The following is a 57,671-nucleotide window of genomic DNA, read 5'->3' as shown; positions in this document are numbered from 1 at the left end:
TATTACTATGACAATAGATGATTTTAGTTGGATTATGCGCCATTTTGTTACCTCCATACATTCTGCCATTCTCTTTTACCTGAGAAATAAAAACCCAAATCACTTCTGGAAATTGATTCCTTTACTCATTTAATTGATCTGCTGTAATCTTTAAATCGGTAACTGAATCGGCAACAATAACATCGTTAATTTGACTAATCGCCTTTAGCTCTTGCATTGGTTTTTCAACATAACCTTTAACTAAAATATTTCTTTTTCCCTGGGGAGTTGTATTTCGGTTTAAAGAATCGATAGTGTCCTTACATTCCATTCCTCCTTGTTCATAGTCAATATAAACCACTTTCTTGTTCAGTTCTCCAAAGCCATTTGCTATTTGCATAGCTAATTAACTTTTACTGGAGTGTTTATTTCCTTTGATAAGAATTAGCTCTTTGTAGGGTAAATATTCTGTAGAAATTTTCTAATTTCTCCTAGTAATCTAGAAATTCCGGATGCTTGTTTTGGAGCCGAAGTAGCTTTTATATAACCAAGTTTTTGCATCTTCTTTTCGTATTCACTTAACTCTTCATTCTTTGTTATGTCTATAACCGGAGTAGATGAAATATTGTCAACAGTAGTTGCTAATTTGTTGTTTTGTACCTGAGTTTCTTCTTCCTTGATAACAACAGGAGCAACAACAGTTGTTGCTATTGTTGGTTGGTTATTGGTTTCTAGATCCAAAAGAACATCACCCGCTCCTTTTAATCCTAATTCCAATTGTCTTGATTTTCTTTGTTGCTTCGGAATGGAAAAGTTTACCGCAATTTTTAAGTGTCGTTTTTCAATTTCTGTTTTCATCTTTTTAATTAAAGAAGTTTTTCCTGCTTCTGTTAATAATGATGATTTTTTATAATGAGGATAATTTCTACTATTGATAAGAATATGTTTTGCTAGTAAACTATAAGCATAGGCTTTTGATAATAAAGCATCACTAATCTTTTCTAGATTATAGCCTTTGTTTACATGTGAGAAAATTGTTTTCTCAGAGATCAACTTTTTTAAATAAAGAGTCAAACTCTTTTTTTAGAGAGTTTTTATAAATTTGGTACTAAAGCTTCTTCAACTTAAAAAGACTTTATAAAAAAGGATTCATTAAAAATGCCTTTTATCTCTTAGTTATTTGTAGTTTCTTTGATTTTAAATTTCATCAAAAATGGCTTTAAAAAGAGTATATTTAATTTTCATTATATCTATAATAGTTGGTTGTAAAAAACAAGAAAAGAAGTTTACTCCAATTTCACTACAGAAAAGCCTGATTACTAAAAATAAAGATCTCACTAAAAAAGAAAAAGAAACCTGGTTTCTGAAAGATATTTTATTAGATACAATTCCAGGGTTAAGTATAGAAAGGTTAAGAGATAGTTTTCAGTTTAAAAATCCTGATAAGAGAATAATAGTAGCCGTATTAGACACAGAAGTTGACATTAACCATAGTGTTATAAAGAATAATGTATGGCTCAATCCAGACGAAATTCCTAATAATGGAATTGATGATGATAAAAATGGATACATAGATGATATCAACGGTTGGAATTTCTTAGGAGCTAAAAATGGGGAGAACAATACATTTACTTCATATTCATATACAAGAGTTGTTAAAAAATTAGCTCCGAAATATAAGAATTTAAAAGACACTGATAGTATAGATTCAGAGGAGTACAATTATTATTTGGCTGCTAAGAAAAGGTTCGAAAAAATGAAAAAGTATGCAAAAGAAGATATTGATTATTCAAATATGCTTATTAATTCATTAAATAATGTAGAGAGCCATTTGGCCAAATATTTCCCAAAAAAGCAGTTCAAAATTGTATCCTTGGATAGTTTAAAAAAGTTGTACCCGAATGATAAGGAATTACAGCGTTCTATTTTGATAAAGAGCAATTTTATCAATTATGGTTTTTCTAGACAGTACATGAATAACTATAAGTTAAAGGCAGAAGCAAGAGAAGTGAAAATGCTGAATCTCGATTATGATGAACGTGCTTTAACAGAAGACGATCCTGAAGATATAAATGATATCATCTACGGAAATAAATTGGTTAATAATAATACTGATTTCTTTTACCATGGAACAGAAATCAGTGGTTCAATTTTAAGTGTAAATGATAAGGTTGATATTATGCCCGTTTGTATAACCCCAGTTGGTAATGAAAGCGATAAAGATATTGCAGTTGGAATTAAATATGCAGTGAATAATGGTGCAAATATTATTAATATGAGTTTCGGTAAAAGATTCTCAGTAAATACACAATGGGTTTTAGACGCAATGAAGTATGCTGAAGAGCATAATGTTTTGATTGTTTCATCAGCAGGAAATTGGAATTACGATTTAAATGAAGTCAATAACTACTTTCCAAATGATAATATTAATAATGGGAAAGAATATGTAAACAACTTTATTTTAGTTGGTGGAATTACGAGTAAGTTAAATAAAGAGTTTAGATTAGTATATAGTAATTATGGGAATATTGATGTTGATGCTTTTGCTCCAGCTGAAGATATTTATACCACTTTTCCTAATAATATTTCTAGATTAGACACTGGAACTTCATTAGCTGCTTCTTTAACCTCTGGGATAGCAAGTTTAATCTATCAACAATATCCGAATCTTAAAGCTGCTCAAATAAAACAAATTTTAATGGATTCTGGATTAGAGTTTAAATTAGAAGTAAGTAATCCAGATATAGAAAAGATAGAGAAAACAATTCCTATAAATAAACTTTCTAAATCGGGTAAAGTGATTAATGCTTATAATGCGTTAATTATGGCCGATAGTATTTCTAATTTGAAAAAATTGTAATTTCGTTCTATGCCAACATCTTTAGAACTTCAAGTAAAAACATTGCCACATTCTCCTGGGGTTTATCAATATTTCGATAAAGATGATTTTGTTATTTATGTGGGTAAAGCAAAAAATTTAAAGAAAAGAGTTTCGTCATACTTTACTAAGAATCATGAGTATGGTAAAACAAGAGTACTCGTAAAAAAGATTGTTCGTATTGAGCACATAGTTGTTAATACAGAAACTGATGCACTTTTATTAGAAAATAATCTTATAAAAAAATATAAACCTAGGTATAATGTATTATTAAAAGATGATAAATCATATCCATGGATTTGCATTAAAAAAGAACGTTTCCCACGTGTGTTTTTGACCAGAAGAGTTATTAAGGATGGTTCAGAATATTACGGTCCGTATACAAGTGTAAAAACAGTTCATAATTTGTTGGATTTAATAAAGCAACTGTACCCTTTAAGAACTTGTAATTATGACTTAAGCAAACCTAAAGTAGATTCTGGAAAGTACAAAGTATGTTTAGAGTATCATTTAAAGAATTGTAAAGGTCCTTGTGAAGCTTATCAAGATGAAGAAGCTTACATGGATAACATCAAGAAAATACGTAGTATTATAAAAGGAAACTTCAAGGAAAGTCTTGAAAGTTTGCATAATATAATGATGGAATATGCAGCAGCAATGAATTTTGAGGAGGCGCAGTTAATTAAGGAAAAGCTTGTTTCACTTCAAAATTATCAAGCAAAATCAACAATTGTAAATCCAACTATTAATAATGTGGATGTATTTTCAATTATCTCAGATGAAACACATGGTTATGCTAACTTCTTTAAAATCATGAATGGTTCTATCATTCAGTCTTATACCACAGAAATTAAAAAGAAGTTAGATGAAACAGATAAGGAATTATTAGAGCTTTTTATTGTAGAAACTCGCCAGAGATTTAGTTCATTATCTCGCGAAGTTTATGTGCCTTTTGAAGTTGAACTGGGAGATAAAATCAAAGTTACAGTTCCTAAATTAGGAGATAAAAAGAGAATTGTTGAACTTTCTTTGCGAAATGCTAAGTATTACAGACAAGAGCAATTCAAACAAATAAAAATTGTTGATCCTGATCGTCATGTGAAAAGAATCATGGCGCAAATGAAAAAAGACTTACGTTTAAAAGAAGAGCCTGTTCATATTGAGTGTTTTGATAACTCAAATATTCAAGGAACAAATCCTGTTGCAGCCTGTGTTGTATTTAAAGAAGGAAAGCCGAGTAAAAAAGATTACAGACATTTTAATATTAAAACCGTCGAAGGTCCAGATGATTTTGCTTCTATGGAAGAAGTAGTTTTTCGTAGGTATAAAAGATTACTTCAAGAAGACAAGCCGTTACCACAGTTAATTGTTATTGATGGAGGAAAAGGACAGCTATCTTCGGCATTAAAAAGTTTAGATTTATTAGGTCTAAGAGGAAAAATTGCGATTATTGGTATAGCAAAAAGATTAGAAGAAATATATTATCCTGGAGATAGTGTTCCTTTGTATTTAGACAAAAAGTCTGAGACTTTGAAAATTATTCAGTATCTAAGAAATGAAGCCCACCGATTTGGTATTACATTTCATAGAAATAAGCGAAGTAAAAGTGCTATTCAATCAGAATTAGAAATGATTCCAGATGTTGGAAAGCAAACCATTACAAATCTATTACGAAAATTTAAATCAGCAAAAAGAGTAAAAAATGCTACCTTACAAGAGTTAATTGAAGTTGTTGGAAATGCTAGAGCTCAAAAAATTCATCAGTATTTCCACGCTAAAAAGTAGCTGTATGAAAAAAACACTAACCTTAGTTTTTAGTATTTGGTTGTTTGTTGGATTTTCCCAAGATCGACTAAAAGTTGGTTTGGTTTTAAGTGGAGGTGGAGCAAAGGGATTTGCTCATATTGGTGTGTTGAAAGAGTTAGAAAACGCGAATGTAAAGATTGATTACATTGGTGGTACAAGCATGGGAGCTATAATTGGAGGAATGTACTGTGCCGGATATTCGGCTGATCAAATTGAGACTTTGATTCGTGAGATTGATTTCTTCTCTGTAATTCAAGATAATGTTCCGAGAGAAGAAAAAACTTATTTTGAGAAGGCTTTTATGGAAAAAACAGCCGTAACACTTCCAGTGAATAGAGGAAATATTGGTTTACCCTTGGGGTTATCTAAGGGTCAGAATGTATTAAACTTACTGACAGAAATATTATCGCCAGTAGACGAAATTTCAAGTTTTTCTAAACTTCCAATTCCCTTTTATTGTATCGGTACAGATATTGAAACTGGTGAAGAAGTTGTTTTAGAAAATGGTTCTTTACCATTAGCGCTGAGAGCAACAGCTTCTTTTCCAACGTTATTGAATCCTGTTGAAGTAAATAATAGATTAATTGTTGACGGTGGTGTAGCAAATAATTTCCCTGTAGATATAATGAAGGAGAAAGGAGTTGACATTATCATTGGTGTCAATGTTCAAGGAACCTTATTACAAAGAGATCAACTGACGTCTGTAGCTTCTTTATTGAGTCAAATTGTAAATTTTCAAATGTATCGAAAGACCGATGAGCAGATTAAAAAGTTAGATGTTCATATTCATCCTGATATAAAAGGATATAGTGTGGTTTCTTTTGATGATAAAGATGCGATTCTTAAAGAAGGTGAACGAAAAGCAAAAGAGTTCAGAGATATTTTTTTGGAAATAGCTAAAAAACAAGAAAACAATAAACAAGAAAAAAATAAGATTGTAAACAGTTTGATCGAAAAAAGGTCAAGAAATAAACGTTTTCTAATTGATAGAATTGTTTTCAAAGGAAATAGAAATTATACACAGAGTTATCTTTTAGGAAAACTTCGTTTGAAAGAAGGAGATTCAGTTTCATACAAAGAAATCTCCCAAAAAATTAATGCGCTAACTGCCACTAAGAATTTTCAACGAGTTGATTATAGTTTAGAAAGCTCTTTTCATGGAAAAAAATTAAATATTATCGTCAAGGAAAATGAAATCAAATCGTTTCTTAGTTTTGGTTTGCATTATGACAATCTCTATAAGACTGGGGTTTTATTAAACTACAACAATAAGAAGTTAGCTTTTAAAAATGATGAACTTTCTTTCGATGTTGTAGTAGGAGATAAAATTAGATACGATTTAGAATATCTGATTGATAATGGTGATCTATTAAGTTTTGGATTTGCTTCTAGGTACAACTCGTTTAATTCAGAAGTTTTATTCAACGAAAATAACTTGAATAAAATTAATGTAACCTATCGTGATTTTACGAATAAGGTCTATTTGCAAACTACTTTTAATAGAAAAACAGCATTTGGAGCCGGCGTTGAGTTAAAGGCTCTTAAAGTTTCCTCAGATACATTTTTAACGAATGATCAGGAAACAATATTTGACGAAAGTATTTACTTTAGTCCTTTCGCTTTTTTACATGTTGATACCCATGATAAAATTGCTCTTCCGACAAAAGGCTTTTCAATCAATGCAAAGTTTCGTTGGTTTTTATTGTCTAATAGAAACGATGCTTTAAATGATTTTGCGCCCGGAAGCATCGGTTTTAACCAATATTCTCAAATTGATGGTAGATTAAGTTTTGCTCAAACTTTTTGGGAACGGCTTACCTTTGAGTTTATTTCTGAAGCTGGTTTTACTTTAGGTGAAGAAGACTCTGAAATTTTTGATTATCGTTTAGGAGGTAATAATCAAAATTACATCAATAACTTCGTTCCGTTTTATGGTTATGATATATCCTCATTGAGTGATCAATCATTTCTGAAGTCCGAATTTCATTTTCGTTATAAACTTTTTAAAAAACAGTATTTTGGTGTTTTGGCAAACTACGGAAGAATAGGAAAAAATGTTTTAAATCGAGGTGAATTATTAAACGAGGTTAAATCAGGTTATGCTGTTGGTTATAGTGTAGAAACTTTGTTAGGGCCAATTGAGTTGAAATATGCGTGGTCTCCTGATCATAATGATCGCTTTTGGTTGTTTAATTTAGGCTTTTGGTTTTAAAACAAAAAATCCTACTTGTAATGAAACAAGCAGGATTTAATTTCTTAATAAGAAAATGCCTTATTACTTATTCTTCTTTCTATAAGAAAAATGATATTGTAAGTACTTATAAGCATCTCTAGGTATAATTTTAATCCATCTTTTATGACGAAGTAACCACTGAAAGCGAATAGACTTTAAGTTTTTAGTTAAGTATGCAGCAATAAATGGATGAACATTTAACGTAATATCTTCATACCGAACATCACTATTCACAATACGGTCTAATTCAGCTTCAATTTTATCGATTAATACAATTGGAGCTTCAACTTCACCATCTTTATTAGGATTAGGTTCACGAGTTTTTATTTCGAGTTCAGGTCTAACTCTTTGACGTGTAATTTGTACTAGTCCAAATTTACTTGGAGGAAGTATTTTATGCTTAGTTCTGTCTAAAGACATGGCTTCTTTAAGGTGTTGATATAGTTTTTGCCTGTTTTCAGCAGTTTTCATATCTATGAAATCAACCACTATAATACCACCCATGTCTCTTAATTGTAATTGCCTAGCAATTTCTGTAGCTGCAATTAAATTAACTTCTAACGCTGTTTCTTCTTGATTTTTGGCCTTGTTAGATCGGTTACCACTGTTTACATCAATAACGTGTAAAGCTTCTGTATGCTCAATAACCAAATAAGCACCCTTACTCATAGAAACGGTTCTACCAAAAGATGTTTTGATTTGTCTTTCGATACCGTATTTCTCAAAAATAGGAACGTTAGATCTGTGGAGTTTAACTATGTTTTCTTTTTCAGGATATATCTTTTGTAAGTATTCCTTTATTTCTATTTTTAAACTCTCATCATTAGTTATAATATTAGTAAAAGAATCGTTCATTACATCTCTTAAAATCGAAGATGCTCTATCTAACTCACTTAATACTTTTGTTGGAGTATTGGTGTTTGCAATGCGTTTGCATAGTGTTTTCCAACGGTCTAATGAGTTTTGTAAATCCTTATCTAATTCAGCTACTCGTTTTCCTTCAGCAACCGTGCGTAAGATAAGTCCGAAACCTTTCGGTTTAATACTTTTTGCTAATTTCTTTAAACGTTCTTTTTCTTTATTATCGGTAATTTTTTGTGAAACCGATACTCTGTTTGAAAAAGGAACTAAAACTAAAAATCTACCAGCAATAGAAAGCTCTGAGCTAATTCTAGGGCCTTTAGTAGAAATTGGTTCTTTTACGATTTGAACTAATAAATTTTGACCTGATTTTAGTACGTCGTTAATACCTCCGTTTTTGTCGATGTCATCTTCGGAACGGAAGTTTTTTAAAGTGAACTCTTTAAATTTACCTGTGCTTACTTTCTTTATAAATTTACTTAATGATAAAACTTGTGGTCCTAAATCATGATAATGTAAAAATCCATCTTTAGGATACCCAACATTAACAAAAGCGGCATTCAATCCAGTCATTACTTTCCCAATTTTGGCTAGGAATATATCTCCAACTGAAAATTTATTGTCGCTTGTTTCTTTATTTAATTCAACAAGTCTACCATCTCGTAACAAGGCAAAATCAATATCAGAAGAATTTGAACGAATTATTAATTCTGTTTTCATCTGAATAAATTTTATGTTTACATATTTGAATGTAAACTGATTAAGATTTTGGAAGCAGGTATTTTAAAATACCAATGAGGTTGAATAACCTCAATTTCAAAGAACGTGGTGTATTTCTTAAGCAAGAGAAAAGTAAGTAGATATCTACTTACTTTTTCTTGTGACGATTAGCTCTTGCTCTTTTTTTTCTTTTGTGCGTAGAGATCTTAGCTCTCTTTCTTTTTTTACCACTTGGCATAGTTATAATGTTTTATAGACTCTTTAATAAGAGTGAGTTAATATTGTTTACTTAACTGCAACCTTAGCTTTTACTCCTTCCGTAAATGTCTTAGCTGGTTTAAAAGCTGGAATGTTGTGAGCAGGAATTTTGATAGTTGTATTTTTTGAAATGTTTCTACCAGTTTTTTCAGCTCTCGTTTTGATGATGAAGCTTCCAAAGCCTCTTAAATATACATTATCTCCACTTTCTAATGAATCTTTAACTTCAGTCATAAATGCCTCTACAGTTGCTAAAACATCAGCTTTCTCTATTCCTGTTTTGTCTGAAATCTTCGATACGATATCTGCTTTTGTCATTATATATATATTTTATTTGTGATATTTTGTTTTTACGAGCGTGCAAATATATGATAATTAATCAATTCGTAAAATAATTGTTCTTAAAAAAAGTATAAATTAATTGCTGTATTTTCGAATTCCTAAATTTAAGAAATGTTTTTTTATAAAACTTTGATAAACTGGTATTTAAAAAATAATAGAGAGCTTCCTTGGAGAAAAGTGAGAAATCCATACGAAATTTGGTTAAGCGAAATTATATTACAACAAACACGAGTTGCTCAAGGTCTACCTTATTTTTTGAAGTTTACTGAGGCTTTCCCTACTGTTTTCGACTTGGCAGCAGCTGAAGAGAGTGAGGTGCTAAAACTATGGCAAGGACTTGGATATTACTCACGAGCGCGTAATTTACATTTTACTGCAAAGTATGTAGCGAATGAATTAAAAGGAGTTTTTCCAGAAACATATGAAGGGCTGCTAAAATTAAAAGGAGTAGGCGATTATACAGCTTCGGCTATTGCATCCATTTGTTTTGATGAACCAGCTGCCGTTGTAGACGGAAACGTTTATCGAGTATTATCAAGGTTTTTTGGAATTGATAAACCTATAAATACCACGAAAGGAATAAAAGAGTTTAAAGTACTTGCGCAGTCTATTATTCAGGAGGAAGAACCAGGAAGATATAATCAAGCTATTATGGATTTTGGTGCTTTACATTGTAAACCTCAAATTCCACTTTGTAATGAATGTCCACTTGCTAGTAATTGTGTTGCTTTCGAAAAGAACATTGTTGGAGATCTTCCAGTGAAGCTAAAAAAAATAAAAGTAAAAAAGAGGTTCTTTAATTATTTGGTCATCGTTACAGATAAAGATGAAACTATTTTTTCTGAACGAACAGGAAAAGGAATTTGGCAAGGCTTGTATCAGTTTCCTTTGATAGAAAGTAAAAATAGTGTTAGTATTGACGAATTAGTCTCGAATGAAGATTTTATTTCTCTTATTCCTAACAATGCGGAGGTTTCATTATTCAACCAAAAGGAAGTAATACATAAATTATCACATCAGCATTTATATACAAAATTTTGGATTGTGAATATAAATAAGATGCAGGGAGATTTTATTCCTTGGAAAAAAATTGATGAATATCCTACCTCAGTTTTGATCAGCAATTTTTTAAAGGATTATACAAAAACGAAATAACTTAATTTGTATATTTGAAATTACACAATAGTAAAAATATGTCAGGAACAATCAATAAGGTAATTTTAATCGGTCATTTAGGAGACGAAATTAAAATGCATTATTTTGAAGGAGGAAATGCAATTGGAAGATTTCCATTAGCGACGAATGAGACATATACCAATCGTCAAACAGGTGAAAGAGTAACCAATACGGATTGGCACAATATTGTAGTACGAAATAAACTAGCTGAAATCTGCGAAAAATATTTAACCAAAGGAGATAAAGTATATTTAGAAGGAAGAATCAAAAACCGACAATATGAAGTAGATGGTCAAAAAAGATATTCTACAGAGATTCAGGTTCAAGAAATGACTTTCCTTTCGACGAAAAAAGAACTTAATTCCCCTTCTAACATGAATCAGGCACAACCGATTCAAAATACGAATCCTTCTGCTGTAAAAGAGGAAGAGGACGATTTACCATTTTAGTTTAATTAAAATTTAGAATTTGGACCCAGAACCCTATTTTTTATTCATAACTAACGCTACATTTATAACAACATCGAGTTTAATTGCATTGTTTGTTCTTCTTATATGCTCTGCATTAGTTTCAGGAACAGAAGTTGCATTCTTTTCACTTTCCCAAACAGATTTAGATGAGTTAAATGAAGAAACCAAAGGAAAAAGTCTTGTTGTAAAACTTCTTGAAAAACCCAAAAAGTTATTAGGTACAATTCTGGTAACGAATAACTTTATCAATATTTTAATTGTCTTGATTTTTGCTTCGTTGGAAGATTTTATGTTCGGAGGGATTAATTTTTCAATTGATGTAGGGTTTACAATTATACCGGCCTCAGTCATTAAAGTTTTCATTCAAGTTGGATTAGTCACCTTTTTAATTCTATTGTTTGGTGAGGTTTTACCTAAAGTTTATGCGAGTAGAAAATCTTTACTGTTTGCTAACTTAATGTCGGGACCAATTTATTTCTTAAATGCCTTGTTAACTCCGTTAAGTAAACCTCTAATTGGACTGACCAATAGTATTGAAAGAAGATTAGGGAATAAAAACAACAATCTTTCTGTAGAAAAATTGTCACAAGCTTTAGAATTAACATCTGAAGATTCAACAACGAAAGATGAACAAAAAATTCTTGAAGGAATAGTAACTTTTGGTAATACGGAAACCGTACAAATAATGAAACCAAGAACAGATGTTTGCGCAATATCTGATGATACACCTTATGAAGAGGTTCTGAAAATTATTTTAGAAAATGGCTATTCTAGAAACCCAGTTTATCACGAGAATATTGATAATATTGTAGGGGTATTGTATGCCAAAGATTTATTAGCTTACTTGAATAAAAAAACTTTTGATTGGAAGAGTTTATTAAGAGAACCGTTTTTTGTTCCGGAGAATAAGAAACTTGATGATTTGTTAAAGGAGTTTCAAGATAAAAAGAACCATTTAGCTATAGTAGTTGATGAGTACGGAGGTACAAGTGGGATTGTAACTCTTGAAGATGTTATAGAGGAAATTGTAGGAGATATTAATGATGAGTTTGATAATGATGATTTAACGTATTCTAAAATTGATGAAAACAATTTTGTTTTCGAGGGAAAAATTACAATTCGTGATTTATGTAGGGTTTTAGATGAAGACGAAACACTTTTTGAAGAGGAAAAGGGTGAAAGTGAAACATTAGCTGGATTTATTTTAGAGGTTTCGGGAAAATTTCCTCGAAGAGGTGAGAAAATAAACTTCAAAAAATACGTTTTTACCATAGAAGCACTTGATAGAAAAAGAATTAAACAAGTAAAAGTTACAAGAAATGTATAGGTATGTTTTAATGTTTTTGGTGTTGGCTTTTGTTAGCTGCGGTAGTGAAACTATTCCAAAACCTAAGGCTTATTTAAGTTTGAATTATCCAGAAAATAAGTACAAGGTATTTGAATCGGAAAGACCTTATTTATTTGAAATTTCCTCAGAAAGTAATGTACAAGAACTACCTGAGAATTGGTTAAAAATTAAATACCCAAAACTAAAAGCCTCTGTTGATATTACCTACAGGCCAGTAAGTGATAATTTGAAAGAATTATTAATGGAAGCAGAAAAATTGGTTTTTGAACATACCATTAAAGCTGATAATATTTCTAATACCGAAAACTTCATTGATGAACAAAAAAGAGTGTTTGGGAAAATGTTTTTTATCCACGGAAATGCCGCTTCCCAAGTTCAATTTCATGTAACCGATAGTGTAAAACACTTTCTAAAAGCATCATTGTTTTTCTATACAAAACCAAACTATGATAGTGTACTTCCAGCAGTGGATTATATCAAAAAAGATATGATTCATATGATGGAAACATTACAGTGGAAAGAGTAATCTACCCTTCCAAGACAGAAAATTCTTATGTGTCATTGAAAAGTAAGGAAATCCCTTACTTTAAGTATGGGAAATTCATCAAAATTGCGTGTTTAAAATTATAATTTTGTTCAATATAAATGTTGCAATCAAAAACTAATACAAAAGTGAAAAGGATATTTTTAGCGTTAGTCTTTATGTCGAGTTTTATTTACGCTCAATCTGAAATGGAGTTTTCAGAAAAAGTTGAGATTATAAAGTACGAGCAAAATGAAAACTATACAAAACCAAAGGTTATATTATTTGAATTTTCAGGTGATACACATTCAATTAATTATTATCTGGATTTATCTAAACAATTGAAAAAGAGATTTAGGAAAATAGGTGTTAAAAGTAAGTTTAACTATAATTTACATAATCCATCACCGTTGAAGGCTGATCTAGAATCAATTCCTGAAAGAAAGTTCAATAAAAACGATTTCCAATTTGTTTGTTATCTAAAAATGAAAGACTTTAATAGTTGGGATAATCATTTATTAGACAAAAGAAAACAAAACTATAAATTAGAGGTTAAACTTGACAAAATGAAAAAGGAATCTGTTTTTATTATACTAGATATTAATACATATTATACCATAGCAAATCAAAATAAAGTTATTGCTTCTACAATTGCACAAAAACTTAAATAGTTTAAAGTAAGGCTTATAATGTAATTCGCACTAGGATGATTTTTAAACTAGTTAAACACCTGTTAGTCATCATATTTCTAACAGTTTTCACTCAAATTGGAGGTGTTGTTTATTTGCTTGTTATTTTCGGTTTGAAGAATTTTGATAATAAGATTAAGCTTGTCGTATTTTTGTTGATGTATGTTATAATTTCCTTTGTTGTTGTTCCTTGTATTTCTCCATATTTTGGAAGAGTTAGAATTGTAAATTCAGACTATCTTCAGCCACGATCTTTCCTCTACACCTTAACAAATAGAAACTATGTTGTTCCAGAAATGAATGAGGTTTTACAATCTGTTGCAGAAAATTATGAAAAGAGTAAATCAGGAGCGAAACTCATTTATTTAGATGCAAATTTTCCTTTTTTTAATGGATTTCCTTTATTACCACATTTGAGTCATAACGATGGTAAAAAGATTGATGTAACACTTATGTACAAAGATGGAAAAGGAAAATTAACTAATAGAAAACCATCAATTAGTGGTTATGGAGTTTATGAGGAGCCAATAGAAAAGGAATACAATCAAATTGATGTTTGTAAGCAAAAAGGTTTTTGGCAGTACGATTTTCCTAAATACCTCACCTTTGGAAGGATAAACCTCGACTTAGAATTTGCTAACGAGGCCAATAAAGAATTGATTAATTTGTTCTTAAAACATCAAAAAGTGAGTAAAATATTTATAGAACCTCACTTAAAAAGTAGATTGAAATTGAATAATTCGAAAATTAGATTTCATGGTTGTCAAGCGGTCAGACACGATGATCATATTCATGTCCAGTTACGCTAAACGCTTTACCTTTCTGCTTTGTAACCATAGGTAAAACTGAAGTCCAAATAATATAGCTCCTGCAAGTAAATGAACGGCTTGTGTACCTAGTGGGAATTCAGCATAGTACATTAAAATTCCAGTAATCGTTTCTAAGAAAATTAAAAAAACAATCCAATTTACAAGCTTGTAACCTAAGTTTCTTACTTGATTCAAATAAAACATTCCAACATTTACAAGAATTATTGCAATTGTAAAAGATCGGTGGAAGTAAAATTTAAAACTAGGATTCATCAGACTGTATTGTTTATTGTCAAATCCGAATTGCTTTACTTGCTCATCAATAAATTGTCTTACCTGAGTTCCCATTGCAATTTGAATCAAAGAGAATATCACAGAGAATATTAACAACCTATTGAATAAAGTATCAAATTTATAGGTGTTGTTTTTTTCTGTTACAATAAATCGTAGGTATAAAAGCAGTGCAACAATAACTAACCCAATTACCATATGAATAGTAATAATTGTTGGTTTTAAATTTGTATCAACAACCGTTTTTCCCAGCCAAGCTTCAAAAAGCATAAGAAAGAAAGCGACAAATGAAATAATTGTGATGGTTTTGTTTTCTTTTCGAAATTGAAACGCGCCATACAATAAAAAAAGAAATACAAATCCTGCAACAACAGATATTAAACGATTTATATATTCAGTCCAGGTGTGATATTTGTTAAACTTGGCGTAATCGTGTTTGGTATATTTTGACCAATTCTTTGGATTAAAGCTGGTTCCGGTTGTTAAATCACTTTCCGCAACGAATAAAACTTCGTCTTTAACAATTATCATTCCCTGTTTAAATTCCTTATTTGCTTGCCAAGTAATTTGTTCTTCCGAGGTAGGAGGTATGTAATATCCAAAGCATTTTGGCCAATCTGGACATCCCATTCCAGATCCAGTCATACGAACTATCGCTCCAGCTAAGAAAATTAAATAAACAGTAATTAAGGTAATTTTTACAATTCGAGGAAAGTGTTTTTTCATCAAAAAATGTTTTTACAAAGATACGGTAAAAGCATAAAAAAAGCGCTCTACAAATAAGAGCGCTTTTCTTTAAAATGAATTTAAATTATGCTTTCTTAGTAGCACAATTATCTTTCTTGCAATCTTCCGCACATGCTTGCTTATTAGTTTCATCTTTACAGCACTCTTTTTTACTATCAGAGCAACTTTTAACATCTTTACTATTTGATTCTGAAGCTTTGTATGTGTTACCATCACCAACTCCCTCAACAAAAGCAATTAAGCTAGCTTTATCTATTTTCTCTGCGTCATATTTTATAGTTGCCAAACTATCAGCAAAAACAACTTTAGCCTCTAAAACTCCTTCTTTCTTATCAAGTTTAGATTCTATTGTTTTAGCACATCCTATCTCGCAAGACATTCCTGATACATTTAAAGATAGCATTTCAGCTTTCGCAACTTTAGTTTCTTTAGTTTCTCCTTTTTCAGCTTCAGATTTACAACTTGTAATAATAGAGGCTGTTAAGAATAAGACAAATACTACTTTTAATAATTTCATTATTTACGTCTATTTAATTATTTCACAAATTTATTAAAAAAAGATTTTTAAGTCTTTAAAATAGACGAATTTTACATTTTAAACGACGAGATGAACAAGATTCAATATAAATGGGTGTATTTAGTGTTGCTTTCTTTAATTTGGGGAAGCTCTTTTATTTTAATGAAAAAAGCACTTTTAGGATTAACTCCAATACAAGTAGGAGCATTAAGAATATTAATAACCGCTTTTTTTCTTTTGTTAATTGGTATTAAGAGTTTAAAAAAGATTAAAAAAAAACAATGGAAGTATGTTTTTTACAGTGCTCTTTTAGGAACTCTTTTCCCTTCCTTTTTATTTGCGTTTGCGGTTGAGAAAATCGATAGTTCTATTGCTTCTATATTGAATTCCTTAACACCTTTTAATACTTTATTGGTCGGTACTTTGGTTTTTGGTTTCTTATTTCAAAAGAAACAAATTATTGGAATATTGGTAGGTTTATTGGGAACATTAGTTTTAATTTTGAAAGGAGCAGATTTAAACCCTAATCAAAATTATTGGTTTACTTTATTTCCGATTATTTCTTCTATTGGATATGCATTTAATGTGAATATTATTAAGAAGTATTTACAAGACTTAGAACCATTAGCAATTACAACAGGAAATTTTGTTCTAATTATAATTCCTGCATTAATTGTATTAGCAACAACCGGTTTTTTTACTTCTTTTGAATTGAATGAAACAACAGAACCAGCTTTATTTTACATATGTATTTTAGCTGTAATTGGAACTGGGTTTGCGAAAATCATGTTTAATAAGTTAATCCAAATTTCTTCTCCGATATTTTCTTCTTCAGTAACTTATTTGATTCCTATCGTGGCTGTAATTTGGGGAATTTTAGATGGTGAGAAGTTAAGTGTAATTCAGTTAATAGCTGGGGTTATTATATTATTTGGAGTTTATTTGGTGAATAAAAAGAAATAAAAAAAGAGTCGAAACTTTCGTTCCGACTCTTAGTATTTGTATTACTTCTGATTATTGAAAATCTGCATCAGTAACACCTTCGTTAACTTTAATTTCTTTAATGACAAAGTTTAAATCCATTGGTCCTTGTTTTACATTTGTTTTGTGAGGGAATTTTACTCCGTTCACCTCTTTATAATCTCCAAATGTAGTTGGTACTTTAACTTCGCCTTGAGGTCCTTTAACTGTTCTTAAGGACTGAATTTTTAATCCAGATTTCATATCATAGTAAATCTCTGTATCATTATACTTAATTACATAAGCATTGTTTCCGTCAACAGGTTCAATTCTATCTAATTTTCCAGCTTTGTAAGCTTCATCTTCAAAAGGAGATTTTCTAGCTTGAGCTTCCTCTAAATCTTTACCTTCTAAATCTTTTCTTCTTCCTTGCGCTTCTGCATAACCCTTGGTTCCATCAAAAACTTGCTTACTAAATGTTTGTCCCATTCCTGAAACAACAACAGAAGATTTGTTAGGAGCAGCTGATTTACTTGTTAAAGTAAGTTCAAATCCTTGAACTTTAGCGTTAGATACACTCATTACAGTTTTTATTACTTCCACTTTATCTTTACCTCCAATAGCTTCGAAGTATTTGTCTACAACACTTGTTGCTGTTACTCCTGCTGGAATTGGTAAACTCATTTTAGGCTTAGTTGTAGCATTACCTTTTTTATCGAAATACTTGATTGCGTAATCAGTAGTTTTCTCTAAGTTATCTAAAACTTCAATTCCTTTACCTGTAATAAAGATTCTTGCTTTATCACCTTTGAAATACTTAATTGCTGCATTTTGAACATCATCTAAAGTTACAGAATTGATGTTTTCTAAGTAGTTTTCATAAAAGTCGTTAGATAAGTTATAACGAGCAATGTTTAATGCGAAATTAGCTACAGTTCTTGGTTTTTGAACGTCCATTACGAAGTTTCCTACGTACTGAGCTTTTGCATTCTTTAATTCTTCTTCCGAAACTTTTTGGTAACGAATTTTGTTGATTTCTTTTTGTAATTCAACAACAGCACTATCAGTTACCATATTACGTACACTCGCTGTAGCTCTAAATGTTCCTGCATATCTACTTTGACTTAATCTAGAGTAAGATCCATAAGTATAACCTTTATCTTCTCTTAAGTTCATGAATAAACGAGCAGTTCCACCACCACCTAAAATGTTGTTTGCTAATAATGCAGCATAGTATTCTTTATCACCTAAAGTTAAATCAACATTATTTACAACAGCAATTTCTGATTGTACAGCGTTTGGCATATCAATAAAATTGATTTCTGTTGTAGATGGATTGGAAGTTTGAGGCATTGTGTAAGCAGGAATGTTTCCTTTTTTCCAGTCTCCGAATAATTTCTTAACTAACTTTTTTGTTTTCTTTGGGTTGATGTCACCAACGATAACTAAGTAAGCATTGTTTGGCTTGTAGTATGTGTTATAATTGTTTTTCACATCAGCAAGAGAAATATTTTTAATACTCTCAGGAGTTGTAAACTCACCGAATGGGTGGTTGCTTCCATAGGTTAAGTAATCTTCAACTCTACGAGCAATTGAAGTCACGTTTTTTTCATTGTTTTTTAACCCATCTAAAGTTCTTTCAACTTCTTTATCAAATTCTTCTTGAGAGAATACCGAATTTTTTACTCCGTCTGCCATTAAAGCTAAAATTTCAGGGAAATATTTTTTTAATGAAGAAGCAAATGCTCCACTTTCGAAGAAATTAACGTTAGCACCTAAATAGTCAATTTTTTCATTGAAGTCATCTTTAGACATAGCTGTAGTTCCATTTCCTAATAAACTTCCCATCATACTTGATAACCCTGCCTTGTCTCCTTCAAAAATAGGCTTATTATCGATGGTTAAGTTTGCTGATGCTCTTGGTAATTTATGGTTTTCTACCATAATTACTTGTAAACCATTTGAAAGTGTAAACTTTTCTGGTTTTCCTAATTTAATTTTAGGAGCAGGTCCGGGTTTCGGTTGTTTGTTTAAATCTCTTTGTGCACTTGCAGCAAAAGTCATTACTATAATTGCTACGAATGATAATATTTTTGTTTTCATGATTGTTGTTTCGTTCTTTTAGATATTGAAATTATTTCTTCTGTTCTGGTAAATATTCCATCACTAATCTTTGATTAGGATTTAAATATTTCTTTGCTACATTTCTAATATCTTCTCTAGTAATAGATCTGTAAATGTCAATTTCAGTATTGATAAGATTAGTATCTCCATATAGAACGTTATAACGTGCTAAAGAGTTGGCAATTCCTTCAACACTTGAGTTAGAGTTTACGAATCGGTTCTCAAATTGGTTTTGTAATTTTTGGAAGTCTCTTTCAGAAATTAATTCATTTTGGAGTTTTACGATTTCAGCATCCATTTCTTTGCTTAAGTCTTCTAACGATGTTTTACCTAACGGTAAAGCAAATAAAATATATGTTCCGTAATCTTCTTGGCTTAAATTAATAGCTCCGGCCTGTAAAGCCATTTTTTTAGTATCAACAAGCTTCTTGTATAATACAGAACTTTTACCAGTACTTAAATGTGTAGAAATCATATCTAAAATCCTAGAATCCTTAGTTTTCATTGAAGGAGTTCTATAAGCTTGCATAATTGCAGGGATCTGAATGTTTGGATCGTAAGCTTTGGCATTCATTTGAGAAGTAATTGGATCTTCCTTAGGGAATTTTCTTTCGATATCTTCTCCTCTTGGAATTCTTCCGAAGTACTCTTTGATTAATTTTTTAGCTTTTTTTACATTGATGTCTCCGGCAACAACTAAAGTTGCATTATTAGGAGTATAGAACTTCTTGTTGAATGCTAAAAACTCTTCTAAAGTTGCAGCATCTAAGTGTTCCATTTTTCCAATAGTAGTTCCTTTATATGGGTGCTTTTTGAAAATATTTTTCTTTACGTTTTCTAAAAAGCGAGAATAAGGTTGATTATCTACACGTAATCGTTTTTCTTCCTTCACTACTTCATTTTGCGTGTCTACACCATCTTGTTTAATAATTGGGTGTAATAAACGCTCAGATTCCATCCATAAACCTAATTCTAAGTTGTTTGATGGAAAAATTTCGTAGTAATATGTTCTGTCATCAGTAGTATTGGCATTGTTTCTACCCCCATTTGAAGAAACAATTTTAAACCAATCTCCTTTTTTGATGTTCTTTGTACCTTCAAAAAGTAAATGCTCGAAAAAGTGAGCCATTCCTGTTCTGTCCGGTTGTTCATCTTTAGCACCTACATGATACATTACCGAAGTAACTACTACCGGAGCAGAGTTGTCTTCATGTAAAATAACATGCATTCCATTATTTAAGTCATACTCTTCAAAAGCTACCTGTTGTGCACTTGCGGAAAAAAGAGCAGCAACTGCAGTAAGCGTTAAAATGGTTTTTTTCATCAGTTTTGATTTGAAAATTTCTAATAATTTTAAAATTTGTCGCTAATACCTTTGATTTGTTACAGAAATTGTAGATAAAAAAAGTCATAAAGTTTTGTATAAAGTAAGAATACAAGTAGCGCACAAATTATTTTGACTATAAGGCTTTGTTTTTCAGTAAAAAACAGTATATTTGCACCCGCATTTTAGTTAAAATGCTGTATATAATTAAAGTATAAACGCAAAACAAATAGTATGTACGCAATCGTAGAGATAGCAGGGCAGCAATTTAAAGTAGCAAAAGACCAAAAAGTTTACGTTCACCGTTTACCAGAGGCAGAAGGATCTAAAGTGACTTTTGATAAGGTAATGTTAATTGAAGATAAAGGTAATGTAACTGTTGGCGCCCCAGCTATAGAAGGTGCAGGAGTAACTGCAAAGATCTTAGGTCATTTAAAAGGAGACAAAGTAATCGTTTTCAAGAAGAAAAGGAGAAAAGGTTACAAAAAGAAAAATGGTCACCGTCAGTACTTAAGTGAAATCCAGATCGAAAGCATCGCTGCTTCAGGTACAAAAGCTGCTAAGAAAGCAGAGCCGAAAAAAGCAGAAACAAAGAAAGAAGCTCCGGCTGTAGAAGCAAAAGCTGAATCTAAAGATTTAAGTTCAATGACAGTTGCTGAATTAAAGGCTTTAGCTAAAGAAAGAGGTATTACAGGATACACTTCTTTAAAGAAAGCTGAATTAATAGAAGCTTTAAGTTAATTATTAACCTTTAAAAAACTATAAAAGATGGCTCATAAAAAAGGTGTCGGTAGTTCGAAAAACGGTCGTGAATCGGAATCGAAACGATTAGGAGTTAAAATTTTTGGAGGACAAGCTGCAATCGCAGGTAATATTATTGTTCGTCAAAGAGGAACACAACATTATCCTGGTGAGAATGTATACATGGGTAAAGATCATACTTTACACGCTAAAGTTGACGGTGTTGTACAGTTCCGAAAAAAGAGAGATAACAAATCATACGTTTCAATAGTTCCATTCGAGGCATAAGAAACTAGCTGATAGAAAATAAAAAAACGCTCAATTTAATTATTGAGCGTTTTTTTGTTTAAGGGATTATTAAAAATAGGGGTATATTTTTATTAAAATTTTGATGATTTATTTTATTACTACAAATAAAGTAACATTTTAGAGACATTCACTTAACATAGGTTAAGTGTTGTGTTAAAATGTTTAATTTTTTGCATTCCATTCGTTTAAAAACTGATTTAAGAATAACTCCATGAACTTATGTCTTTCAATTGCAAGCCTTCTCCCAGTATCTGTATTCATTTTATCTTTTAATAGAAGTAACTTTTCATAGAAGTGATTGATTGTTGGTGCATCAGACTTTTTATATTCCTCTTTAGTCATATTTAAATTCGGTTCTATTTCAGGGTCGTATAAAGCTCTATTTTTAAACCCACCATAATTGAAACATCGAGCAATTCCAATGGCACCAATAGCATCTAATCTGTCAGCATCTTGTACAATATCCAGTTCAATTGATTTAAATTCTTGCTTGAAATTCCCTCCTTTAAAAGAAATATTTTCAATTATATTTTTCACATGTTCAATAGTTTTAGAGTCAACATTTTGCGACATTAAAAATTTACTAGCAACTTTAGGGCCTACAGTTTCATCGCCGTTATGAAATTTGCTATCAGCAATATCATGAAGTAACGCTCCTAAAGAAACAATTAGTAAGTCAGCTCTTTTCTCGTTTTCAGCAATAGTCAAAGAATTTTTGTATACTCTTTCTATATGAAAATAGTCATGACCTCCTTCTGCATTTCTCAATGTTTGTTTTACGAAGTCAATTGTGTTTTGGATAATTTGAGATGTGTTCATACGCAAAAATAAAAAATCCCACTTCATAGCGGGATTTTCAATTTATAAACAATATACCTTACCTTGATAAGGTAGGACTTTTAATTAAATTCTTTGATACTAAATGTTCCGCAATTTGAATTGCATTGGTCGCAGCTCCTTTTCTAAGGTTATCTGATACAATCCATAAATTTAATGAATTCGGTTGAGATAAATCCCTACGAATACGACCGACAAAAACTTCATCTTTACCATGAGCATTTAGTGGCATTGGGTATTCGTTGTTTTCAATATTGTCCTGGACCACAACACCTGGGGTTTCGGATAATAATGTTCTTACTTCTGATAATTCGAAATCATCTTCAAACTCAATATTTACAGATTCAGAATGCCCTCCAACTACAGGAATTCTTACAGCAGTTGCAGTAATACCAATACTCGCGTCATTAAGTATTTTGTGGGTTTCACGAGTTAATTTTAGCTCTTCTTTAGTGTATCCTGCTTCCTCAAAAACATCGCAATGGGGTAAAGCATTTTTATGAATAGGATGAGGGTATGCCTTTTCTCCATCAACTCCATTTACTTCATTCTCTAATTGTTTTACAGCTTTAACCCCTGTCCCTGTAATTGATTGATAAGTTGAGATAACCAATCTCTTTATATTATATTTTGAATGTAAAGGCGCTAGTGCTAAAACCATTTGAATAGTGGAACAGTTTGGGTTCGCAATAATTTTATCATTTTCAGTTAATTTATCAGCATTAATTTCTGGTACAATTAACTTATTGTCAGGGTTCATTCTCCAAGCAGATGAATTATCAATTACAGTAGTTCCAACTGCAGCAAATTTCGGTGCCCACTCTAAAGAAGTACTTCCTCCAGCTGAAAATAAAGCGATATCTGGTTTTATATTAACTGCATCTTGTAAACCAATTACTGAATATGTATTTCCGCCAAAATCAATTTTTTTACCCACCGAACGTTCAGAAGCTACTAAGTACAGTTCGCTATATTTAAAGTTACGCTCTTTTAATACTTGTAACATTACCTTACCTACCATTCCAGTCGCTCCTACTACAGCTATTCTCATTACAAAATATTCTTGTTTACTTGTTAATATTAAATTTTGAATTACAAATTTCAAGAAAAAAAGTTTTGCAACCATCTCTAAAATAGAAAATTTCACAAAATGTTTAATTTTTAACAAATTGTTGTTTTGCAATTAAAAAACTAAAAATTTAACTTTGCACCTTACATTATATTATTAACTTTAAAAGGTATAGCATGCAACTGTACAACAAGTTAAGCGCAGAAGAGCGCGCTACATTAATTGATGAGGCGGGAAAAGATCGTCTCACTATTTCATTCTATCAATACTACAAGATAGAAAATCCACAAATCTTTAGAGATAAATTATTTATTGAATGGAACACGCTTGATGTTCTTGGAAGGACCTATGTTTCTTATGAAGGAATCAATGCTCAAATTTCTGTTCCAGCTGATAATTTTTTAGCGTTAAAAGAGCAACTAGATAGTATTTCTTTCCTTAAAGATATACGTTTGAATGTCGCTGTAGAGCAAAATAATAAGTCTTTTCTTAAGCTTAAAATTAAAGTGAGAAATAAAATCGTTGCGGATGGTTTAAATGATGATACATTTGATGTAACAAACAAAGGAGTTCACTTATCAGCTAAAGAGTTCAATGAAATGCTAGCAAATCCAAATACGGTTTGTGTTGATATGCGTAATCATTATGAAAGCGAAATAGGTCATTTTAAAGGAGCTGTAACACCTGATGTTGATACATTTAGAGATTCTTTAGATATTATCGAAGAGGATTTAAAAGAACATAAGGAAGATAAGAATCTTTTAATGTACTGTACTGGAGGGATCCGTTGTGAAAAAGCGTCAGCTTACTACAAGCATAAAGGATTTAAAAATGTATTCCAACTTGAAGGAGGAATTATTGAATATACACGTCAGGTTAAGGAGGAAGGAATTGAAAATAAATTTATTGGAAAGAATTTTGTATTTGATCATAGAAGAGCTGAAAGAATCTCTGATGATGTAGTTTCTAATTGTCATCAGTGCGGGAAACCTTGTGATACGCATACAAATTGTGCAAATGAAGGTTGTCATTTATTATTTATTCAATGTGATGAATGTGCTGAAAAAATGGAGAATACTTGTTCAGCAGAATGTCAAGAAATAATTCATTTACCTTATGAAGAGCAGAAAGCTTTGCGAAAAGGTAAACATGCAAGTAATAAAATCTTCAAGAAAGGACGATCTGAAAAGTTAAAGTTTCAAAAAGGGAACACATGTAATGCATAAATAAGAGCGCTCATTCGAGCGCTTTTTATAATTTTATAGAATGGATTTACAACCTCCTTTTCGTAAAATTATTCATATTGATATGGATGCTTTTTATGCGTCTGTTGAACAATTGGATAATCCTGATTTGAGAGGAAAACCTGTTGCTGTTGGTGGAAGTGAAATTCGGGGAGTAGTATCAGCAGCAAGTTATGAAGCAAGAAAATTTGGGGTTCGTTCTGCAATGAGCGGCGTTTTGGCTAAAAGGAAATGTCCTCATATCATTTTTGTAAAACCAAGATTTGATCGGTACAAAGAGATTTCAACTAAGATTCGTGAGATATTTCATGATTACACTGATTTGGTTGAACCGTTATCTCTTGATGAGGCTTATTTAGATGTTACCGAAAATAAGTTCGGAAATCCATCTGCTAGTTTAATTGCACAAGAAATTAGAGATAGAATTTGGCAGGAGCTTCAGTTAAGAGCTTCAGCTGGTATTTCAATTAATAAGTTTATCGCGAAAGTAGCTTCGGATATTAATAAACCTAACGGTCAGAAAACTATTAAACCGAATGAAGTTCTCTCTTTTTTAGAAGAGCTATCTGTTGGGAAGTTTTATGGTGTAGGAAAAGTGACTGCTTCTAAAATGCACAATCATGGTATTTTCACTGGTGCTGATTTAAAGAAACGATCTTTGGAAGATTTGGTTTCCTTATTCGGAAAGTCGGGGAAACATTATTATCATATTGTTCGAGGAATACATAATAGTGAGGTAAAGCCAAATAGAGTTCGAAAATCAATTGCAGCAGAAAGAACATTCAATGAAAATTTATCTTCTGAGATTTTTATGTTGAAGAAATTGGAGTTTATTGCAGAAGAGTTAGAACGAAGAATGACGCGTACTCAAACTAAAGGTAAAACAGTTACTTTAAAGATTAAATATAGCGATTTTACGCAACAAACTCGAAGTAAAACAGTAGATAGTTATTTGCAGAAAAAAGAAGAGTTTTATCCGTTAATTAAAGATTTACTAATGCAAGAACGATTAAAAAATTCTGTGAGACTACTAGGTATTTCTTTGAGTAATTTAGATACGGAGAAAAAAGAGCCAGTTTGGATACAGTTAAGCTTCGATTTTTAAGCAATAGGAAACTTTAAAGAAACTTTGGTTCCCGCCGGAGAACCATTTTCATTCGTTAAATCGTGATATGTTAGTGAAAACTCATCGTCATAATCTTCGGAAAAAGTTTTTAATCTTTCTTTAGTTAAATCAATACCAACGGACTTACGTTTTAATGATTTTCCTTCCTTGATTTTTGCAGCTGCATTTCTACCAATTCCGTTATCGATTATATTTACTTCAACAACAGTATCGGAAACTTTATTAGCAGTTAATTTTATTTGTTTGTCGCTTTTTTTAGAGGAAAGTCCGTGCCATAAAGCATTTTCTATGAATGGTTGAAGGATAAGAGGTGGAACTTTAATAGTATCTGTATTCATATCAGGGTTAATATCAACTTGATAGTTGATCTCATTTGAGAAACGAATATTTTCGATACTCATATACAAATCCATTGTAGCTAATTCTTCTTTTAAACTGACCTCCTTAATTTTTGAAACATCAAGAATATTACGTATAAGTTTAGAGAATTTATTCAGGTAATAAACAGCCTGCTTCTGTTCGTTGTTGATTATGTAAAGTTTGATAGAGTTTAAGGCATTAAAAATAAAATGAGGGTTCATTTGTGTCTGTAATGCTTGTTGCTCAAGAAGTAATATTTTACGGTCATTGTTTAATAAGCGCTGGCGATAAATAGAATAAAGAGCTATACTTAATAAGGCGATGGTAATTAATGTGATAATTAAAATATTTCTGTTTCGATAAAATTGTAAAGATTCAATTTCAGATTGTGTTTCTAAATATGCAATCTCATTAATCTTTGATTGTAAGTCGTGTTTAGAAATTAAGTTATTAACGTAAGAAATGTTTTTCTTACCGATAGCGTTTTTTTCTACTTTAACTGATTTTTTATAGTATTCAAGGGCTAAATCATATTTATCTTGTTGTTCGTATAAGTCGGCTAAAAACCCTGTGCTAATAATTTCACTTTTTTTAATGTTATATTTTTTTGCAACTTTTAATGCTTCTTTTAGTTTGAGTTCCGCTTCATCAAGATTATTATTCTTTAATAAGGCGCCACCGTAATTACTTAGAGTTCTCGCTAAATAGTAGTTGCTATTGTATTCTGCCGCAATTGGATAGATGTCTTCTATGAATTGTAACGCCTTACTGAAACTGCCTTTTTTTCTATAAACACTACTTAAGTTATTGTAGCAAATTATTTTTCCTCTAATAGAATTTAGTTCTTCATTTACTTTAAGTGATTCTTCATAATTCTTGATAGCGTCATCAAACAATAGAAGATTTTCTTGTGCAAAACCTATATTTTCGTAGTTAATAGCTATTCCTATTTTATTGTCCAGTTCTTTTGAAATATCTAATGACTTTTCAAATTCATTTAAAGCTAAATTATATTGCTGAAGTGATAAGTAAATATTTCCTATGCTATTAATGGAAATACTAATATTCTTTTTATTGTTTAAAGTATTATCCTTTATTCTTTTGGAAATGGTAAGCGCAGTTTGATGACAGTTTAATGCATTGCGTACATCATCATCTCTACGATAACAAGACCCTAATAAGTTAAGTGTGAAAGCTTCAACTTCTGGGTGACCTATTTTTTGGGCTAATTCTAAAGCTTTTTTATGATACTTAATAGATTGATCATAGTTTGCTTCACGTCGTAATATTCTCCCAATGTTATTACGTATTGCAATTTGACCAATTAAATAACCGTTTTTTAAACTTAACTCTAAGAATCTTAAGTTACGGTTTTTGTCACTAAACTCTTTATTATTGTAAGTTGAAAGAATGGAATCGACCTCGAAGTAATTTTTATTTTTCTCTTTAAAAATCTTTTCCATTAAGTCAGATGATGAAAAAGCATTCCTGTTATCTTGGCAAAAGATGATTAAGGGGGAAAGGAAAAGAAAAAGTAAAATACTACGTTTAGTCATTTTAAAATTTATCGAGGAACTCTGTTTTTTTCTGTCTAGAAACAGGAATCTTATGGTTCATTTCTAGGATAACATATCCATCTGTTTTATAATACTCTTTAACTTTATTTAAGTTGATTATATAGGAATTGTGAATTCTAAAAAACATATCCTCAGGTAACAATCCATTAACCTCTTTGAGTTTTTTAGTTACAACAATTTTTTTTGAGTCTGTGGTGTGTATTGAACTATAATTCCCATCAGATTCTACACAGACAATTTCTTCTGGTTTTAGGAAGATTAATTTTCCATCTGCGTTTATGATTATTTTTTTCTCTGAAAGTCTTTGATTAAAATTGAAAAGAATTTTTTCAAATTTTTCATCTGTATCGACTTGTGAAATTCTATGATTGAATTTTGTGACCTTTTTTAAACATTTTTCTAAGTCGTCGGTATCAACAGGCTTTAATAAATAGTCAATTGCTTCTTTTTTTAAGGCCTCAATGGCATATTCATTATAAGCCGTTGTAATGATAATGGCAAAATCTTTTCTAGGTAGTTTCTCTATAAATTGAAAACCATCCATAGTTGGCATTTCAATATCAAGAAACAAACAATCTATAGTTGATTCATCTATGAAGTTTAATGCCTTTTCTGGATTTGAAAAGGTATTCACAATTTCTACTTCATCATTAAAGTTAGAAAGCTCCCAAGACAAGCTTTTAATAGCTTTATCTTCATCGTCAACTATTATCGCCTTAAGCATAATTACAAGAAATCTATATTTTTTGCAATTTATACAAAAAAAACGACCATTTGTACATTCTTGATGTTTTTTTATGAAATTTTAAGTGGGAAAGACAATAATTAAGGAGAATAAATAAGGAAATAACAAAAAAGACTCACAACTGTGAGTCTTTTTTTATTTATTAGGAAAATTTGCTTTTCTCTTTTCCAAGAAAGCAGTTGTACCTTCTTTAAAATCCTCTGTTCCGAAACAAGCACCGAATTGTTCAATTTCAGATTCAAAACCGTTTGTTCCGTCTTTAAAACCATCATTTACAGCTTTTATAGCTTTACCAATAGCGACGGATGAATTTTTGATTATTTTCCTCGCTAATTGTTGACCTAATTCACCTAATTCATTTTGTGGAACTACATAGTTTACTAATCTGTAGTTTTTAGCTTCCTCGGCAGAAATCATTCCAGCAGTCATGATTAATTCCATGGCTTTTCCCTTACCGATTAATTGAGGTAATCTTTGAGTTCCTCCGTAACCAGGAATTACTCCTAAAGAAGTTTCGGGTAATCCCATTTTTGCATTATCTGAGGCAATTCTAAAGTGGCAAGACATTGCTAGCTCTAACCCACCACCTAGGGCAAATCCGTTCACCATTGCGATAACTGGAGTAGAAAGGTTTTCAATGAAATCGAATAATAATTCTTGTCCTTTAGCGGCTAACTTTCCTCCTTCATTTATTGAAAAATGAGCAAATTCAGAAATATCTGCACCAGCAACAAAAGCTTTTTCTCCACTTCCGGTTAATAAAATAACTTTAACATCCTCATTCTCTTCAAGACTTTTAAAGGCTTTGTGTAATTCTTCAATGGTACTTTTATTTAAGGCATTTAGCTTTTTAGGTCTGTTAATAGTAACCTTTGCTAGATTATCTTCTAATACAACAAGTATGTTTTCAAAGTTCATAAGTTAAGTTTTTGGTAAAGTTACAGTAAATACTGTTCCTATACCATAAGTTGAGGAAAAAGTTATAGTTCCATTATATGCTTCAATGATATTTTTAATCATAGGTAATCCAAGTCCCATTCCACTTGTTTTTGTGGTGAATTTTGGTTCAAAAATTAACTTCTTATTTTCGTCAATAATTCCTTTTCCGTTATCTGAAACGGTGATAAGAACATTTTCTTCTTGAGAGAAAACTTTTACCTCAATTTTAGGGTTTGTCTCACTTTCTTTCATGGATTGAATTGCATTTTTCACAAGGTTAGTTATAATTCTAATTAGTTGTGTCTTATCTAAAAATGCGTAGATTTGAGATTCTTCTGGAATATAATATATATATTCTTCGTTAAAAATATCCAATGCATGTTTCACAACATCTACGACTTCAATATTTTCTTTACGTTGTGTTGGCATTTTGGCAAAGTCTGAAAATGCAGAAGCAATTGAGCTCATTACATCAATTTGTTGAATCAAAGTTTCACTATACTCTGCTACTTTTTCTTTTATGTTGGTGTCAGTTGGATTAAATTTTCGCTGGAAACTTTGAACTGTTAAACGCATTGGAGTTAATGGGTTTTTAATCTCATGCGCTACCTGCTTTGCCATTTCGCGCCATGCTTGTTCACGTTCACTTTGTGCTAGTTTTACGGCACTATCTTCCAACTGATCAATCATATTATTATATGATTCTACTAGTGAATTAATCTCAGAACTAGCAGCATTTAAAGTGATTTTTTCGTTTTGTTTGTTTAAACCAGTTTCTTTTATTTTATTAGAAATAGTTTGAATTGATCTTGTAATATAGCTCGATAAAAAGTAAGCTAGAGCAATCGCTGCAATAAACATAAGAACGTACACCAACAAAAGACGACTCATAAATTCACGAAGTTCTTTCTTTTGTTCTTCATTATTTTGAACCATTTTTAATTCAATTATACCAATTCTTTTATGTCTTAAGTCGTGTAAGTAGGTATATGACACTAATAACTTTTCAATAACTAGTTCTTTAAAAACTCTATGATTCGATTTGTTAGCCAGTTCATTAATAATATCTACGGAGAGTGGAAGTTCTTTTACCTTTTCGAAATCGTAAGGAATTGATGACTTTAACGGATTACCGTTCATATCAAAAACAGAAATTGTAAGCTTATGAACATCTGCAATCTCGTAAATTCTATCCTGAAAAATTTTTGCTATGTTTTCTGTTGTGACTGGGTAAGTTGTTTTTCGTTTTAATTCAATATCAATATTATGGCGAGTAGCATTTTCTTTTCTTTTAAAACGAAGCTCATTATAGTCTTTTGTTTGTTCATGATATTGGTATATAGTAACACTAGCAATTAATATTGATGCTAATAGTACCAATAATATCATGGAAATAAATATCCGTATCCTTAAGGAAATATTGTTTAGTTTAAGCAAGTTTATTATAGTTTTTAGATTTCATTATGAACATCATTGAATTATTAGTCATTGTGATAATCATTAATTACCATTTAACCGAAGCTTTTTTAAGTTTTTTTAAGCGCACTCACTGGCTTGTACTACTTTATCTAAATAGGGGACATGAATATGCATACTAAGCTATAAAGTTTAAATTACTTTTAAAAACTTTGGTGTTATCGTTGTTAACCCCAGATAGAGCTATACCATCTGCTGGATTAATCAAATCATCTTCAAAAACTCATGTACTGTAAGTTTTTTTACATGTTGAAAATTTAATCCTTAAACGAAATTTTTTCAAATTCGCTACCATATATTTTGTAAAGTGTATTCGTTTTCTTTTTTCCATTTTTAAACATATCAAAAATTAGTCCATTAATGAATACTACTTAAAAAAAGTAAGATTTCATATTCTAGGTGTTGACTTGTTGTTCTTTGGTATGAAGTAATCGAGTTAATTTTATAGAAAGGTCTAATAAAATAATTTTGGCATTACCATTTCTTTCGATATGATATTGAGCATCATTTAGTTCTTTTTCAATGGAAAGGATATTTCCACTATGTATAAAAGGAGCGAATTTTTCTAGCTTGAAGTTACCAGTTTGTGGAGTTAAATAAACCAAGTCTGGAGTTCCATAATTCAATAAAAGTGCTTGTCTGAAGAAATGTAGACAATATTGGATAAATTGTTTTTGAGTTTCTCTTCCACTTTTAGCAATCTCTTCACTCCATTGAATTAGATCTTGTATTACAGCAGCATTTCCTTTCGCTTTAAAAGCGCTACGAATCCATGTAATAAACCATTCTTCAAAAATTAAATCATTGGAGTCGTTATTCAATAAATGCAATGCTTTGTTGAGGTTACCTTCACTTTGTTGTGCAATTCTTTTTGCATCATTTGAAGAAATTTCATAATTCTTTGCCAATTCATTTTCGATATCATTCTCACTTAAAGCAGGGAAATGAAGCGATTGACAACGAGATTTTATAGTGTTTATGATCTGACCTTCTTCTTCTGTAACTAAAAGGAATATTGTCTTAGCTGGAGGTTCTTCAATTAGTTTTAATAATTTATTAGAAGCTGCAACATTCATTTTTTCGGCCATCCAAATAATCATTACTTTAAAGCCACCTTCGTATGATTTTAATGAAAGCTTTTTTACAATATCTTCAGCTTCATCTACTCCAATTTGTCCTTGTTTATTCTCAACACCAATACTTTTCAACCAATCGAATAAACTTCCATAAGGTGTGTTAAAAATAAAAGATCTCCACTCCTCTAAAAATAAATTACTCGTAGGATGTTTTTTTATAGAGTCTGTGGTGGTTACTGGAAAGGCAAAATGTAAATCAGGATGCTGTAATTTTTCACATTTTATTGCACAAGATTCAGGTTCGTTAGATGAACTGGACAATAAGAGTTTGGCATATGCAACTGCCATAGCTAAAGTTCCTGAACCCTCTTTTCCCACAAACAACTGTGCATGTGGAATTCTACCATTTTCAGCCGAGGTAGACAAATGCTTTTTAATATAGTCTTGACCAATGATTTTCTCGAATGTCATGCAACAAATATACTATTTATGTTAAGAGCAAGAAATCACATCTTTAGAATCATTCTAATTTAGTATCTTTGCATTTCGCTGTGGTTAAACAGATTTTAAATCATAGTTCTAAAAATCATTTCTTTGAGTAGTATAGCATCATTAATAATAGGAGAATCTGGAATCATCTCTGAAGATAATCAAAACTCAATTCCTTTAAAATTATTAGAAATGGGTTGTTTGCCCGGAGCAGAAGTTACTTTACTACAAGTAGCACCTTTAAACGATCCGATGTACGTTATAGTAAATGGTAGTCATTTAGCCATACGAAAAGAAACGGCTTCAAAAATAAAATTGATTAACCTAGAGAGTCAAAATGGCGAAAGATAGTATTCAAATATCGTTAATTGGTAATCCTAATACAGGGAAAACTTCTTTGTTCAATAGGTTAACAGGATTAAATCAAAAAGTAGGTAATTATCCAGGTATTACAGTCGATAAAAAACAAGGGAACTGTAAATTAACTTCTGAAATTAAAGGAGTAATTACTGATTTACCAGGTACATACAGTATTAATCCTACGTCATTAGATGAAAGTATTGTTCTTAAAGTTTTAAATGATACAGAAGGGAAGAATTTTCCTGATGTAATATTGATGGTTGCTGATATTGAAAACCTCAAAAGAAATTTGTTGTTGTTTACACAAATTCAAGATTTAGGAATTCCAACGGTTTTAGCCATTAATATGGTTGACGAAATGGAGAAAAAAGGTATTTCCATAAATGTTGAGGAGTTAGAAAAAGACTTACAAACTAAAGTAATTTTAGTTTCAGCAAAGAAGAATATTGGTATATCAGAATTAAAAGCAGAGTTGGCCAATTATAAAATTGTAAACTCGGTTTCAAATTTTGCTACAATCGCAGATAAAATAGATCAAGATTATTTTGCTAATTTACAGAATGTAAATTCAAATATTTCATTGTATAAATTATGGTTATCTGTAACTCAAAAGAATTTTTTGAATAATAGGCAGGAGGATTTTTCGAGCTTTTTAGATGACATTCCTAAATTAAAAAAGTATCAGCAGAAAGAAACAATTTATAGATATCAGAGAATTAATGAAATTCTCAAAAAAACATATGTTTTAGATCGAACGAAAGCTAAAGACTTGCGAAGCAGATTAGACAGAGTTTTTACACATAAGTTTTTTGGATACTTTATCTTTTTAGGGATTTTAGCACTAGTGTTTCAATCTATTTTTGAATGGTCATCTATTCCAATGGATTTCATTGATGGTTCCTTCGGAAGTTTATCAGAAATTCTTAAAGAGAAATTACCAGAAGGGATGTTTACAAATCTTTTAACGGATGGGGTGATTCCTGGTATTGGTGGTGTTGTAATTTTTATTCCACAAATTGCTATTTTGTTTTTCTTAATTGCAATTATGGAAGAGTCAGGATATATGAGTCGTGTTGTATTTTTAATGGACAAAATTATGAGACGATTTGGAATGAGTGGTAAAAGTATTATTCCATTAATTTCGGGAACGGCGTGTGCGATTCCAGCAGTTATGGCAACAAGAACTATTACCAGTTGGAAAGAAAGACTGATTACGATTTTAGTTACACCGTTTACCACTTGTGCCGCAAGGCTACCAGTATATGCGATTTTAATTGCGATTATTATTCCCAATCAAAGAGTTTTAGGCTTTTTTAATTTACAAGGGTTAACATTATTGGGTTTATACGCATTAGGGTTTATAGCTGCATTTAGCGCTGCTTTTATTTTACATAAAGTTTTGAAAATAAAGAGTAAATCTTTATTTGTAATAGAAATGCCTGATTATAAATTGCCGTCGATAAAGAATGTATTATTATCTGTGGTTGAAAAAACAAAAAGTTTTGTTTTTGATGCGGGTAAAATCATTTTAGCGATTTCAATTATTTTATGGTTTTTAGCAACCCATGGTCCATCTTCATATTACGAAACGGAAGAAAAAGTAAAAACTGAATTAGCATCTCAGAATTTATCAGACGAAGAGTTAGCGCAGCGAATTGCTTCAGTAAAAATGGAGAAATCTTTTATCGGAATTGCAGGTAAAGCTATTGAGCCAGTGGTAAAGCCAATGGGTTACGATTGGAAATTAGGAATTGGTTTAATCGCTTCATTTGCTGCTAGAGAAGTATTTGTAGGAACATTGGCTACTATTTACAGTATTGAAGGCGTAGAGGATGAAGGAACGATAAAAGAAAGAATGGAAGCCGAGGTAAATTCTGAAACTGGTGGTAAACGATTCGATTTTGCGACAGGAATGTCCTTATTACTTTTTTATGTATTTGCAATGCAGTGTATGGCAACATTAGCTATTGTAAAACGAGAAACGAAAAGTTGGAAATGGCCAATCATCCAATTGGTAGCGATGGGAGTTATCGCCTATTCATCGGCAACAGTAATTTATCAATTCTTGTCATAATATGGTACAGCAATTCATTACATATACGATAGTAGCTTTAGCAGTTTTCTTTTTAGCTAAGAAGTTTTTTTTTCAGCCAAAAAGTAAAAATGGTTGTGATACAAATTGTGGTTGTAGCTAGAATAAAAGCTTAAGTAAGCCCTTAAATAAACTATTTTTGATTCCATTACGTTTATGAAAGTATGACTCAAAAAGTATTCTTTTTCTTTTTTTTTATATCCCTGTTGGGTTTCGGACAAAAGAAACTTAAAGAATTTAGGTCAAAGAAACTAACACTTAAAAGCGATACTATTCAAATCGATTCCGTAAGTATCAATCCTACTTTTTTTAAATTATTTTCAAAAGACGGAAAGGAAATTTCTAAAGAACAGTATCAAGTAGACTTTGTAAAATCTAAACTATTTATAAAGTCAGATAGTTTTCCTGAAGTTATTATGGAGTATTTGCGATATCCAGCCTTTTTAACCAAGAAATATTCCTTATTAGATAAAAGGTTAATCGTTCCAAATTCAACAAATACATCTGAACAATTATACAGTTTAACAACAAATAAAAAGAAAACTAGAAATGATTTCTTTGATGGTTTAAAAACTTCAGGATTCATTTCAAGAGGAGTTACTTCAGGTAATAATCAGAATGCAGTTACAAATGCAACTTTAGACTTAACTATTGAAGGAAAATTGTCGAAAGATGTTTCCATAAGAGCTAATATTTTTGATACTAATTTTCCATTACAACAAGGAGGTTACTCTCAAAATATCACAGATTTTAATCGAGTTTTTGTAGAGTTATATAACAAGAATTGGAAAGTGAAAGGAGGAGATGTTTCTCTTGCCAATAAGGATAGTTATTTTTTGAATTTCGATAAACAAGTTTCTGGATTACAAGCTGAGGCTGATATCAGTAAAAACTTCCGAGCTTCTGCTTCTGGAGCCATTGTTCGTGGTCGTTTTACGGCTTTTAATTTTGTTGGAACAGAAGGAAATCAAGGTCCATACAAAATTTTTGGTCCAAATAACGAATCGGCGATTGTAATTGTAGAAGGAAGTGATGCTGTTTTCGTAAACGGGAATCGTTTAGAACGCGGAGAAAATAAAGACTATGTAATCGATTATAATTTAGCTGAAGTTCGTTTTAACACCAAATATCCCGTTACAAATGATATGCGCGTTCGAATAGAATTTCAATTTTCTGATAGAAACTATACACGTTTTATCACTTATGAAAAAGCACAGTATAAAGGAGAAAAGTTATCTATTTCTGGATATTTCTACAATGAAAATGATGCTAAAAGTCAACCTATTCAACAAAATTTAACAGACGAACAGAAAGAGATTCTAGCAAATGCAGGAAACGATATTACACAAATGGTATCGCCAAGTGCTTTTATTGATGAATTTTCTCCAAATAGAATTCAATATCGAAAAGTGGATAATAACGGAGTTTCCATTTTTGAGTTTTCAACTGATGAAAATGAAGAATTATACACAGTTACTTTTTCTAATGTTGGCATTAATAATGGTAGTTATAGAATAGATCGAACAATTGCTACAGGAACTATTTATCAGTATGTTGGTCCGAATTTAGGAAGTTTTGAACCTTCTGTTCGATTGGTCCCACCAACCAGTTTGCAAGTAGCTGTGGTAAATTCAAATTATAATCCATCAGAAAAAACCAACATTAGTGCAGAGTTAGCTTATAGTAATAATGACCAGAATTTGTTTTCTTCAATTGACGATGAAAAGAATCAACAAATTGCATCAAAACTAAACTGGAAACAAACCATTTTGGATGGAAGTTGGAAATTGAAAAGTAATTTGGATTATGAGTTTGTTCAGCAGAATTTTAGAACAGTACAGCGTTTTAGAACCGTTGAATTTAATCGTGATTGGAACTTGAGATCGGCAGTTGGAAATCAGAATCAATTGGCAACTACGTTTAGATTAGAGAAAGAGAAAAACAATTTTGTTTCTTATGGTTTTAATTACTTGAACTTTTCTGAAAGTTTTAATGGTAATAAACATGAAATTCAATCTAGATTAAGTAACAAAAATTCTGTTTTTAATTTAAAGGGAAGTATGTTACAAAATACATCTACCATTGAGAAAGATGAGTTTTTCAGATTGTATAGTAATTATGAAAAGCGTTTTAAGAAAACGTGGATTGGTGGTTTGGTAAATTTTGAAACGAATGAAATAAAAGATAGAAATACAAATACATTCAATAATTTAAGTCACCAATTTCAAGAGTATGAAGGATATTTTGGAATTGGAGATTCAACAAAAGTATTTGCAAAAGTAGGATTGAATTATAGAACAAATGATAGTATCAAAAGCAATTTATTTACAAGAATAAATAATAGAAATACAGTATATCTCGATAGTAGAATTATACAGAACAAAACAACAAATTTGTCGGTATATGCAAATTATAGATATACCGATGAAAAGTTTTCGGAAAATGAACAATCTTTAAATTCGAGAATAGTTTATAATCAACGATTTTTTAAAAATGGATTGACCATTGGAACGGTTTACGAAACGTCATCAGGGAATATTGCAAGACAAGATTTTATTTATGTAAAAACTGAACCAGGACAGGGGTTTTACACTTGGATCGATTACAATAACGATGGAATTCAACAGTTCGAAGAATTTGAAATTGCACAGTTTCAAGATCAAGCAGAATATCTAAGAGTTCCGCTACCAAACTTAACCTTTTTACCAACGCAAAGAGCATCTTGGAAGCAATCCATAACATTAAATCCGAAACTTTGGAAATCGAAAAAAGGAGTTCGAAAATGGTTGTCTTATTTTTATAATCAAACTTACTTTTTAATTAATAATGAGCAAAGACGAGTTGGTGATAGTTTTAATTTGAATCCGTTTGATTTGAATGAAGATCAATTAGTTGGTTTGCAATTTAATTTTAGAAATAGTATCTATTTCAATCGAAACCTACAAAATTATAGTTGGATTTACACGTTTGGTAAGTCGAGAAATAAGCAGCAATTTACTATTGGTAATCAAGAGAATAATACGATTACACATCAAATAGATTTTAAACATAAAGTTGGCAAATTCTGGTTGTTTGAGGCCACATCATCGCTCTCTGAAAATAAATTATCAACCGAAAACTTCGCAAATAGAAATTATAATTTAAGAAATAAAGAATTAAATCCTAAGCTTACCTATTTATATAACAAAGATCATAGATTATCTGCTTTTTATCATTTTAAAAATAAAGAGAATACAGTTGCTGGATTAGAAAATTTGAGTCAACAAAAACTGGGCATTGAATATTATTACATTAATGAAAAGCGAAATCAAATTTCGGCTAACTTTAATATGTTTTTAAATAATTTCAGAGGAGATACAAATTCTCCCGTTGGATATCAAATGTTAGAAGGATTGCAAGTTGGAAGGAATTTTACTTGGAGTGCTTTGATAACACAAAAATTGAATTCGTTTTTAAATCTAAATTTGAACTATTTTGGCAGGAAAAGTGAAGCCTCTAAAACAATACATACAGGAATGGTTCAATTGAAAGCCATTTTTTAGATAAATGATGTATTTTTGTTTAATAAATTAAGATGATAATAACTCAATATACTTTACACATGAAAAAGACTTTAGTAATTTTTGCTGTTTTAGTGAATTTCGTTACGCAAGCACAACAAGAAATAAGCGTAGATTTAGGAGATGCTTTAGTAATGAAGACCATAGAGGTTACATATGAATATTATTTAGCGGATCAATCATCTATCGGTATTTCAGGATTATTCAATTTTGAAGGTAAAAACTCCGATTTCAGATACAATGAGGATAATATGATCACTCCATTTTTCAGGCATTATTTTACGACAGCTCAAAACTGGAATTATTTTGGTGAAATTTTTATAGGAATAAATAGTGGAGAAAAAGATAGTGCAATTAAATATACCGACGGAGCGTTAGGGGTTTCTGTTGGAACTAAATATGTTTCTAACGGTGGATTTATGGTTAGTGTTCTTGGAGGAATTGGTAGAAATATGTTCTCAGATAATTCTCCAGCAGTTGTACCAAGAGTTGGTTTGAATATTGGCTATCGTTTCTAAGCTTCTTTTTTACTGGAAAAACGTATCACCAAAAAAGTTAGTAAAGCTGGTAAAACCCATCCAAGATTATCTTTAGAGAAAGGAATTATATTTTGAATTCTAACTAACGATTCTTTATCAATAAAGAATTGTAAGAAATCTGGGATACTAAATACAAATGTTACTAGTACAACAGCTTTAAACATTGTTGGTGTTGCTAATTTCGTAGGAAGCAAATTCAATAGAATTAGTATGATTGTAATAGGGTAAATAAACATGAGTGCCGGAAAAGCAATATCTACTATAAATTGTACATTAAATTGTCCTATAACTATACCTAAAACACATCCGATAATTGCTGTAATTGTGTAAGCTTTTTCAGAATTATTAAATAAGCTTTTGAAGTAATCAGAAGTTCCTGTGATGATTCCAACTGCAGTAGTAAAGCATGCTAAGGCAACTAATACACTTAATAAAGTAGTTCCAATATTCCCTAAAGTTTGTGAACTTAAAGAAGATAATATTTCTGATCTAGAGGCCTCCTTGGGAAATGTGCTACCGAAAATAGCTCCATTATAAATTAATCCAGCATAAATTATTAGTAATCCAAGTCCGGCAATTAATCCAGATGTAGTTATTAATTCTTTCTTCTCTTGGAATGAAGTGTTTTTGTTGAAATTCATGGAAATAACTAAAACTCCACCAATAACAACTGCTCCAATAGCATCAAAAGTTTGGTAACCTTCAAATAAACCACTAACAAATGGGGTGTTAAAAATAGTTGGAGTTGAAATTGTATTTGAAGAGAAAATTCCAATACATATTATAGATAAAAGAATCACAATAATTAATGGAGTAAGAAATCGTCCTATCAAAGTTAAAATTTTACTTCTATTCATAACAAAGGCAAGAACCAAAGCAAAATAAATTGAGCTCGTGAACAAAGAGTCTGTTTCAAAGTAAGGTTGAATTGCCATTTCATGTGTAACTGAAGCCGTTCTCGGAGCCGGTAAAGCCACCGAAATTACATATACAACAAAACAATATATGAAACTAAATGTAGGTGAAACTTTTTTACCAAAATCATACATTGTTCCCTGTAAACGTGCATGTGCTAATATTCCTAGAATTGGAATAAAAACGGCTGTGATGAAAAAACCAAACGCTACCCAATGCCATGTGTCTGCAGCATTTTTACCTAAAAAAGGAGGAAAAATCAAGTTTCCTGCTCCAAAAAACATAGAGAATAGAGCAAAGCTAGTAATTAGAGTTTCTTTTTTAGTTTTTTTCATTTACTAGTGGTTTTATTTTAAAGAAGTGATAAAGTCAATTGTTTTTGAGTTAAAAATAGAAGGTTGCTCTACATTAACAACATGTCCACATTTTTCAATGACATATAAAGTAGAATTCAGATGGTTTTTTACAACGCGTTTGATAGAAGGTAGAAATAAATGATCCTCTGCTCCCATTATGTATAAAGTTGGTGTTTTAATTTCTTTTGCTCGAAAAAAACGTAGTAAGGGGTTTATTTCTGAAGTAAGTTTAAACCATTTTAAAAATTCTTTTTGGTATAACTTTTTAGCTTCGTTGATAAATAAAAGTCTAGATTTTTTATGATTTTTTTTAGGCATTATTATAAAAGCAAATAATTTATATAATAACATATAAGGTACTATTGATTTAAAGATATTACCCAGTTTCATTAGCAATTGAGACCTAAAGTTTAACTTCAAAATTGCTCCTCCTAAAACCATGCTTTTCACCATTTCAGGTTTTTGTTCTGCAAGATTTCGAATTAAAATTGAACCTAATGAAATACCAATGAAGTGAGATTTTTTAATCTTTACATGGTGTAGTACTTCAATAATGTCTTTAGTAACAACATCAAAGGTATACTCATTTTTAAAAAGTTTACCTATGGAAGGTTTACTTCTACCATGTCCTCTTAAATCTAAAATTAGCACATTAAAGTGTTTTTTAAATTCTCGTACCTGCTTAAACCAAATAGTACTGCTACCTCCAGCTCCATGAATAAAAGTTACCCATTCTGAAGATGTTTTATGTACGTATGTGTTATGATATAACAACTCTTATTTTTTACTTTTTAAAGAGGAAAGATACATATTTTTGCGCCATGGAAAATCGGATTGTATATAAAAATACTAGAGTTACTTACTATTGTTATGGAGAAGGAATTAAAACCTTAGTTCTATTACATGGTTTTTTAGAGAACTCGGCTATGTGGGAATCTATGGTAGATGAATTTTCAAATGAACTCAAAATTATAAGTATTGATCTTTTAGGTCATGGAAATTCTGAATGTTTAGGGTATATACATACTATGGAAGAAATCGCAGAATCGGTAGCATCAGTTCTTACAAAAGAGGAAGAAAACAAGGCAATTTTTGTTGGTCATTCTATGGGAGGATACGTAGCTTTAGCCTTAGCAGAAAAATATCCAGAGTTCGTTGAGAAATTATGTTTGTTAAATTCGACCGCACAAGCAGATTCAGAAGAACGAAAAATGATGCGTGACAGAGCTATTCAAATGGCAAAGACAAATTATAATGCATTAGTTTCAATGTCTATTAGTAATTTATTTTCATCAGAAACTTCAAGTGAATTTACAGCTGAAATTGCAGATTGTAAAAAAGAGGCTTTAAAAACACCAGTTCAAGGATATATTGCTTGTGCAGAAGGAATGAAACAACGTAAAAATAGAGAACATATTCTGCAATCAGAAGCTTATGAAAGTTTATTGATTATAGGAAAGAAAGATCCTGTTTTAGTTTATGAAGATAGTTTAGCCGAAGCAAATAGAACTCAAACTCCAATAATAGAACTATCAAATGGACACATGAGCCATATTGAAAACAAGAAAGAGTTATTAAATAGTTTAAGAGATTTCATTCACTCTTAATTTGATAAAAATTCATTTATATTTGAATGAAGCTAAAAAAATGAATGATTTAGATATAAGAGTTTTTGTTGGTATTCTTGCCACATTCATCACCTTACTTTTTGCGATGTTTGTTTTATCAGTAAAGGCTGAAAATAAATTTAGTAATCGGTTATTTGGTGCTTTTTTAATTATTAGCTCCATTGAGACAGCAGGTTTTTTCATTCACGATTTTGTTACCATGTCTCTTTCATTTTTAATGTTTAAAAACACAAGTTATTATTTACTCACACCTGTGTTCTATTTGTATGTATGTTCGGTTTGTTATTCTGATTTTAAATTAGAGAAGAAACATCTTTGGCATTTAGTTCCTTTTATTATTGGGAATTTGGTAATGACTCCTAGGTTTTATATAGGAACAAGAGAAGTTCAAGAAGAATTGTTAGTAAATTTAATTCACACAAGAGAGCTCATATTTATGCATATTTCAATGCATGTACAAACGATTTATTATTATGTAATGAGCATCATTGTATTGAGAAGAGCTAAAAATATCTTTTTTGAAAACTATTCAGATAATGTAGTGCAAACCTATAAATGGTTGTATCAAATTGTTATTTTTTGGATTGCTATTTTTTCTATAGCACTAGTCAAAAATATTTTTAAATATTCAGACGTACAGTCTGCGTATTTTTCAAGTTCACAAGTAGTTTTGGTCTTTGCAATTTTACTCATTACCTGTTGGTATATTTTAAAAGCTTTGAATAATCCTGATTTATTTAAAGGAGTTGATTCTAAAACTAAACTAACTAAAGAACTGTTAGAAGAAAGCGAGGACAAAAAGGAGAATCAGGAAATTATTGAGAATTTAAAAGTATTCATGAATGAGGAAAAACCGTTTTTAAATCCGTCTTTATCAATTCGTAATTTGGCACATCAGATGAAGATCTCTCCAAGAGAACTTTCTATTGCGATTAATCATAATTTGAATCAACATTTTTTTGATTTCGTAAATGAATATCGAATTGAAATGGCAATGAATTTATTAACGGATAAAAGCAAACCTAAACTTACCGTTTTAGAAATTTTATATGATGTAGGTTTTAATTCAAAATCATCGTTTAACACGGCATTTAAAAAACATACACAATTAACTCCAACCCAATTTAGAAAACAACATATTTAAGCGTAAAATTGTAAAATGGATAATTCAATTATTATTGGAGTTTTAGGATTTATTTTTTGCTTGTTGCTACTTGTTTTCTCTGCGTTTTTGCTAACGGTAAAAACAAATAATAAGATTGGGAATATCTTATTAGCTTCATTATTAATTGTCACAGCAATAGACTGCACAGCGTTTTTCAGTTATTATGTAGTAGATGTGAATCTAACATTAGATATTCTGAGGATAAAACTTTCCGGTTTGAAAGAACCGCTTTTATTCTTGTATGTGTTGTCCATTATTTATTCAAATTTTAAGCTGAAAAAGATTCACTTAATTCATCTTGTTCCGTTTCTTATCAATACACTGATATTACTTCCAAATTTCTTTTTAGTTGATGGTGATGCAAAAGCTACGTTTTATAATGACTTCATGGGGAATCCAGAAATTGTTTTTTCAAACTATTTCGGAAGGTTACTAACCATTACATATTTTGGAGCAAGCATTTATTATGTTATGCGTTACAGAAAACTACTTTTTGAAAATCATACCAACGAGAATGATTTTAAAAACTACAAATGGTTAAAGCAATATTTGATGTTAACTTTTATAGCCATCTTAATTACACTTATTAAAGGATTTATTAGAGACAGTGGTTGGTTTTCAATTGAAGTTGTAGAGGTTTGGAGAGTTGTATTGCTCCTCTATGGAATGTTCTTTGTGTTTTGGTTAATCTTTAAAGCTTTACATACACCAAAATTATTCAGAGGTTTTGATGTAGCTTTAAAAACATCTAAAGAAATGGATAAGGGAGATTTGTATGAGAATCATAACGAACAAATTTCTGATTTAAAAAAATATATGGAAGAACATGAACCTTATTTAAATCCATCACTTACCATTAGAAATTTAGCAGATCAATTGAAAGTTCCGATGAGAGATTTATCTGTTTTAATTAATCAAGAATTAAAGCTTCATTTCTTCGATTTTATAAATGAATATAGAATAGAAAAAGCAAAAAATATACTGTCAAATCCATCAAAAACAAAAGTAACCGTATTGGAAATTTTGTACGAAGTTGGATTTAATTCAAAATCTTCATTTAATACGGCATTTAAAAAACATACTGGAAAAACACCTACACAATTCAGGAAATCAGTTGTTTAACGTAAAGTCGAACCAATTTCTTGGGAAGAAAAAGGTTCGACTTTGTGTTTTCGGTCGCGCAAAATGTGAACATGCAACACTTTTGTGTCATCAAAACAAAAACACGGAAACATGAAACGTTTAACAGTAGTAATATTTTTATTTTTTTCATTTTTATCCTTTGGTCAAACTATAAAAGGAAAAGTAACAGATGCAATAGGAGATATCGGTTTTGCAGATATTGTAATTCGAGATAATTTAAACACCACTATTACAGGAACAAGTTCAGATGATAAGGGGAATTTTGAAATTAATATAACAAAAGGAACTTATAAAATTGTAGTATCATTTTTAGGATATACAGATTGGGAGAAACAAATAGAAGTTGATAAGAATTTAGATTTAGGAATCATACAACTTGAAGAAGACAGTCAAAGTTTAGAAGAGGTAATCGTTCAATCAAAAAGAAGAGTAATTCAGCAAAAAGTAGATCGATTAGTATTTGATGTTGAAAAGAGTGTAGTATCTGAAGTTGGAAATGGAGCGGATATTTTAAAACTAGCTCCAAGAGTTCAGGTTCAAAATGGAGCAATTGAAATTTTAGGAAAAGGAGCTTCAAGAGTTTTAATTAACGGAAGATTATCACCAATGGAAGGAGAAGAATTAGTTTCTTTTTTAGAAAGTTTAAATGGGAACGATATTAAAAGTATTGAGATTATTACCAATCCACCAGCAAAATATGAAGCAACAGGAGGAGGTTTAATCAATATCATTTTAAAGAAAGCGAAATTAAACTCTTGGCACAATACATCTAGTTTAGTATACAATCAAAACAAATTCAACTTTGCTACCTTAAGAAATAACTTTAGTTATAATAAAAACAAGTTTTCTTTAGTGTCAAGTTTAAGTGCAACGAAAGGAAATTTAAATAACATTGAAGATTTAAAAATCAACTACCCAAATAGTTTTTGGGATATTGATATCGAGTATAAAGATAGAAGAGATAGTTATTCTGGTAGACTTCAAATGGATTATAAAATTTCGAGTAATCTAAACATCGGAGCTCAGTATTTAGGAAATTTAAATAAACCAGGAGGATTTAGTTCGGTCGTTTCAAATGTATTTGATTTTTCTGGAAACTTAGATAGAGTAATCAAAAACACAGGAGAAAATACAGTAAATACACGAAATCATAATGTAAATTTTTATGCAGAAACAAAACTAGATACACTTGGAAGATCAATTTCTTTTAATGCAGATTATTTTACCTATAAGTCAGATAATGATAGAGATTTTATAACTGAAGCTTTTGATAATGCTGGAAACTCAATGGGAATTACTTCAGGAGGTTTAAATATGACGGATCAGAAAATTGAAAATTTTAGCTCTAAACTAGATTTGAATTATCCAATAGATAAGGTTAAGTTATCATTCGGTGCAAAAACTAGTAACACGAAAATAAATAGTGGAGTACAGTTTTTTAATACTCTTTCAGGATCTCCTGTTTTAGATACAACCAATTCTAATGACTTTATTTATGAAGAAAATAATATTGCTTGTTATGTATCAAGTAACTTCAATATTTCTGAAAAAACAAAGGTTCAATTAGGAGTTAGAGTTGAAAATACAAATACGTTAGGTGTTAGTGTGCAAACAAATGAAAGCAACAGAAATAACTTTACTCAGGTGTTTCCAACAGCCTATATTTCCTACAAGAAAAACGAGAATAACACCTTTAACTTCTCTTATGGTAGAAGAATTGAAAGACCTCGTTTCTCAGATTTAAATCCATTTAAAATTTTTATAAACGACAACAGTTTTAGTGAAGGAAATCCGTTCTTAAACCCTTCTTTTATGGATAGTTTTGAGTTCACTCATTCTTACAAAAGAAAATTGAATTCTAGTGTTTTCTTAAATGTAACCACAAACGGTTTTGGAGTAATTTTTACATCAGATCCTGTAGAGGAAACTCAAATTGTGACTAGAGATAATTACATCACTCAATACAATTATGGAATCTCAGAGAACTATAGTACAAGTCCTTTTTCTTGGTGGGAAAGTCAGAATAGTTTTAATATAATCGGATATTATTCAAAATTTGAAAAGAATATTGGAGCAACTCCAAGAAATGGGTTACAATTAAGAGTAGCAACAAATAACACATTTAGTGTTGGAGAGAAATCAAAATTAATTGTGAATTCTTGGTATAGTTCACCTTTTAATGGAGGATTATATAGTCTAGGAGGAATGTATAATTTGTCTATTGGATATCAACAAAGCTTTAAAAACAACTTTAAATTATCAGTTTTTGCTAATGATGTTTTTAACACAAGTGCAGTAAATAATTTAGAGTCTGTAGTTGATGGAGTAAGACAAGTTTACGGTCAAAATTATAGTACAAGAAACCTAGTTTTTTCATTATCATATAGTTTCGGTAACAATAAAATTGAAGTAAAAGAAAGAAACTTCGGAAACGACGAAGAGCAAGGTAGAAGTAATTAGATCAGTTTTTGTTTTGATAAAATACTATACCTAATAAGAAAATGAATTTAAGATTCCTGCATCCGCAGGAATCTTTTTAAAAATTAATTTCAATACCTAGCACAAGACCAGAAATTGTTTCACTTCCGAGTTTATAGTTGTGATATCCTGTATAAAATGCGGTTTGTTTTAAGTGATATTTTACTTGAGACTTAAAAACATTAACTGTATTATCATTAATAAAACTCTGTTTCCATCCTACATGGAAACTGATTGGCTTTACAGGATAAATGTCAGTCCCTAAGTTGTAAGACACTCCCCAAGAGTCAACCTCATTCCCTACATATGTTGCTCCAATGCCCCACCACATGGAAAAGGAACTTTCTCTAACTCTATAATAATTTGCATTTATGGAAGTAATGTTTAAAGACTCGTCTGTGAATAACCCTTCTTCATTAAAGTTTAAATAATCTAGCTCAATACCTAAAAGCGGAATTGGTTTTACAACGGCATTTAATTCTATTCCACTTACTCTATTAACAAAGTAATTTGCATTTAATTTAATGTTTGTTCTTTTGTTTTTATCGTTTAAAACTCTGGTGTATTCTCCTGATTTTCCATCGAAATATGGATATGGAGTAATTTCTGTATACATACCTTCTCCTAAAATTAGGTTATAACTCATATAGCCAAAAAAGTCTAAAAAGATAGATTCAAAAATCGATTCAAAAATAGTATCTCCAACACTATCATCATCGTCATCATCATCTTTAGAACTTGAAGTAACAGGAGAATTATTAGATGATTTACTTAAGCTATCTTTAGCGTTGCTTAATGTATTTTGAGCACCCAAAAAACAAGGAATAAATAGTAATAGTAGTAGCTTCTTATTCAAAGTATATAATTTTTTCTGAGAAATATCAACTTTTATACCACGAATAAGTTTGATATTAAAAAAGATGTTAAAGTCAAGTTAATTGATTTTTTGGGTAACTAAATAAAAAACGGTGGTATCCTTTTTGTTTAAAAAGCCATATCAATTAAATATTACTGCTAATGAAAAAAAGACAAGAAACCTTCAAACTAATAACCATGATTTGTTTTCTAATGGATAGCTCTTTGGAGGAAATAATAACTACTTCGGAAAATAAGCATTAAGTATATCTAACTTTTTGTTTAAAATCGCAGATCATAAAACTTTAATTACAAAACATTGAAAATGAAAAACACCAAATTACTTTGCTCTTTACTCTTATTATCTTGCATTACGTTATGTTCTCAAATTGATTCAAAAAAGGTTAAGAGTCAAATTTCTGTTGAGAAAAATATATTTGGAATTCAAACAGGATTATTCGGAGCTTGGATTTATAATGAAACAAAAATTACAAATCAGCTTGCGTTACGTTCTGAATTGGGAATGGATTTATCTTTATTTGGTGGAACTTTTTATCCAAAAACTGGGGTTATTTTTTATCCGACAGTTACAGCAGAACCCAGATTTTATTATAATTTAAATAGAAGAAATAAACTTGGAAAGAAAACAGAATATAATTCAGGTAATTTTTTCAGTTTAAAAACTACTTATGGATCAGATGTTTTTGCGATTTCGAATTATGACGTAGTTATAAATAATCATATAAGAGTAATTCCTAAATATGGATTGCGCAGAAGTTTCGGAAAGAATTTTGAAATGGAGTTTTCTGCAGGAATTGGATATGCCTATGATTTCGACCGAAAGTTATCTGATGCGATACTTGATTTAGGTTTTAGAATTGGTTACAGATTTTAATAATAGAAAGAAAATATTATAGAAAGAATGCTTTGCTTATGGTGTAAAGCATTCTTTTTGTATATTGAGTGCACACTCAAATAATGAAAATATACCATTTAGCACGTCAGCGTTCAATTCTAAATAAATTTCTACTTGAAATTAGAGATAAAAAAATTCAGAAAGATAGTATGCGATTTCGAAGAAATATTGAACGAATTGGAGAAGTTTTAGGTTATGAAATCAGTAAAAAGCTTAATTACAAAGAAAAACACGTGATTACACCCCTCGGGGCAAAATCAATGGATGTACTTTCTGAAGAAGTTGTGCTGTGTTCAATTCTTCGCGCAGGTTTACCTTTACATAACGGATTACTAAATTATTTTGATGATTCTGAAAACGCTTTTATTTCTGCATATAGACATCATCCAGACAATGATCAACATTTTGAAATAGTGGTCGAGTATTTTGCTTCACCTCCAATACATGGAAAAACGTTGTTGTTAATTGATCCAATGTTGGCTACTGGAAGGTCATTAGTTTCTGTTTATGAAGCATTACAGAAGTATGGTAAACCAAAGGATATTCATATTGTTTCGGTTATTGGATCTTTAGACGGAATAGATTTTATAAAAAGTCATTTTCCAATAAATACTTCATTATGGATTGCGGATATTGATAATAAATTAAATAATAAAGGATATATTTTGCCAGGTTTAGGCGATGCTGGTGATTTAGCATTTGGAGAAAAAATGTAGTTTTTATTACATAAAATAATGTAGTAATGAACTAAGGAATAAAAGAATTAAAATAATATCTGAATACCACTTTTTTCTTATTAATTCAAATCCATTAGCAATTACAATAGCACAAGGGAAAAGTAAATAAGCTATTTCTGAACCTGTTCTTTCCTTTAAAATAAGCATTAAAACTATTGTTAAAAATAGATGGAAACAAACTAAAATCCAGTTTTTTCTAAAGGTGTTATTAATAGATAATGTTTTAGGAGTTTTCAATACAAAGGATATAAAAATCAGTAGAAAAACTGTTCCTAAGAAGTACTTATATATAAATGCGTTATAAATTGAAAAATCATAATAAGTTAAAAAATTAAAAAGCGTATAGAATTCTTGTGGACTATCATACCAGAAATGATAGGTGTAAAATAGGATTATCGGAGTTATAATTCCGAATATTGGTGTGATCAACTTTCTATAGTCTAAATGTTGATGCAGAATGCTAGAAAGGAGGGTCAAGGGAAACAATACAATTGTAAACGGTTCTATCAAAAACGAAACCCCCATCCAAAAGCCGCTATCAAATAATTTTTTAATTATGTTTTTAGAAGATTGTAAACTGTAAACTCTTCTTACATAAATAAGTAAAACAAGGTTCGAAAAAAAGAATGAATCGATCCTAATAACTGATGGAACATGTCCAATTAGTATGATGAATATTAAAAAGAAATAAGAATTGTCAAAAGTTAAGTTATTTCTAGAATTTATAAAGTTCGCTAACCCAAAAAGTACTAAAAACCAAAACCCTAAACTGATGTTGAACTCAGAAATTAAATCACTAAAAAATGCTGAAATAGCATAGCAAAAAAACAAGCTAATAAGGACAAATGAAGTAAACGGTTTTGTATTGCTGAAAAAGTTGGTTAGCATTTTTTCTTTTTATATTTTTGCAACCGTAAAGATAATCAAGTTATGTTAGGATTAAATATTTTTAAATTCATTGGTGAAATATTTCAAGTGTTATTCATTCCTTTTGAGTGGATCCGATTAACTCTTGCAAAAGGTGGTGCTGGATGGTGGACTTCAAATTCAATTAACTGGATTTTCTTAGGGGTTCTTCTAGTTTTATTATACTATTGGATTTCTCAAGCTCTTAAATTCAAGAGAGAAGGAACTGAAGACAGAGCTTAATAAGCTGAATACATACACTACACTTTGGGAAGTAAGAATAAACTAAAACGTTTCAAAGAAAACGAAGCGTTTGATAATGTAATCCAACCAACTAGAGAGGAAGTTACTGGTGATTTTCATCTCAAAGGAAAGTGGGATTCTTTTTTTAAGAACAATAATCCAATCGTTTTAGAATTGGGTTGTGGTAAAGGAGAATATACAATTGCATTAGCAAAAAAAAATCCAAATAAAAATTTCATAGGAGTTGATATAAAAGGTGCTCGTTTCTGGAGAGGAGCGAAAACCGCTATCGAAGATGAAATGAATAATGTTGCTTTTATTCGAACGCAAATCGAATTGGTAGATTTGATTTTTGCAGAAAACGAAGTTGATGAAATTTGGATTACTTTCCCAGATCCTCAAATAAAATACAAAAGAACTAAACACAGGCTTACCAATAGTGATTTCTTGAAAAGATATCATCACATTTTAAAACCAAACGCTTTCATTAATCTGAAAACCGATAGCGAGTTCATGCACGGTTACACATTAGGTGTATTGCATGGAGAGGGTCATGAAGTTCTTCATTCAAGTCATGATGTTTACAGGTTAAAATCGTCACCAGAAGAAGTAACAGAAACACAAACTTTCTACGAACAACAATATTTAGAGAAAGGAAAGCCTATTACATACATTAAATTTAGATTGAATTATTAATTAATTTTATCTTCACGGTCAATAATGAAAAAGATTATTGACATATTTCCTGACAAGAATTATTATTGCAAAATTATAAAAGGTGCTTTTTCAGATGACTTTTGTAATGCCTTAATTACAAAAAATAAAAATTCATTCCTGCAAGCAACTACTCATTATCCTGTTTCTTACAGAAACAATGAACGTCAAGTTATAGATGACTATGAGTTGTCAGACTATTTATTTTCAACAATAAAAGATTTCATTCCAGTGAATATCTCAGTTAAAGCTATTAGTGATAAAGAGATAGGTAGTTGGAAGTTGAAAAAGTTGAATTCTAAGATTAGATTTTGTCGTTATTTACCAAATCAATATTTTCACAAACATCTTGACGGTGTTTTTTACCTTTCTAGCTATGAGCAATCTAAATTGACTTTCATGATTTATCTCAATGGATGTGATGAATTTGAAGGAGGGAGAACACTTTTTTTTAACTCTAAAGATAATGATGATATTATTGCAAGTTATAAACCTGTAAAAGGAGATTTATTAATTTTTGATCATAATATATGGCATTCTGGAGAAAGGGTAGAGTCTGGAGAAAAATATGTTTTGCGCAGCGACATTATTTATTCAAAAACAGAGGACGATATTAATTATGAAGTTCCATTTGGAGAAGGGCATTTAGGTTACATATGGCAAGCGGTAAACTTCAATAATAAATTAATAACCAGTGGTCGCGATAGGTTTCTTAAAACTTGGGGTTTAGATGGAGTTAAAATTTCAGAGGTAGAGACACATAGTAATTCGGTGACAACATTAATGAGGTTTGATCAAAAAACTTTAATTAGCGGTTCTAGAGATTATTTAGTTAAATTATGGAGGATTAATGAAAAGTTTGATTATGACTGTTTTTTAACTTTGGGAGACGGAAAATCGACAGTGTTGTCTTTATGTAAAATAAATAGTGATGAGTTTATTTGCGCAGATGCTTCAGGTGAGTTAAGAATTTATAATCTAAAAGGAAATCTTATAAAAAGGATTAAAGCACACAACGATTGGATTTGGTCTGTAATTAAGATATCTGATAATATCGTTGTCACCGTTTCAGAAGATGGAACGATGGTTTTTAGAGATCTTAATAGTAATGAAGTACTTATGTTTTGGAAAGGAATAAATATCCCAATTAATTCAATTGCTTTCGATGGGTTTAATTTTATTTATATAGGTCTATATGATGGTACTATAGTAAAGTTTAGGTTTGATACTGAAAATAAAGAGTTAGAAAAGGAGTATGTTAAAAGTTGTCACCGAGGAATTATAAGAAAGTTGGTTTACGAAAAAGGGAAATTGTATTCAGCCGGAGAAGATAACGCCCTTAATGTTTGGGATACGGATAACTTTGAAAATTTATATAGGTATAATCATAAAAATTTTGTTCAGGATGTAGCATTATTTACCGATTGTTTTGTAAGTGTTTCGTATGATGGTAGGATTATAAAACACAAAAAAATTTTATAACTGCAAGAGGGTAATCTATTCAGTAAACGTCTAAAAAGTTCATTAAACTTTTTATGATGTTTTTGAATTTTATCATCTGATTTATAATTGCATTTTCGGTTTATGATACCAAGTATACTGAACTTATCTTAAGATAGAATATCTACAGCAGAGAATAAAAAGTCAGAAAGTCCATTTATTTATGGCGCGGTAATTGTATTTTTCCTTCAGTTTCTATTCGTTTTTTATATGAGTGAATTCTTTCTTATGTGCTAAAGGATTGGTTTTAGATAGCTACCAGAAAAATATTTAATTTGAAGTTTCAACAGAAGTTTTTATTCTGTTCGTAAATTACATTTCATTGGTGAGAAGGATGGAAAAAAGAATAAATGATATTATGGTCTTTTCAAATTTGATAGTAAGTGAAATCAGAAGTTTCTTAGATTTATTAACCACAATTAAATCGTACTTTTAAAACATGAGTAATAACCAAAATTTCTTTGAAAGAGTATATGATGTAGCCCGATTAATTCCTTATGGTAGAGTAACTAGTTACGGAGCAATAGCGAAATATTTAGGTACAGCAAGATCAGCAAGAATGGTTGGTTGGGCAATGAATAATTCTTCAGGAAAAAATGTTCCTGCACATCGTGTAGTAAATCGAAAAGGTATCTTAACTGGAAAACATCATTTTAAGGGCACAAATTTAATGGAACAATTATTACAAAATGAAGGGATTGAGGTTGTTGAAAATGAAATTCAAAATTTTGAAAATATTTTTTGGGATCCTGTAAAAGAGCTATAATGTAGGTCTATGGATGTATAAGAATTTGAAATATTCTCACTTTAGTATCTGAAATCTAAGCATTATCTTTGCAATTTAGAAATAACACAATCAAAATGAGCTTTAAAAAGCAGGATATATATAATGCATTAGAAACTATAACCGCACCAGGTGAAGGGAAAAGTTTAGTGGAAAATGAAAACGTTAAAAATGTTGTTACTTTTGGTAATGAAGTAATTGTAGATGTAGTTATCGGAAACCCATCTCTCCAAGCTAAGAAGAAAGTTGAAGTTGAAATTATGAAAGCTATTCATCAACATGTTGATCAAAAGATTGATGTAAAAGTAAACGTGAAAGCTGAGGTGAAGCCAAAGGAAGAGGTAAATCAAATTCGTGGTAAAGAAATTCCGAATATAAAGAATATTATTGCAATTGCATCTGGTAAAGGTGGAGTTGGAAAATCTACGGTAACAGCAAATGTTGCTATCACATTAGCCAAAATGGGATTTAACGTTGGTGTTTTGGATGCTGATGTTTATGGTCCATCTCAACACATCATGTTTGACGTAGAAAAAGATAGACCTTTATCTGTTAAAGTAGAAGGTCGTTCTAAAATGAAACCAATCGAAAATTATGGTGTAAATTTATTATCATTAGGCTTTTTTACAAATCCTAATCAGGCTGTAATTTGGAGAGGACCAATGGCTTCAAAAGCTTTAAATCAATTGATTTTTGATGCAGATTGGGGAGAGTTAGATTTCTTATTAATTGATTTACCTCCAGGTACGGGAGATGTTCACTTATCAATTGTTCAAGCCCTACCAATAACAGGAGCTGTTGTAGTGAGTACTCCACAGAATATTGCATTAGCTGATGCTAAGAAAGGAGTAGCGATGTTTCAACAAGAAGCAATAAATGTTCCTGTATTAGGAATCGTAGAAAATATGGCTTACTTCACTCCAGAAGAATTACCAGAAAATAAATATTATATCTTTGGACAAAGTGGAGCTAAGAACTTAGCAGAAGATTTAGAAACTGCATTTTTAGGAGAAATTCCAATAGTTCAAAGTATTAGAGAAGGTGGTGATGTGGGTCATCCTGTTGCTCTGCAAAATGGAACTAAGTTAGAAGAGTCATTCAAAGAAATTACACAAGAAGTAGTTTCTCAGTTATTAAAAAGAAACGCTAATTTACCACCAACTGAAGTTGTGAGAATAACTACAATGAGTGGTTGTAGTACAAAATAATTATTTATGTCAGATCTAGAAACACAAAGTAAAGTAGAGAAAGCTCTAGAAGAAATCCGCCCTTTTTTAATTAGTGATGGAGGGAATATCAAATTGTTGGCTATCGAAGAAAACATTGTAAAAGTTCAATTAGAAGGTGCTTGTAGTGGTTGTACAGTAAACCAAATGACGCTTAAAAATGGTGTTGAAGCTACAATAAAAAAGTATGCTCCAGAAATTGAAGAAGTAATCAATGTCGCTTAACTGATTTTTGTCAGTATAAAAATAAAAGTTCTGCTCATTTTTTGAGGTTGAAGAACTAGAATAATCTTATTATTATTAATTCATATTCCGCACTCGTTGCGGAATATCCTTATAAAAAGTTTTTTATCAGATGATAAAAACAGACATACTAATCATAGGAGCTGGTCCAACCGGTTTATTTACAGTTTTCGAAGCTGGTTTATTAAAGTTAAGATGTCATCTTGTAGATGCATTGCCACAACCAGGAGGACAATGCTCGGAAATTTATCCTAAAAAACCTATTTACGATATTCCTGCGTATCCAGAAATTTTAGCTGGTGATTTAACGGATAAATTAATGGAGCAAATCAAACAATTTGAACCAGGATTTACTTTAGGAGAACGGGCAGATACAATTGAAAAACAAGACGACGGAACGTTCATTGTAACTACTAATAAAGGAACAAAACACCATGCACCTGTCGTTGCAATTGCAGGTGGATTAGGAAGTTTTGAGCCTAGAAAGCCACCTATTTCAAATATCGCTAACTACGAGGGAAAAGGAGTGGAATATATGATTAAAGAACCAGAAATGTATCGTGATAAAGATGTGGTTATTGCTGGTGGCGGTGATTCTGCTTTAGACTGGTCTATATTTTTAGCAGATGTTGCGAGTTCTGTAACTTTAATTCACCGAAGAAATGAATTTAGAGGTCATTTAGATTCTGTGGATCAAGTTCAAAAACTAAAGAACGAAGGAAAAATCAATTTAATTACGCCTGCAGAGGTTAAAGAAATTACAGGTGATGGTAAAGTTGAAGGTGTTGTAGTTCATAAGAAAGACGAAGAGCCTTTCACCATTCATACAGATCATTTCATTCCTTTATTTGGGTTGTCTCCAAAGTTAGGTCCAATTGCTGATTGGGGATTAGAAATTGAAAAGAACGCAATTAAGGTAAATAACGCTTTAGACTATCAAACTAATATTGCAGGTATTTATGCTATTGGTGATGTGAATACATATCCTGGTAAATTGAAGTTAATTTTATGTGGTTTCCATGAAGCTACTTTAATGTGTCAAAGTGCGTTTAAACGTATTTTCCCAGATAAGAAATACGTAATGAAATATACTACAGTTGGTGGAGTTCAAGGTTTTGATGGAACAAAGAAAGAAGCTCCTAAAGCTGTAGTTAAGAAAATTGAGTAGATGAGTATTTTAGAATACATAGAACAATTATCGCAGGATAAATTATTATACTTCGCATTGCCAGTATTCTTTGCTTCAATGTTTGTTGAGTTCAAAGTTGCTAAAGAAAAATACCATCCCAAAGATACAAGTGTGTCGTTGATAATGATGGTTTTTTCGGCAATCGTAGAGTTTATTCCTAAGGTATTGGCGTTTGTTGTATTCTTTTATTTGTATCAAATTTCTCCTTTAAATGGAGTGGTAAACAGACAATGGTGGGCTTGGTTATTATTGTTTTTTGCTGATGACTTTTCTTACTATTGGTTTCACCGTTTGAACCATGAAGTTCGATTATTTTGGGCAGGACATGTTCCTCATCATTCATCAGTTCATATGAATTTGGGAACCGCTTTACGTCAAGGCGTGGGAGAAAGAATTCATAAGTTTTTGTTTTGGTTGTGGATTCCATTATTAGGATTCGATCCATTGATGATGTTCACTATGATGGGTGCTAGTTTAATTTATCAATTTTTCGTACATACCGAGTTGGTAGATAAATTACCAAAACCAATAGAGTTCATTTTCAATACGCCATCGCATCACAGAGTGCATCATGCTTCAAATATTAGGTATTTAGATTGTAATCATGCTGGAATTTTAATTATATGGGATCGAATTTTCGGTACGTTTTCGGAAGAATTAAAGGAAATCGATCATCCTGTGTATGGTTTAACTGTAAATATAGAAACGTATAACCCAGTTACTGTAGCAACTCATGAATATGCTTCAATTTGGAAGGATGTGAAAAGAGCTGATAATTGGAGTGATAAACTGAATTATATTTTCAATTCACCAGGTTGGAGTCACGATGGGGAAGACAAAAGAGCGAAAGTGCTTCGAAAGAAATTAAAAGAGCAGGAAAGAAGTTAAGTTATGAAAAAAGATTTATTAGGTATTGTTACTGGTTTAGGACCAAATTTTCCAACACAACCTTCATTTTATGATTTGTTTGTTTGTGGACTAGGATCTTTATTTGTAATTATTTTATTAAGTTTTTGGTATAGTAGAATATCACAATCGAATAATCTCTTAAATTCATGCGATGATTTCTCCATTTATGAATTTACTTCTACAGTTTTTCAGAATGATTCAGTAGTTTATGCGACAAGTGCAGAAAGAGAAATTTCGGTGACAACTAAATTGATATTGATAGTTTGTGTTGTCATTATCATTACAACTCCATTAACTAAATTACTCGGTATAGAACTCTTTATTTAAAGGAAGAAAATGTCAGACATTAATATAAAAATCACAGACAGAGAAGGTGTTACTCACGAAGTACAGGCACCAATAGATATGAATATGAACTTAATGGAAGTAATTCGTTCTTATGAATTAGCTCCGGAAGGGACAGTTGGTATTTGCGGTGGAATGGCAATGTGTGCTTCTTGTCAATGTTATGTGAAATCAGATCATGAACTTCCTGAAATGACGGATGACGAAGATGCGATGTTAGCGGAAGCTTTTTATGTTGAGGATAATAGTCGTCTAGGTTGTCAAATTCATATGACTCCCGAGCTAGAAGGATTGGAAGTTGAGATGGCTCCTGAAAGTTAATTTTATTTATTCTAAATAAGTGTTATATTTGCATTATGAATGTAGATGCACATATTGAGCAGTCAATTCGCTTAGAAGATATTACTTTTTGCAAGTATCAATTAACAACTGTTAATAAAAATATACTACTTACTTTCCCTCAATTACTTCAATTAAGAGCGAATATTAATAAACTTGGAACTCATGATGCTGTATGCGATATTATCGAGTCAGACAATTTTGTGTTACTTTTTGTAGCTGATAAGAAACATTTAATTTATCTAGATATTCCTCAGCTTTTGGCTTTAAAAGCTACTGTAAGTTCATTTTTCGCCTCCTTTAAATCAGTTTTAATCTAAATAATAAGCTTATTTAGACTTTCTTCAAATTTTGTTTTTACTGTTAATTGGGCTGGTTTTGTCGTAAATTAGCATAACAAACAATTTTTATCATGGAAACAACCTCTGTAAGAAAACAAATGACAATACACCCAGAAGTTATGGATGTATTAAATGAGCAAATAGC

The 57,671-nt window shown here is 30.7% G+C and carries 56 protein-coding genes (2 of these 56 running past the window's edge); 36 read left to right on the top strand and 20 right to left on the bottom strand.

Translation table 11 applies throughout. The features are described from left to right. The 3 genes in view from BTO06_RS15690 to BTO06_RS15680 are tightly spaced (at most 44 nt apart) and all read right to left on the bottom strand, a layout consistent with a single transcriptional unit that may run on beyond the window. Window positions 1–103 carry the beginning of a hypothetical protein gene (locus BTO06_RS15690; RefSeq protein ID WP_157811888.1) on the bottom strand. 134 nt of this gene lie to the left of the window's left edge, so 103 of the gene's 237 nt are visible here — the first part of the coding sequence; its start codon is at window positions 101–103; its stop codon lies beyond the left edge, outside the window. Between the two features lie 18 nt (window positions 104–121). Further along, the gene (locus BTO06_RS15685) at window positions 122–379 is read right to left on the bottom strand and encodes a hypothetical protein (RefSeq protein WP_100926207.1); all 258 of its coding nucleotides are present in this window, start codon (window positions 377–379) and stop codon (window positions 122–124) included. A gap of 44 nt (window positions 380–423) precedes the next feature. Continuing rightward, a complete protein-coding gene (locus tag BTO06_RS15680) occupies window positions 424–1,053 on the bottom strand; it encodes a hypothetical protein (protein ID WP_100926206.1) in 630 nt (209 codons plus the stop codon). Between the two features lie 139 nt (window positions 1,054–1,192). On the opposite strand from BTO06_RS15680, the gene BTO06_RS15675 reads away from it, so the two are divergent. From BTO06_RS15675 to BTO06_RS15665, 3 genes are read left to right on the top strand one after another with little or no spacing between them, the layout of a single operon-like run. Continuing rightward, complete coding sequence (locus tag BTO06_RS15675; RefSeq protein ID WP_100926205.1) at window positions 1,193–2,839, top strand: S8 family serine peptidase; 1,647 nt, start codon at window positions 1,193–1,195, stop codon at window positions 2,837–2,839. Window positions 2,840–2,848: 9 nt separating this feature from the next. Beyond that, entirely contained in the window at window positions 2,849–4,642 is a 1,794-nt protein-coding gene (uvrC, locus tag BTO06_RS15670) for an excinuclease ABC subunit UvrC (RefSeq protein ID WP_100926204.1), read from the top strand. 4 nt (window positions 4,643–4,646) lie between these two features. Continuing rightward, entirely contained in the window at window positions 4,647–6,875 is a 2,229-nt protein-coding gene (locus BTO06_RS15665; protein WP_100926203.1) for a patatin-like phospholipase family protein, read from the top strand. 63 nt (window positions 6,876–6,938) lie between these two features. Here BTO06_RS15665 and BTO06_RS15660 read toward each other — a convergent pair whose 3' ends face one another. Continuing rightward, complete coding sequence (locus tag BTO06_RS15660; protein WP_100926202.1) at window positions 6,939–8,477, bottom strand: Rne/Rng family ribonuclease; 1,539 nt, start codon at window positions 8,475–8,477, stop codon at window positions 6,939–6,941. Window positions 8,478–8,762: 285 nt separating this feature from the next. Further along, window positions 8,763–9,053, bottom strand: a complete 291-nt coding sequence (locus BTO06_RS15655; protein WP_100926201.1) for an HU family DNA-binding protein — start codon at window positions 9,051–9,053, stop codon at window positions 8,763–8,765. Window positions 9,054–9,188: 135 nt separating this feature from the next. Here BTO06_RS15655 and mutY point away from each other — a divergent pair, with 135 nt between their 5' ends. From mutY to BTO06_RS15625, 6 genes are all read left to right on the top strand, one after another. Beyond that, the gene (gene mutY / locus BTO06_RS15650) at window positions 9,189–10,232 is read left to right on the top strand and encodes an A/G-specific adenine glycosylase (protein ID WP_100926200.1); all 1,044 of its coding nucleotides are present in this window, start codon (window positions 9,189–9,191) and stop codon (window positions 10,230–10,232) included. Window positions 10,233–10,270: 38 nt separating this feature from the next. Then, window positions 10,271–10,702, top strand: a complete 432-nt coding sequence (locus BTO06_RS15645; protein ID WP_100926199.1) for a single-stranded DNA-binding protein — start codon at window positions 10,271–10,273, stop codon at window positions 10,700–10,702. 19 nt (window positions 10,703–10,721) lie between these two features. Continuing rightward, the gene (gldE, locus tag BTO06_RS15640) at window positions 10,722–12,050 is read left to right on the top strand and encodes a gliding motility-associated protein GldE (protein WP_198517093.1); all 1,329 of its coding nucleotides are present in this window, start codon (window positions 10,722–10,724) and stop codon (window positions 12,048–12,050) included. Continuing rightward, window positions 12,043–12,597, top strand: coding sequence for a gliding motility lipoprotein GldD (gene gldD / locus BTO06_RS15635; RefSeq protein ID WP_100926198.1), 555 nt, complete (start codon window positions 12,043–12,045; stop codon window positions 12,595–12,597). Before gldE ends, gldD begins: the two co-directional genes overlap by 8 nt. A gap of 146 nt (window positions 12,598–12,743) precedes the next feature. After that, entirely contained in the window at window positions 12,744–13,265 is a 522-nt protein-coding gene (locus tag BTO06_RS15630; protein ID WP_198517092.1) for a hypothetical protein, read from the top strand. Window positions 13,266–13,300: 35 nt separating this feature from the next. Further along, window positions 13,301–14,092 (top strand): hypothetical protein, encoded by a 792-nt coding sequence (locus tag BTO06_RS15625; RefSeq protein ID WP_100926196.1) that lies wholly within the window; start codon window positions 13,301–13,303, stop codon window positions 14,090–14,092. Here BTO06_RS15625 and BTO06_RS15620 read toward each other — a convergent pair. Together BTO06_RS15620 and BTO06_RS15615 are read right to left on the bottom strand one after the other, a co-directional pair. Continuing rightward, window positions 14,084–15,109: a COX15/CtaA family protein gene (locus BTO06_RS15620; RefSeq protein ID WP_100926195.1), complete on the bottom strand. Its 1,026-nt coding sequence runs from the start codon at window positions 15,107–15,109 to the stop codon at window positions 14,084–14,086. The two genes, BTO06_RS15625 and BTO06_RS15620, sit on opposite strands and share 9 nt — an antisense overlap. An 85-nt stretch (window positions 15,110–15,194) precedes the next feature. After that, on the bottom strand, window positions 15,195–15,647 hold the full coding sequence (locus tag BTO06_RS15615; protein WP_100926194.1) for a cation transporter: 453 nt from the start codon (window positions 15,645–15,647) through the stop codon (window positions 15,195–15,197). Window positions 15,648–15,737: 90 nt separating this feature from the next. Here BTO06_RS15615 and BTO06_RS15610 point away from each other — a divergent pair, with 90 nt between their 5' ends. Further along, window positions 15,738–16,610, top strand: a complete 873-nt coding sequence (locus BTO06_RS15610; RefSeq protein WP_100926193.1) for a DMT family transporter — start codon at window positions 15,738–15,740, stop codon at window positions 16,608–16,610. 51 nt (window positions 16,611–16,661) lie between these two features. On the opposite strand, the gene BTO06_RS15605 is transcribed toward BTO06_RS15610, so the two are convergent. Then, complete coding sequence (locus tag BTO06_RS15605) at window positions 16,662–18,710, bottom strand: M16 family metallopeptidase (RefSeq protein WP_100926192.1); 2,049 nt, start codon at window positions 18,708–18,710, stop codon at window positions 16,662–16,664. A 31-nt stretch (window positions 18,711–18,741) separates the two neighbouring features. Further along, window positions 18,742–20,055 (bottom strand): M16 family metallopeptidase, encoded by a 1,314-nt coding sequence (locus BTO06_RS15600; RefSeq protein WP_100926191.1) that lies wholly within the window; start codon window positions 20,053–20,055, stop codon window positions 18,742–18,744. Window positions 20,056–20,289: 234 nt separating this feature from the next. On the opposite strand from BTO06_RS15600, the gene rplU reads away from it, so the two are divergent. After that, the gene (gene rplU, locus BTO06_RS15595; protein ID WP_100926190.1) at window positions 20,290–20,796 is read left to right on the top strand and encodes a 50S ribosomal protein L21; all 507 of its coding nucleotides are present in this window, start codon (window positions 20,290–20,292) and stop codon (window positions 20,794–20,796) included. A gap of 27 nt (window positions 20,797–20,823) precedes the next feature. Then, window positions 20,824–21,084, top strand: a complete 261-nt coding sequence (gene rpmA / locus BTO06_RS15590) for a 50S ribosomal protein L27 (RefSeq protein WP_100926189.1) — start codon at window positions 20,824–20,826, stop codon at window positions 21,082–21,084. A gap of 183 nt (window positions 21,085–21,267) precedes the next feature. Here the strand turns inward: rpmA and BTO06_RS15585 are convergent, their stop codons facing one another. Beyond that, window positions 21,268–21,924, bottom strand: coding sequence for an HD domain-containing protein (locus BTO06_RS15585; RefSeq protein WP_100926188.1), 657 nt, complete (start codon window positions 21,922–21,924; stop codon window positions 21,268–21,270). Between the two features lie 58 nt (window positions 21,925–21,982). Continuing rightward, the gene (locus BTO06_RS15580; RefSeq protein WP_100926816.1) at window positions 21,983–22,993 is read right to left on the bottom strand and encodes an aspartate-semialdehyde dehydrogenase; all 1,011 of its coding nucleotides are present in this window, start codon (window positions 22,991–22,993) and stop codon (window positions 21,983–21,985) included. A 194-nt stretch (window positions 22,994–23,187) separates the two neighbouring features. On the opposite strand from BTO06_RS15580, the gene trhO reads away from it, so the two are divergent. After that, window positions 23,188–24,237, top strand: coding sequence for an oxygen-dependent tRNA uridine(34) hydroxylase TrhO (gene trhO / locus BTO06_RS15575; RefSeq protein WP_100926187.1), 1,050 nt, complete (start codon window positions 23,188–23,190; stop codon window positions 24,235–24,237). Between the two features lie 40 nt (window positions 24,238–24,277). Then, the gene (gene dinB, locus BTO06_RS15570) at window positions 24,278–25,360 is read left to right on the top strand and encodes a DNA polymerase IV (protein WP_100926186.1); all 1,083 of its coding nucleotides are present in this window, start codon (window positions 24,278–24,280) and stop codon (window positions 25,358–25,360) included. Here dinB and BTO06_RS15565 read toward each other — a convergent pair. The 5 genes from BTO06_RS15565 to BTO06_RS15545 form a co-directional block, all read right to left on the bottom strand. Next, window positions 25,357–27,204 carry a tetratricopeptide repeat-containing sensor histidine kinase gene (locus BTO06_RS15565; RefSeq protein ID WP_198517091.1) on the bottom strand — a complete coding sequence of 616 codons (1,848 nt, stop codon included), beginning with the start codon at window positions 27,202–27,204 and terminating at the stop codon, window positions 25,357–25,359. The two genes, dinB and BTO06_RS15565, sit on opposite strands and share 4 nt — an antisense overlap. A gap of 94 nt (window positions 27,205–27,298) precedes the next feature. Continuing rightward, window positions 27,299–28,042 carry a LytR/AlgR family response regulator transcription factor gene (locus BTO06_RS15560; RefSeq protein ID WP_100926184.1) on the bottom strand — a complete coding sequence of 248 codons (744 nt, stop codon included), beginning with the start codon at window positions 28,040–28,042 and terminating at the stop codon, window positions 27,299–27,301. Window positions 28,043–28,198: 156 nt separating this feature from the next. After that, window positions 28,199–28,981 (bottom strand): enoyl-CoA hydratase/isomerase family protein, encoded by a 783-nt coding sequence (locus BTO06_RS15555; protein WP_100926183.1) that lies wholly within the window; start codon window positions 28,979–28,981, stop codon window positions 28,199–28,201. Between the two features lie 3 nt (window positions 28,982–28,984). Further along, window positions 28,985–30,391: a sensor histidine kinase gene (locus BTO06_RS15550; protein ID WP_100926182.1), complete on the bottom strand. Its 1,407-nt coding sequence runs from the start codon at window positions 30,389–30,391 to the stop codon at window positions 28,985–28,987. 482 nt (window positions 30,392–30,873) lie between these two features. After that, on the bottom strand, window positions 30,874–32,025 hold the full coding sequence (locus tag BTO06_RS15545; RefSeq protein ID WP_100926181.1) for a DNA polymerase III subunit: 1,152 nt from the start codon (window positions 32,023–32,025) through the stop codon (window positions 30,874–30,876). A gap of 123 nt (window positions 32,026–32,148) precedes the next feature. Here BTO06_RS15545 and BTO06_RS15540 point away from each other — a divergent pair, with 123 nt between their 5' ends. The 4 genes from BTO06_RS15540 to BTO06_RS15520 all read left to right on the top strand — a co-directional run bounded on the left by BTO06_RS15540 (window position 32,149) and on the right by BTO06_RS15520 (window position 38,573). Then, entirely contained in the window at window positions 32,149–32,394 is a 246-nt protein-coding gene (locus BTO06_RS15540; RefSeq protein ID WP_100926180.1) for a FeoA family protein, read from the top strand. Beyond that, window positions 32,381–34,477 (top strand): ferrous iron transport protein B, encoded by a 2,097-nt coding sequence (gene feoB, locus BTO06_RS15535; protein WP_100926179.1) that lies wholly within the window; start codon window positions 32,381–32,383, stop codon window positions 34,475–34,477. Before BTO06_RS15540 ends, feoB begins: the two co-directional genes overlap by 14 nt. A 182-nt stretch (window positions 34,478–34,659) precedes the next feature. Further along, on the top strand, window positions 34,660–38,037 hold the full coding sequence (locus BTO06_RS15525; RefSeq protein ID WP_100926177.1) for a hypothetical protein: 3,378 nt from the start codon (window positions 34,660–34,662) through the stop codon (window positions 38,035–38,037). Between the two features lie 59 nt (window positions 38,038–38,096). Further along, window positions 38,097–38,573: a hypothetical protein gene (locus BTO06_RS15520; RefSeq protein ID WP_100926176.1), complete on the top strand. Its 477-nt coding sequence runs from the start codon at window positions 38,097–38,099 to the stop codon at window positions 38,571–38,573. Here the strand turns inward: BTO06_RS15520 and brnQ are convergent. Continuing rightward, a complete protein-coding gene (gene brnQ / locus BTO06_RS15515) occupies window positions 38,570–39,844 on the bottom strand; it encodes a branched-chain amino acid transport system II carrier protein (protein ID WP_100926175.1) in 1,275 nt (424 codons plus the stop codon). The two genes, BTO06_RS15520 and brnQ, sit on opposite strands and share 4 nt — an antisense overlap. Before the next feature lie 12 nt (window positions 39,845–39,856). Further along, complete coding sequence (locus BTO06_RS15510) at window positions 39,857–40,639, bottom strand: alpha/beta fold hydrolase (protein WP_100926174.1); 783 nt, start codon at window positions 40,637–40,639, stop codon at window positions 39,857–39,859. Between the two features lie 47 nt (window positions 40,640–40,686). On the opposite strand from BTO06_RS15510, the gene BTO06_RS15505 reads away from it, so the two are divergent. From BTO06_RS15505 to BTO06_RS15490, 4 genes are all read left to right on the top strand, one after another. Continuing rightward, a complete protein-coding gene (locus tag BTO06_RS15505) occupies window positions 40,687–41,472 on the top strand; it encodes an alpha/beta fold hydrolase (protein ID WP_100926815.1) in 786 nt (261 codons plus the stop codon). 40 nt (window positions 41,473–41,512) lie between these two features. Further along, on the top strand, window positions 41,513–42,637 hold the full coding sequence (locus BTO06_RS15500; RefSeq protein WP_157811887.1) for a helix-turn-helix domain-containing protein: 1,125 nt from the start codon (window positions 41,513–41,515) through the stop codon (window positions 42,635–42,637). A gap of 15 nt (window positions 42,638–42,652) precedes the next feature. Next, complete coding sequence (locus tag BTO06_RS15495) at window positions 42,653–43,780, top strand: helix-turn-helix domain-containing protein (protein ID WP_100926172.1); 1,128 nt, start codon at window positions 42,653–42,655, stop codon at window positions 43,778–43,780. Window positions 43,781–43,891: 111 nt separating this feature from the next. Continuing rightward, window positions 43,892–46,261, top strand: a complete 2,370-nt coding sequence (locus BTO06_RS15490) for a TonB-dependent receptor domain-containing protein (protein ID WP_100926171.1) — start codon at window positions 43,892–43,894, stop codon at window positions 46,259–46,261. Window positions 46,262–46,337: 76 nt separating this feature from the next. On the opposite strand, the gene BTO06_RS15485 is transcribed toward BTO06_RS15490, so the two are convergent. Further along, a complete protein-coding gene (locus BTO06_RS15485; RefSeq protein ID WP_157811886.1) occupies window positions 46,338–47,135 on the bottom strand; it encodes a hypothetical protein in 798 nt (265 codons plus the stop codon). 324 nt (window positions 47,136–47,459) lie between these two features. Here BTO06_RS15485 and BTO06_RS15480 point away from each other — a divergent pair, with 324 nt between their 5' ends. After that, window positions 47,460–48,029, top strand: coding sequence for a hypothetical protein (locus tag BTO06_RS15480; RefSeq protein WP_100926169.1), 570 nt, complete (start codon window positions 47,460–47,462; stop codon window positions 48,027–48,029). Between the two features lie 83 nt (window positions 48,030–48,112). Continuing rightward, window positions 48,113–48,766, top strand: a complete 654-nt coding sequence (gene upp / locus BTO06_RS15475; RefSeq protein ID WP_100926168.1) for a uracil phosphoribosyltransferase — start codon at window positions 48,113–48,115, stop codon at window positions 48,764–48,766. Between the two features lie 6 nt (window positions 48,767–48,772). Here the strand turns inward: upp and BTO06_RS15470 are convergent, their stop codons facing one another. Next, window positions 48,773–49,675: a DUF6427 family protein gene (locus tag BTO06_RS15470; protein WP_157811885.1), complete on the bottom strand. Its 903-nt coding sequence runs from the start codon at window positions 49,673–49,675 to the stop codon at window positions 48,773–48,775. A gap of 42 nt (window positions 49,676–49,717) precedes the next feature. Between BTO06_RS15470 and BTO06_RS15465 the strand changes: the two genes are divergently transcribed. The 12 genes from BTO06_RS15465 to BTO06_RS15410 all read left to right on the top strand — a co-directional run. Further along, window positions 49,718–49,936: a DUF6341 family protein gene (locus BTO06_RS15465; RefSeq protein ID WP_100926166.1), complete on the top strand. Its 219-nt coding sequence runs from the start codon at window positions 49,718–49,720 to the stop codon at window positions 49,934–49,936. 24 nt (window positions 49,937–49,960) lie between these two features. Continuing rightward, window positions 49,961–50,632: a tRNA (guanosine(46)-N7)-methyltransferase TrmB gene (gene trmB / locus BTO06_RS15460; protein WP_100926165.1), complete on the top strand. Its 672-nt coding sequence runs from the start codon at window positions 49,961–49,963 to the stop codon at window positions 50,630–50,632. A gap of 24 nt (window positions 50,633–50,656) precedes the next feature. Continuing rightward, window positions 50,657–52,132, top strand: coding sequence for a 2OG-Fe(II) oxygenase (locus tag BTO06_RS15455; RefSeq protein ID WP_100926164.1), 1,476 nt, complete (start codon window positions 50,657–50,659; stop codon window positions 52,130–52,132). Between the two features lie 457 nt (window positions 52,133–52,589). Continuing rightward, window positions 52,590–52,916 carry an MGMT family protein gene (locus tag BTO06_RS15450; RefSeq protein WP_100926163.1) on the top strand — a complete coding sequence of 109 codons (327 nt, stop codon included), beginning with the start codon at window positions 52,590–52,592 and terminating at the stop codon, window positions 52,914–52,916. A 95-nt stretch (window positions 52,917–53,011) separates the two neighbouring features. After that, window positions 53,012–54,142 carry an Mrp/NBP35 family ATP-binding protein gene (locus BTO06_RS15445; RefSeq protein ID WP_100926162.1) on the top strand — a complete coding sequence of 377 codons (1,131 nt, stop codon included), beginning with the start codon at window positions 53,012–53,014 and terminating at the stop codon, window positions 54,140–54,142. Window positions 54,143–54,148: 6 nt separating this feature from the next. Further along, window positions 54,149–54,385, top strand: coding sequence for a NifU family protein (locus BTO06_RS15440; protein ID WP_100926161.1), 237 nt, complete (start codon window positions 54,149–54,151; stop codon window positions 54,383–54,385). Window positions 54,386–54,515: 130 nt separating this feature from the next. Further along, the gene (locus BTO06_RS15435; RefSeq protein ID WP_100926160.1) at window positions 54,516–55,571 is read left to right on the top strand and encodes an NAD(P)/FAD-dependent oxidoreductase; all 1,056 of its coding nucleotides are present in this window, start codon (window positions 54,516–54,518) and stop codon (window positions 55,569–55,571) included. Next, a complete protein-coding gene (locus tag BTO06_RS15430; RefSeq protein WP_100926159.1) occupies window positions 55,572–56,480 on the top strand; it encodes a sterol desaturase family protein in 909 nt (302 codons plus the stop codon). Window positions 56,481–56,483: 3 nt separating this feature from the next. Next, complete coding sequence (locus BTO06_RS15425; RefSeq protein WP_100926158.1) at window positions 56,484–56,828, top strand: hypothetical protein; 345 nt, start codon at window positions 56,484–56,486, stop codon at window positions 56,826–56,828. Between the two features lie 9 nt (window positions 56,829–56,837). Further along, window positions 56,838–57,167, top strand: coding sequence for a 2Fe-2S iron-sulfur cluster-binding protein (locus BTO06_RS15420; RefSeq protein ID WP_100926157.1), 330 nt, complete (start codon window positions 56,838–56,840; stop codon window positions 57,165–57,167). A gap of 35 nt (window positions 57,168–57,202) precedes the next feature. Continuing rightward, entirely contained in the window at window positions 57,203–57,505 is a 303-nt protein-coding gene (locus BTO06_RS15415) for a hypothetical protein (RefSeq protein ID WP_100926156.1), read from the top strand. Window positions 57,506–57,597: 92 nt separating this feature from the next. Then, on the top strand, window positions 57,598–57,671 hold the 5' end (the start) of the coding sequence (locus BTO06_RS15410; RefSeq protein WP_100926155.1) for a ferritin. Its footprint extends 436 nt past the window's final position; 74 of the gene's 510 nt are visible here — the first part of the coding sequence; it begins with the start codon at window positions 57,598–57,600; its stop codon lies beyond the right edge, outside the window.

Origin of the sequence: Tenacibaculum sp. SZ-18 (assembly GCF_002813915.1) — a bacterium.
In the GTDB taxonomy this organism is placed as follows: domain Bacteria; phylum Bacteroidota; class Bacteroidia; order Flavobacteriales; family Flavobacteriaceae; genus Polaribacter.
The sequence above is the reverse complement of the archived record's forward strand: the minus strand, read 5'-3'. Positions and strand labels throughout refer to the sequence as shown.

Coding starts and splice junctions, on each gene's coding strand:
- BTO06_RS15685 (WP_100926207.1), bottom strand. CDS start 379: ATGCAAATAGCAAATGGCTTTGGAGAACTGAACAAGAAAGTGGTTTAT.
- BTO06_RS15675 (WP_100926205.1), top strand. CDS start 1,193: ATGGCTTTAAAAAGAGTATATTTAATTTTCATTATATCTATAATAGTT.
- uvrC (WP_100926204.1), top strand. CDS start 2,849: ATGCCAACATCTTTAGAACTTCAAGTAAAAACATTGCCACATTCTCCT.
- BTO06_RS15665 (WP_100926203.1), top strand. CDS start 4,647: ATGAAAAAAACACTAACCTTAGTTTTTAGTATTTGGTTGTTTGTTGGA.
- BTO06_RS15660 (WP_100926202.1), bottom strand. CDS start 8,477: ATGAAAACAGAATTAATAATTCGTTCAAATTCTTCTGATATTGATTTT.
- BTO06_RS15655 (WP_100926201.1), bottom strand. CDS start 9,053: ATGACAAAAGCAGATATCGTATCGAAGATTTCAGACAAAACAGGAATA.
- mutY (WP_100926200.1), top strand. CDS start 9,189: ATGTTTTTTTATAAAACTTTGATAAACTGGTATTTAAAAAATAATAGA.
- BTO06_RS15645 (WP_100926199.1), top strand. CDS start 10,271: ATGTCAGGAACAATCAATAAGGTAATTTTAATCGGTCATTTAGGAGAC.
- gldD (WP_100926198.1), top strand. CDS start 12,043: ATGTATAGGTATGTTTTAATGTTTTTGGTGTTGGCTTTTGTTAGCTGC.
- BTO06_RS15625 (WP_100926196.1), top strand. CDS start 13,301: ATGATTTTTAAACTAGTTAAACACCTGTTAGTCATCATATTTCTAACA.
- BTO06_RS15620 (WP_100926195.1), bottom strand. CDS start 15,109: ATGAAAAAACACTTTCCTCGAATTGTAAAAATTACCTTAATTACTGTT.
- BTO06_RS15615 (WP_100926194.1), bottom strand. CDS start 15,647: ATGAAATTATTAAAAGTAGTATTTGTCTTATTCTTAACAGCCTCTATT.
- BTO06_RS15610 (WP_100926193.1), top strand. CDS start 15,738: ATGAACAAGATTCAATATAAATGGGTGTATTTAGTGTTGCTTTCTTTA.
- BTO06_RS15605 (WP_100926192.1), bottom strand. CDS start 18,710: ATGAAAACAAAAATATTATCATTCGTAGCAATTATAGTAATGACTTTT.
- BTO06_RS15600 (WP_100926191.1), bottom strand. CDS start 20,055: ATGAAAAAAACCATTTTAACGCTTACTGCAGTTGCTGCTCTTTTTTCC.
- rplU (WP_100926190.1), top strand. CDS start 20,290: ATGTACGCAATCGTAGAGATAGCAGGGCAGCAATTTAAAGTAGCAAAA.
- rpmA (WP_100926189.1), top strand. CDS start 20,824: ATGGCTCATAAAAAAGGTGTCGGTAGTTCGAAAAACGGTCGTGAATCG.
- BTO06_RS15585 (WP_100926188.1), bottom strand. CDS start 21,924: ATGAACACATCTCAAATTATCCAAAACACAATTGACTTCGTAAAACAA.
- BTO06_RS15580 (WP_100926816.1), bottom strand. CDS start 22,993: ATGAGAATAGCTGTAGTAGGAGCGACTGGAATGGTAGGTAAGGTAATG.
- trhO (WP_100926187.1), top strand. CDS start 23,188: ATGCAACTGTACAACAAGTTAAGCGCAGAAGAGCGCGCTACATTAATT.
- dinB (WP_100926186.1), top strand. CDS start 24,278: ATGGATTTACAACCTCCTTTTCGTAAAATTATTCATATTGATATGGAT.
- BTO06_RS15565 (WP_198517091.1), bottom strand. CDS start 27,204: ATGGAAAAGATTTTTAAAGAGAAAAATAAAAATTACTTCGAGGTCGAT.
- BTO06_RS15560 (WP_100926184.1), bottom strand. CDS start 28,042: ATGCTTAAGGCGATAATAGTTGACGATGAAGATAAAGCTATTAAAAGC.
- BTO06_RS15555 (WP_100926183.1), bottom strand. CDS start 28,981: ATGAACTTTGAAAACATACTTGTTGTATTAGAAGATAATCTAGCAAAG.
- BTO06_RS15550 (WP_100926182.1), bottom strand. CDS start 30,391: ATGATATTATTGGTACTATTAGCATCAATATTAATTGCTAGTGTTACT.
- BTO06_RS15545 (WP_100926181.1), bottom strand. CDS start 32,025: ATGACATTCGAGAAAATCATTGGTCAAGACTATATTAAAAAGCATTTG.
- feoB (WP_100926179.1), top strand. CDS start 32,381: ATGGCGAAAGATAGTATTCAAATATCGTTAATTGGTAATCCTAATACA.
- BTO06_RS15525 (WP_100926177.1), top strand. CDS start 34,660: ATGACTCAAAAAGTATTCTTTTTCTTTTTTTTTATATCCCTGTTGGGT.
- BTO06_RS15520 (WP_100926176.1), top strand. CDS start 38,097: ATGAAAAAGACTTTAGTAATTTTTGCTGTTTTAGTGAATTTCGTTACG.
- brnQ (WP_100926175.1), bottom strand. CDS start 39,844: ATGAAAAAAACTAAAAAAGAAACTCTAATTACTAGCTTTGCTCTATTC.
- BTO06_RS15505 (WP_100926815.1), top strand. CDS start 40,687: ATGGAAAATCGGATTGTATATAAAAATACTAGAGTTACTTACTATTGT.
- BTO06_RS15500 (WP_157811887.1), top strand. CDS start 41,513: ATGAATGATTTAGATATAAGAGTTTTTGTTGGTATTCTTGCCACATTC.
- BTO06_RS15495 (WP_100926172.1), top strand. CDS start 42,653: ATGGATAATTCAATTATTATTGGAGTTTTAGGATTTATTTTTTGCTTG.
- BTO06_RS15490 (WP_100926171.1), top strand. CDS start 43,892: ATGAAACGTTTAACAGTAGTAATATTTTTATTTTTTTCATTTTTATCC.
- BTO06_RS15480 (WP_100926169.1), top strand. CDS start 47,460: ATGAAAAACACCAAATTACTTTGCTCTTTACTCTTATTATCTTGCATT.
- upp (WP_100926168.1), top strand. CDS start 48,113: ATGAAAATATACCATTTAGCACGTCAGCGTTCAATTCTAAATAAATTT.
- BTO06_RS15470 (WP_157811885.1), bottom strand. CDS start 49,675: ATGCTAACCAACTTTTTCAGCAATACAAAACCGTTTACTTCATTTGTC.
- BTO06_RS15465 (WP_100926166.1), top strand. CDS start 49,718: ATGTTAGGATTAAATATTTTTAAATTCATTGGTGAAATATTTCAAGTG.
- BTO06_RS15455 (WP_100926164.1), top strand. CDS start 50,657: ATGAAAAAGATTATTGACATATTTCCTGACAAGAATTATTATTGCAAA.
- BTO06_RS15450 (WP_100926163.1), top strand. CDS start 52,590: ATGAGTAATAACCAAAATTTCTTTGAAAGAGTATATGATGTAGCCCGA.
- BTO06_RS15445 (WP_100926162.1), top strand. CDS start 53,012: ATGAGCTTTAAAAAGCAGGATATATATAATGCATTAGAAACTATAACC.
- BTO06_RS15440 (WP_100926161.1), top strand. CDS start 54,149: ATGTCAGATCTAGAAACACAAAGTAAAGTAGAGAAAGCTCTAGAAGAA.
- BTO06_RS15435 (WP_100926160.1), top strand. CDS start 54,516: ATGATAAAAACAGACATACTAATCATAGGAGCTGGTCCAACCGGTTTA.
- BTO06_RS15430 (WP_100926159.1), top strand. CDS start 55,572: ATGAGTATTTTAGAATACATAGAACAATTATCGCAGGATAAATTATTA.
- BTO06_RS15425 (WP_100926158.1), top strand. CDS start 56,484: ATGAAAAAAGATTTATTAGGTATTGTTACTGGTTTAGGACCAAATTTT.
- BTO06_RS15420 (WP_100926157.1), top strand. CDS start 56,838: ATGTCAGACATTAATATAAAAATCACAGACAGAGAAGGTGTTACTCAC.
- BTO06_RS15415 (WP_100926156.1), top strand. CDS start 57,203: ATGAATGTAGATGCACATATTGAGCAGTCAATTCGCTTAGAAGATATT.